This window comes from Microvirga terrestris, from assembly GCF_015694425.1.
Classification (GTDB): Bacteria; Pseudomonadota; Alphaproteobacteria; order Rhizobiales; family Beijerinckiaceae; genus Microvirga; species Microvirga terrestris.
The window spans coordinates 226354-281448 of the sequence record NZ_JADQDN010000003.1 but is presented as its reverse complement, the minus strand read 5'-3'; the positions used below and the strand labels follow the sequence as shown (position 1 = coordinate 281448).

Below are 55095 nucleotides of genomic sequence, written 5' to 3'. Positions count from 1 at the left end.
GTGATCAAGGCGAATGGCGAGACCCTGCAGAAGCCCTGGCTCGTTCTTGATCGCGAGTTCACCGACGAGGCCGGCGCCAAGCAGAAGATCAAGATCGGCGTGATCGGCTTCGTGCCGCCGCAGATCGTCCAATGGGACAAGTCGCATCTCGACGGCAAGGCCACCACGATCGATATCGTGGACGCCGCCAACAAGCATGTACCTGATCTCAAGAAAGCCGGCGCCGACATCGTCGTGGCCCTCTGCCATTCCGGCATCGCCGGCGGCGAGCGCAAGGGCGGCGAGGAGAACGCGGCTCTGCATCTGGCCAAGGTCGAGGGCATCGACGTGATCCTCACGGGTCACCAGCACTTCACGTTCCCCGGTGGCAAGGAATTCAACAACATCCCGGGCGTCGACGTGCAGAAGGGCACGCTGCACGGCAAGCCCGCCGTCATGGCCGGCTTCTGGGGCAGCCATCTCGGCCTCATCGACCTGGAGCTCACCAAGGAAGGCAATGCCTGGAAGGTCGCGAACTTCCGCACCGAGGCGCGCCCGATCTACGACCGCGTCGACCGCAAGGTGGTGGCGAAGGTGGAATCCGATGCAGGCGTGATGGCGGCGGCGAAAGCAGGCCATGAGGCGACGCTCAAATACGTGCGCGAGCCCGTCGGCACCACGGCCGTGCCGATCCATTCCTACTTCTCGCTCGTGTCGGACGACGCCTCCGTGAAGCTCGTGACCGAGGCGCAGGCCTGGTACGTGGCGGATCAATTGAAAGCATCAGCTTTCAAGGACCTGCCGATCCTCTCCGCAGGCGCTCCCTTCAAGGCCGGCGGCCGCGGCGGCCCGAACTACTTCACGGAGATCAAGCCCGGCCCGCTCGCCATCAAGGACATGGCGGATATCTACATCTATCCGAACACGATCCGCGTGGTGAAGGTCACGGGTGCGCAGGTGCGCGAATGGCTCGAGCGCTCGGCCGGCATCTACAACCAGATCGACCCGGCCAAGGGCGGCGAGCAGGAACTCATCAACCAAAAATTCCCGGCCTACAACTTCGACGTGATCGCCGGCGTCCAGTACAAGATCGACCCGACGCAAGCCTCGCGCTACGACGACAACGGCAAGGTCGTGAACGCCGATGCCCACCGCATCAAGGAACTCTCCTATAACGGCAAGCCCGTGACGGACGACCAGCAGTTCCTCGTGGTGACCAACAACTACCGTGCGGGCGGCGGCGGCAATTTCCCGGGCGCCGACGGCACGACGATGGTGTTCGAGGCACCGGACCTGACGCGCGACGCCATCATGCGCTTCATCATCGAAAAGAAGGAAGTGGCCCCGAAGGCCGACGGCTCTTGGTCGCTCGCGGTTCCGACCGGCGTGACCATGACCTTCACCACCGGCCCGAACGCCGCCAACTACCAGCCGGCCGGCATCAAGGTCGAGAAGATGGGCGACGCGCCGGAAGGCTTCGTGAAGTACAAGATCGTCAGCTGATTCTCGTCAGCGGAACGCGAGACGGCCGGGCCTGCGCCCGGCCGTTTTCGTTTGGGGCGAAACAGCCCGGCTGAACCCGTCAGGCTTTCAACCGTTGGGTTTTCGATCCTCATGACCGGAGAACACCGTGGGACAGATCACCTTCGATGGCCGGGGTCCCTATGACCTGCCCGATGCCACCCATGCCGATGCGCAGAAGGACGGCGACGGGTTCATGCTCTCGTTCCGCATGTGGAAATCGAAGAACGAGTGGACCCTGGTGCGCATCCATGTCAGCGCCGAGGAAGCCGGCAAGCTCGTGCGCCAGATCGGGGACGAACGGGTGAGAACGGACGGCTCGACGATCATTTGACAGGGCCAGCTTAAAGCACAAGCTTCAACTCCACTTACAAATGTCGCATTGACCCTGTAGGGTCTATCAACCAGCGACTCCTTAGTCGGCCGCTGCCCTTTTCGGCGCATGATGCGTCTCGAAGCTCCCCAGGCTCTGGAGCATCAGCCATGCCCGTCGATCTTCCGCCACAGAAGAAGCTGACCCATACCGTTCCGGCCTCATGGAACCTGATGTTCGACCGGTCCCTGAACTGGCTCGCTGTCGTTGTCGGCCTCGGCCTCTGCCTTTGGATCGTCACCCTCGGCACGTGAAGGAAACCCTCCTCTTGGATCCGGACCGTGACAGCAGATACCCCTGGCTCAGCCTCATCGGCATTGCCGCTCTCGGCCTGTTCGGGCTCGTCCTGATGGCGATCCTAACACCCTGAACGCTTCGGCGGATCACCCGGTTACGGCAACGCGATCACATCCTTCAGGTGTTCGGGCTTCGGCTCCTGGTCCAGCCGCCGACGCTTGGCCAGGTTGATGGTGCCGTTGAGCTCGCCGCCGAACAGGAAGATGGCGGAGAGCGTATAAAGGAAGATCAGCGCCACCATGGCGGTGGCAAGTCCCCCGTAGGTGGATGCGTAGGCCGCCGGGTAGAACTCCAAATACCAGCTGAAGGCGAAGCCGCCGAAAAGCCACAGCGCCAGGGTCACGCCTACCCCCGGCAGCACCGCGCGGAAGCTGCGCCGCCCCGAGGGAACGAGCTTGTAGGCGAGGAGCAGGCCCGCAACGATCACCACCGTCGCCACGCCGATCCGCAGGAACGCGATCAGCCCGTCGAAGGGCTGCAGCGCCGGCACCCAGGACAGCACGACCCGCCACACGAAGGGGCCGAGCACCACCAGCAGCGCCAGCGCCAGCAGCATGAGGGCGCCGGCGATCACGAAGGCGATGGATTCGAGCCGCGTCAGCCACCAGGCGCGGGTTTCGCGCACCCCGTAGGCGCGGTTGAGTCCGACCCGCAGGCTCTCCACGCCGCTCGATGCGAAATACAGCGCGAGCACGAGGCCGAAGGTCACCACGTCGCTGCGCTTGACCGAGAGGATGGTGTGAACCTCGCCCGCGATGGGGCCCGCGATCTCCCGAGGCCAGGCCTCGAGGATGATGTCCGCCACCTCGTCCGCCAGGGTCCCGGTGCCGAACAGGCTCGCCAGCGCCGTGACCAGGATCAGAAACGGGAACATCGAGGTCAGCACCGACAGCGCGATATGGCTCGCGATGGCCCATGCATCGTGCAGCACGAAGCGGGTGGACGCGATGGCGACGAGTTCGAGCCAGAGGCGAAGGCGGTTCAACGGCGGGGTCTCCAGAAGGCTGGAGATGGTGCGGCGCGGGTGAAGGGCAAGGAAACGACGTGGATCAGGCGATCAGGTTTCAGCGAGCCGGAGGCCAGCCTGGCATATTCCATCGATCGACGTTTGGATGATGCCAAACGGATCGACAAACAGTGACGCCCGGGCCTACAAGGCCATTCCTCTCCTGCGGTTTGCATTCCCGTCCTGTCATGAGCCCAACCCTTTTCGCCCGCCTCGCGCCGCCGCTGTTCGTGCTCATCTGGGCCACCGGCTTCATCGTGGCGCGCCTCGTGGCGCCCTATGCAGAGCCGCTGACGTTCCTGTTCGTCCGTTACGTGCTCGCCACCCTCGTGCTGGCCGGCATCGTCGTCGTGGCGCGGGTCTCTTGGCCGCGCCGGTGGAGCGATTGGCGCAACAGCATGATCGCCGGCGTTCTCCTGCATGGGTTTTATCTCGGGGGCGTGTTCTGGGCGGTCAAGCACGGGCTGCCGGCCGGGATCTCTGCCCTTGTGGCCGGTCTCCAGCCGCTGGCCACGGGCCTTCTCGCAGGGCCTCTGCTGGGCGAGCGGGTGTCGCCGCGCCGCTGGGCCGGAATCGGCATCGGCTTCATGGGTGCAGCCCTCGTGGTGGCGCCGAAGCTCGGCGATGGCGGCGTGCCGCCCCTGGCGTTGTTCGTCTGCGTGCTCGGCATGCTCTCCATCACCTTTGGAACGATCTGGCAGAAGCGCACCGGCAGCAATCTCGATCTGCGGGTCAATGCGGCCATCCAGTATATCGGGGCCGCCATCGTCACCCTGCCGCTGGTGCTGCTTCTGGAGGAAGGGCATATGGACCTGACGCCGCCGCTCCTCGGCGCGCTCGCCTGGGCGGTGTTCGGCCTCTCCATCGGGGCCATTGGGCTGCTGCTGTTCCTGATCCGCCAGGGTGCCGTGGTGGGCGTGGCTACGCTGCTCTATCTCGTGCCGCCGGTCGCGGCGCTCATGGCCTTCGCGCTCTTCGGCGAGACCCTGAGTCTGATCCAGCTCGCCGGCATGGCCCTTGCGGCGTTGGGCGTCGCGGTGGCGAGCCGCAACTGAGAACAACAGACCCCAGGCGGAGGGCCTGGGGCGCCGTGGATGTGTGAGATTTACTTCGTGATCTTCACGGAAACCGGGTCGCTGGCGGGAAAGGTCTCCTCAACGCCCTCGTCGAGCAGATCTTCCTGGTGCTTCTTGTTGTTCTCAGACTGCTTGTCGTCCTTGCGCTCGGTCTTGTTCTGAGATTTTTCGTCAGAGCGGTTCTTGTCCGTCATAGCCTGCCTCCTTTGCTGGATTGCTCTTGTCAGTCAGGGAGACAACGCAAGGCGCCAAGCTTCGATCCGCTCTATGAATGTTCAAAAGAAAACGGCGCCTTTCGGCGCCGTTTCCGACATTCTCGATGCTCAGCGAGGCTGGCCCTGCTGCTGGTTGACGAAGTAGTCGAAGGGCAGCTCGGCGATGCGGAACCAAGTGAGCTCCTTCTCGCGGAAGGCGTTCCAGGAATCGTACACCTTCTTGAACTTGGCATTGGAGGCTGCGAGCTCGCCGTAGAGCTTGTAGGCTTCCTTGTAGCTCTGCTCCATCACGTCGCGCGGGAACGGGCGCAGCTGCACGCCCTGGCCCACGAGGCGGCGGATCGCGTCGGCATTCTGGGCATCATACTTCGCCACGCACATGGCATTGGCCTCGGCGCAGGCCGCCTCAAGGATCGCCTTGTAATGGGCGGGCAGCTCGTTCCACTTGTTCATGTTCACGTACAGCGAGGGCTGCGCGCCGCCTTCCCAGAAGCCCGGATAGTAGTAGTACTGGGCCACCTTCACGAAGCCGAGCTTCTCGTCGTCATGCGGGCCGGAGAATTCCACCGCGTCGAGGGTGCCGCGCTCCAGGGCCGGGTAGATGTCGCCGGCGGCGAGCACCTGGGGCACCACGCCGAGCTTCTGCATGATCTGGCCGCCCATGCCGGCGATGCGCATCTTGAGGCCGTTCAGGTCCGCGATGGACTTGATCTCCTTGCGGAACCAGCCGCCCATCTGCGCGCCGGTCTGACCGGCTGGGATCGGATAGACGTTGTAGTCCTTCATGAACTCGCGCACGAGATCGAGACCACCGCCGTAATACATCCAGGCATTGTGCTGGCGCACGTTCATGCCCCACGGCACCGAGGTCTCGAACATGAAGGTTGGGTCCTTGCCGATGAAGAAGCTCGACAGGGTGTAGGAGCACTCGACCGTGCCGTTCTGCGTGGCGTCGAGGGTCTGGAGCGCGCCCACGATCTCGCCCGCGGCGAAGGGCTGGATCTGGAACTTGTTGTCGGTGGCGGCGGCCACACGCTTGGAGATCATCTCGCCCGCGCCGAAGAGAGTATCGAGGCTCTTCGGATAGGCCGACGCCATGCGCCAGCGGACTTCGGGCTGCGCCTGCGCGATGGCCGGGGACGCGACCGCGCCTGCTGCCGCTGCCAGGCCTGCGCCTTTGAGAACGTTTCTTCTGTCCATGAGCGTTTCCTCAACCGTTTTATGTCGTCAATGCCGGTTCGGCTGAACAATCCATAAAGCGGGAGGAGGAGTGCTGTCACTCCATCTTCCGTAGAGACAGCTATGCAGTGGGGTCATTGGGTCATCCCGGATGGAGCACAGCGAAGATCGGGGATCACGTGACGAGTGTGGCACAGAAACTCTCCTCCCCCTTGTGGGGAGGAGTTGGAGGTGGGGGTGCTAGCGCCGCGCTGGTCCAGCTCAGCGCTAGCACCCCCACCCTGGCCCTCCCCACAAGGGGGAGGGGAACACGAGTCTTATCCTGCACCCGATCCCGGATCGGCTTGCGCCGTCCGGGATGACGAGTGGTTGGAATTACCGCTCCTCGTTGCCGCTCTTGGAGAGCGGGCGCTGCTGCTCGCTACTATGGGCGCGGGCGGAGCGCTTCGGCGGCTTCTCGTCGCCGGTCGAGGAGGTCGACTTCCCACCGGACTGGCTGGCCGCGGGATGGCCGCGCACGAGAGTGCCCTTGGGCACGTCCACCGCGGTGCCGGGTGCCGGCACGCGGGCCCGTGAGGCTGCGCCGCCGCTCATCCCAGTGGGTCCCGTCGCACCTTCCGTCTGAGCAGCGCGGGCAGCAGGGCTCTTGGCCGCGGTAGTGTTGACGCTCTCGGCGATTTCCTCGTTCGACATCTTGAAGCCGGCATCGTCGTCTTCCTCCTCCGGCACCTCCTTGAAGGAGTGGAGGCCGGCCTTGGAGCCGCTCTTCACGCGATTGTCGTCCACATGGCCGATATCGAGATCGGGGTCGAGTTTCTTCGAGGCGCCCATCTGGCCGGTGGCCTTGGCGGCCGCGCGCTTGGTGTTGCCCACATCGTTGCGCTGGGTCGGGCCCGCGACGAAATCATCGCTGGTCTCTTCCTGCGTGACCTCGTTCAGCACTTCATCGACGGGCGGCTCGGGAGGGCGGCCTCGTTTGTCCTGCGCCATGGGCTATTCCTCTTCCTGAGTTTTGAGCGTTGACGGCTCATACATCTTGTAGAGCCAACGTCCCGTTCGGGATGGCTGTTCCGGCCCTGCGGCGGTGAAAAGCAGGGCCGGATGATGCTCTAGAGGATGCTCTATCTGCCAAGCTCCTTCTGGATGTCCTGCAGCATGGTCAGGTGTTCCTTGATCTGGCCGCGGGCGAGCTTGGCGACATTCGTGGTCTCACGGTTGCCGGAGCCCTGCTTGAGGTAGTCATCCTGCAGCTTTAGCAGTTCCTGGTGCCCCTGGATCTGCAGGGCCACATAATCCTTGTCGAAGGCAGCGCCGCCCGCTGCTTTCGACAGGCGCTCCATCGCCTGTGCATCCTTGGCCGGCAACTCTGGCGCTGTGGAGGCCGCAGCCTGGGCACCACTGGTGGTGGACGCGGTGGCGTTCGGATCGGCGAAGGAATGCATGATCTCGGCGAGCAGGTTCTGCTCCCCGACCTCGAACTCGGCGAACTGCTTCACGCGCGGGTTCTGCGCCTTGGTGAGCGCGAAGTTCGATTGCTGCAGCGACACGGTGCCGAGCGCCAGCGCTTGCTGAACATACTGCCGGTCAGCCTGCGACTGTGCCTCGCCCATGGCGGCCGGCGCGCTGTTGGCCTGCCCCTGGCGGGCCTGGGTCTGCGTATCCTGCGGCGCGCCGCCCTGCTGCGTGCGCTGCTGGGTGTTCTGCCCGAGCGCCGGGTTGGTCTGCGTGTCTGCAGGCTGGGGCGTGGTCGATTGAGGAATGGCCTGGTTCTGCTGTTGGGCGAGGGCGGGAATGGCGACGGCGGCCATGAAGCCGGCGATCACGAGACGGCGTGACATCAAGAACTCTCCTGCGAAGGGATCGTGAGAGCGAACGTTTGCGGGAAAGTTTGGTTCAGAACCCCGTGCGAAGCGGCAATCAGCACCAGTCCTTGTCGGAGCTCATGTGCATCTCGTCGGCGGCACGCTTGATATCGGCCAGATCCACCGGATCGCTGAACGGATCCTCGTCGAGCTCCGTCACCCGGTTCAGGCGTTTCTGCCAGCGCCGCAACTCGTCGATATAGGGTTGGTACGGCACGCGCTTCAGGCGTCCGCTCTCCTCCACCAGATCGCACAGGCCGTTGTGCAGCCAGTTGCCCTTGTGCCAGTCGGGCATGTCGACGGCGGGGAACAGGCACACCCCGTGCAGGTCGATGCCCTTGCGCACGGCGGCCAGCGATTCCTCGACGATGTCGCACAGCCAGTCCGGACGCCCCTCGCGCAGGCCGCTGGTCTCGCCCACGATCATCGGGCGGCGATAGCGCTCCCAGGCATAGGTGAGAAGATCGCCGAGCGGGCGGATGCGCTCGTCATGCGGCTCCAGCGAGGCGTGCGGGCCGTTCTCGCGGTATTCCATCTGGCCGAACGAGTAGCAATTGACGCCCACGATATCGAGCACCTCCGGCGAACCGCCGAGCTCCGGCTGGCGCCGTCCGGCGATCACGTCCCAGGCATAGAACGTGTCCTCGTAGGTCTCGCGATCCGCTTCGTCCTTGAGGTCGGGGCGGTCCCGCGGCGCAACCACAAGAATGAGCGGGTCGATATGGACCATGCGTGCTTGCGGGTCGACTTCGCGAATGGCTTTGACCGCGGCGATATCGGCCTGGCACAAGGCGAGGCGCAGGCGGTGGCGATCCTCATCGGTGTTGCGGAACGGTGCGGTCCAGGCCCATTCGCCGCCCATGAAGGCGAAGAAGGTGATCTCGTTGATCGGCGTGAAGAAATGCGGCCCCCGAATGCGCGGCGTCACGTATTCCGCCGCCGCTTTCGCATAAGCGGCGAAGCGGTCGGTGAAGTCGGGGGCGAACGGATCGACATCGTCGGGATAGCCGTAATGGCACAGGTCCCAGATCGGCAGGATCTGGTGGCGGTTCATGGCCGCGATGAACGGGTCGAGCCGCGAGAAATCGTAAGCGCCGCCCTTGTCCACGAACGGCCAGGGAATGCCCTGGCGCGCCACCGCGATGCCGAGCGACCTGAGGAAGGCATAATCTTCCTCCACATGCTCGCGGTGCTGGGTTTCGGCCACGAGATCGCGGCGGCCCCGGTCCTTCCAGATGAAGGTGGAGCATTCGAAGCCCGACAGGAAGAAGGTCGGGAAGATGCCCGCCTCAACGGCGGAGAGCGTCGCGCTTCCCGATGGAGACGGATCATGCAAGGCAGCATCCTCCTGAATCAGGTTGGATGTTCAAGAGCTTGCCTTTTGCCGGACAAGCTCAACCATCCATCAGCAGGGACAAGCGGATGCTGCGCCCGAGGTTCCTCGAACCGGCTACGGCAACAGGCGGTGAACTTCGTTCAAGCGTGTCCGTTGTGAGAGAGGCTGACCAGGCACAGGAGGCACAATGCAGGACCGGACGACGCGAATCATCATGTTGGTCGTGGCGGTGCTGCTCGCGATCCTGGTGCTGCAGCCTTACGTGAACTCGTACTTCACTTCTGCTCGCGAGCCCCGGCCCATCGCGGCGCGCGGCGATCTGGCGGAGTTCGAGCGCACGACGATCCAGGTGTTCGAGACCGTGGCGCCCTCCGTGGTGCAGGTGGTGGCGCTGCAGGGCCGCGGCCCCGCAGGCGGAGAGCCGGCCGGTTCCGGCACCGGATTCGTGTGGGATGCGGCCGGCCATGTGGTGACGAACCAGCACGTGGTGGAAAACGGCTCTTCCTTTGTGGTGCGCCTAGCCTCGGGGGAGGTGCGGCCCGCCGAGGTGGTCGGTCGCGCGCCGAACTACGATCTCGCCGTCCTGCGGCTCCAGCGCCAAGGCGCGCTGCCGGCGCCCGTGAACGTGGGAAGCTCGGCCGACCTGAAGGTGGGGCAGACGGCCTATGCCATCGGCAACCCGTTCGGCCTCGATCAATCCCTGACCTCAGGCATCATCAGCGCCCTCAAGCGGCGCCTGCCCACCAGCGGGGGACGTGAGATCGCCGATGTGATCCAGACGGATGCGGCGATCAACCCGGGCAATTCCGGCGGTCCGCTGCTGGATTCCGCCGGGCGGCTGATCGGCGTGAACACCGCCATCTTCTCACCGTCGGGGACGAATGCCGGCATCGGCTTTGCCATTCCTGTCGACGTGGTGAACCGGGTGGTGCCGGAACTCATCCGCACCGGCCGGGTGCCGACGCCGGGCATCGGCATCCTCGCCGGCGACGAGACCCTCGCCGCGCAGCTCGGCGTGACCGGCGTGGTCGTGGCTGATGTGGTGCCGGGCTCGCCCGCCGACCGGGCAGGGCTTCGCGGCGTGGATCCGCGGGCCGGGATCATCGGCGACGTCATCGTGGGGGTCGAGGATGCCCCCGTGCGCCGCCTGTCCGACCTGACCGACAGGCTCGAGCGGACCGGCGTCGGCACTACGGTCAGGCTTCAGATCGTGCGCAACAACCGGCCTGAGACCGTGGAGATCGCCGTGGTCGATGTGGAGCAGCAGGGCGGGCGGACCCGCAGGCCGTAAGCGTTGCCGGAAACTCATTCCTGTTACTTCGCAACCATCAAGCTCACAGACCGTTAGCCTCCGAACCTTCATGCCACGGAGGAGTGAATGAAGCAGGACAGCGACGGCGATAACAATATCCTCGTACAAAGCGCAAATGTCGACTTAGGCGACAATTTTCCTGATTATGCGAAGACGAATATCCGCCAGGTGGCGAGCAAGTATTTCGGGCATCTCAGCCTGGCCTCCGTGCATGTCACGCGGGAGGGCATCACCTATCGGTGCACCGTCAACATGCAGATGGGCGCGCTCAAGATGATGAGCGGCGAGGCCAAGGACAAGGACCTCTACACCGCCTTCCGGGGCGCCCTGCAGAAGACCGCCAAGCAGCTTCGTCGCTCCAAGCGGGAACTGCGCGAGGACAAAGCCGAGCGCATCGACAAGGACATGCTCCTGCGGGAAGGCAATACGGCTCCGCGCCGCGAGCCGCGTCAGGATCGAGGCAGTACCGAGGCCGCCAACGACGAGGGCGATTACCGCGCGGCTGCGGAATAGCCACACATCATTATTCCACTACGTCATCGCCGGCCTTGTGCCGGTGATCTCGATTGAATGAAGCATTGCGCTTCACCTCATCGGGATGGCCGGGACAAGCCCGGCTATGACGTACTGCGTGTCATCCCCGGCGAGCCATAGGCGAGGGAAGGGGATCCATCATACGCTGAGCGCTATGGATGCCTTTCCCTCCGCTGCGCTCCGGCCGGGAATGACAATGGGCTGTCGAACAAAAAAGGCCGGGTGCAGAACCCGGCCTTTGTCATGTCTTTGTATCGTTCTTAATTCAGCCGCACGCCCTGCGGCGGGCGCTCCGTGCCGCTCACCGTCACGTCGCCGATCATCAGGCCCATGGGGCCCGCATGCACCGGCACGGTCTCGCCGTCCTTGATCTCGCCGGAGAGGATGAGCTCTGCCAGCGGATCCTGCACGTGCTTCTGGATCACGCGCTTCAGGGGCCGTGCGCCATAGGCCGGGTCGTAGCCCTTGTCGGCCAGCCAGGCGCGCGCCTCGTCGTCGAGTTCCAACGTGATCTTGCGATCAGCAAGCAGCTTCTGCAGGCGGCCGAGCTGGATGTCCACGATGGCGCCCATCTCCGAACGCTGCAGCCGGTGGAACAGAATGATCTCGTCCACGCGGTTGAGGAACTCCGGCCGGAAGTGCGCGCGCACCACGCCCATGACCTCGTCGCGCACCTCGTCGGTATCGTGGCCCTCGCCCTGGTTCACCAGATACTCGGCACCGAGATTCGACGTCATGATGATGAGCGTGTTGCGGAAGTCCACGGTGCGCCCTTGCCCGTCCGTGAGGCGGCCGTCGTCGAGCACCTGCAACAGAACGTTGAACACGTCCGGATGCGCCTTCTCGATCTCGTCGAACAGGACCACCTGATACGGCCTGCGGCGGACGGCTTCGGTGAGCGCACCGCCCTCCTCGTAGCCCACATAGCCGGGAGGCGCGCCGATGAGCCGAGCGACCGAATGCTTCTCCATATATTCCGACATGTCGAGGCGCACGAGAGCGGTATCGTCGTCGAACAGGAAGGCCGCCAGAGCCTTCGTCAGCTCCGTCTTGCCGACGCCCGTGGGGCCAAGGAACATGAACGAGCCCATGGGCCGGTTCGGATCCTGCAGACCGGCGCGGGCACGACGCACGGCGGTGGAGACCGCCGCCACGGCCTCGGCTTGGCCGACGACGCGCTTGGCGATCGCCTGCTCCATCTGCAGCAGCTTCTCGCGCTCGCCCTCCAGCATCTTGTCGACGGGCACGCCGGTCCAGCGGGAGACGACTCCCGCCACGTGGTCGGGCGTCACGGCCTCTTCCATCAGCCCGCCGCCATCGGCCTTGGCTTCCACATCGATGAGTTGCTTCTCCAGCCCCGGAATGACCCCGTATGAGAGCTCGCCGGCCTTGGCCCAATCGCCGTTGCGCTGTGCGGTGGCCAACTGGTTGCGGGTTTCCTCGAGCTTCTTCTTGAGATCGGCCGCGGTGCCGAGCTTGTCCTTCTCGGCCTTCCAGCGCGCCGTGATGGCAGCCGACTTCTCCTCGAGATCCGCCAGCTCCTTCGTGAGGCGCTCGAGGCGGTCGCGGGACGCGGCATCCGTCTCCTTCTTCAACGCCTCCTGCTCGATCTTGAGACGCACGATCTCACGGTCGATGTTGTCGAGTTCCTCAGGCTTTGAGTCGACCTGCATGCGCAGGCGCGAGGAAGCCTCGTCGACGAGGTCGATGGCCTTGTCCGGCAGGAAGCGGTCGGTGATGTAGCGGTTCGACAGCGTCGCGGCAGCGACAAGCGCCGAGTCGGTGATGCGCACGCCGTGATGCTGCTCGTACTTCTCCTTCAAGCCGCGCAAGATCGACACGGTGTCCTCCACCGTGGGCTCGCTCACGAAGACCGGCTGGAAACGACGGGCGAGCGCCGCGTCCTTCTCCACGTGCTTGCGGTACTCGTCGAGGGTGGTCGCACCCACGCAGTGCAGCTCGCCGCGGGCGAGCGCGGGCTTCAGGAGGTTCGACGCATCCATCGCGCCATCGGCCTTGCCGGCGCCGACCAGCGTGTGCATCTCGTCGATGAACAGGATGATACCGCCTTCAGCCGACGTCACTTCGCTGAGCACCGCTTTGAGTCGCTCCTCGAACTCGCCGCGATATTTGGCACCTGCAATCAGCGCGCCCATGTCGAGCGCCAGCAGCTGCTTATCCTTCAAGCTCTCCGGCACATCGCCGTTGACGATGCGAAGCGCCAAGCCTTCGACGATGGCGGTCTTGCCGACGCCGGGCTCACCGATCAGCACGGGATTGTTCTTGGTGCGGCGCGAGAGCACCTGAATGGTGCGGCGGATCTCCTCGTCGCGGCCGATCACCGGATCGAGCTTGCCGTCGCGGGCCGCTTCGGTGAGGTCGCGGGCATATTTCTTCAGCGCATCATAGGCGTTCTCCGCCGTCGCGTTGTCGGCGGTGCGGCCCTTGCGCAGCGCGTTGATCGCGGTGTTGAGGCCTTGAGCGGTCACGCCGGCCTGGGCCAAGATCTTGCCCGCTTCCGAGTCCTTCTCGACGGCCAGCGCCAGCAGCATCCGCTCGACGGTGACATAGGAGTCGCCCGCCTTCTCGGCGGCCTTCTCGACGGTGTCGAAGAAGCGCATCAGGTCGCGGGTGGCCTGCGGCTGCGCGGCGGAGCCTGAAACCTTTGGCTGCTTGGCAAGCCATTGCTCGACCGCCGCATGGGCGTCGCGGGAGCGCCCGCCGGCGCGGTCGATCAGGCCGGCGCAGAGGCCTTCCGGATCGTCCAGCAGGACTTTCAGCACATGGCCCGGCGATAGCTGCGGATGGCCTTCCCGCATGGCGAGATTCTGGGCCGCCTGAACGAAACCCCGGGCGCGTTCGGTGTATTTTTCGAAATTCATCAATCATCCCTCCTCGGGTCCACCCGCCCTCCTGGAGGCACAGGCCAACCCTGCGATGTCGGACCCTCATCAATGAGGCATCCGCTGAGCTCCAAGATGGTGTGTCCCATTCGCCACAACAAGAGGGGGAACCGGCTCGCGGTGCTGGCATTGACCCCACGACAGTTGAGGAGGTTCCCATGACACGCGACCCGCGCTCAGAGGCCGAAAAAGCCCGTGCCGACCTCGCCCGCAATGCGGAGATGGGTTTGGGCGTGCCGCAAAGCCCGGCCGAGCAGCAGCCCTCCGTGACGCCGGAGACCTTCGGCGACACCACCGAGAACGGCCGGGTGATCCGGGACGATCAGGGGCCGGCAGCCAACGAGGCGGCCCGCGACATCGGCGATTCCACCGGCACCATCGCGACCTCCCGCGACATCCCTGTTTCGCGTCAGAACGTCAAAGCCCCGCCAACCCACCGCAGCGACGAGGAGGACGGCGTCCTCTCCCGCGCCAAGGAGTAAAAACAACATGGCTCTTTCCGATCTCTTTGCCCGTCTCAACCCCAGGAAGCGCAAAGCCGAGCAGGCTGAGAAGGCCCGCCAGGAACTGGTGGCCAACGCCGAGAAGGCCCTGCGCATGAAGCAGGAGGCTGGGCCTCAAGCCAACATTCCCGACCACCGGACCTCCCACGAGGGCATGCACCAGGATCCCCATCAGGTGGAGATCGATGCCTCCCGCGGCCGTGAAGCTGGTTTCACACCTCAGCTGAAGCGCTCCAAGGTCGCCCGCTCGGGGGATGCTTCGTAAGCCCGAATTCACGCGATTGAAAGCAGCAGAGCCCTGCCGAAAGGCAGGGCTTTTCTCATGGGAACTGCCGCCGAATGGTCTCACGACCTATGTTCGCGGCAGCCCCATTCAGCCGCGCTCATAGCTGTGCGGCAGAAGCTGCTCGAATTTCTGCCTGATGACCGCGTAGCACTCGCAGGAAGCGGCCTCGAGACCCGGCCGATCCGTGACCGTGATCATGCCTCTGCCCTGGCGGATCAGGCCCTTGTCCTGAAGAGCGCGGGCAACGTCACTGACCGTCGAGCGCTGAACCCCGATCATCTCCGCCAGGAACTCCTGGGTGAGCGGCAGATCAGGCTGGCCTGCTCTGTCTTGGGTCATGAGGATCCAGCGGCAGCACCGGGCTTCGACGCCGTGAACGGCGTTGCAGGCCACGGATTGGAGCGTTTGTGCCATGAGCGCCTCAGTAAAGCGCAGGACGAGATTCTGAATGGCCGGGCGCGCCGCCATGGCCTCGTGCATCGCATTGAGTTCGGCTCGCGAGGCCGTGCCGCTCAGCTGGACGATGTAGCGCCCGAACGATTGGCGGGTCACGAAGGCGCTCACCAGGCCGAACAATCCCTCGCATCCGAACGTCGCCATCTCGACGGACTTGCCGTCATGCATGATGGTGACAAGGGACACCATGGCATCGTGGGGAAAATAGGTATGCCCGATGGTCTCGCCGATCTCAAAGAGGGTCTGACCTCGCTGCAGGTCGACAATGGCGAGGTTCGGCTCGAGAAATGCAAAATCCTCTGGCGTCAGGGCGGCTAAAAGTCGGTTGTCCTGATGCTGCGGAGTTCTCCGAACCTGTGCCATGGCAGAGGTCCTGAATCAGCCGGGCTAAGCCCCCGCAGTTCAACGCGTCGATGATATGGTTCGGTCCATCGGCTGGAGAATTTGCAGGCACTGATCTCAGAACCCAGGCATGGCATTGGCGTCCACCTTGCTCGTCTTAAGCGGAAACCGTATCCATGGCTCCATGACCATCCGCATCGCCTCCCTCCAGCGCTATCCGGTGAAGGGCCTCTCGCCCGAGACCCTGTCCTCCGTCGCCCTCACAAAGGGCGACTACTTTCCCGGCGACCGGCTGTTCGCCATCGAGAACGGCCCGGCCGGGTTCGAGCCGGACAACCCGCAGCATCAGCCCAAGATCAAGTTCCTGATGCTCATGCGCAACGAGAGCCTGGCGCGGCTGAAAACCCGCTACATCGATTCCATCACAACCCTCTTCATCGAGCAGGGCGGGCGCGAGGTGGCGCGCGGCGATCTCTCGACCCCCGAGGGCCGGCTCGCCATCGAAGCCTATTTCCGTCGCTTCATGCCGAAGGAGCTGCGCGGCCCGCCGAAGGTGCTCACCGCTCCGCAAGGTTTCCGCTTCACCGATTCCCGGCGCGGTTTCGTCTCGCTCATCAATCTCGCGAGCGTGCGGGAGCTGGAGAATGTGGTCGGCGCACCGGTCGATCCGCTGCGCTTTCGCGGCAACATCCATGTGGAGGGTCTCGCGCCTTTCGCCGAGTTCGATCTCGTCGGCCAGGTGCTCACGGCGCCCTCAGGCCTGCGCCTGAAGGTCACCAAGCGCATCGAACGCTGCGCCGCCACCAACGTGGACCCGGACACCGGCATCCGCGACCTGGAGATCCCCAAGAGCCTCATGAAGGCCTATGGGCATTTCGACTGCGGCATCTATGCCGAGGTGATGAGCGGCGGATCGCTGCAAGAGGGCGACAGCCTCGAGCGCGAGCAGGCGACGCTGGCGCTTTAGAGGGATAGGTTGAAGTCTGCCGTGGAGCGGTCCCAGGTGATGCCCGTTCCGACCCTGATAGTGAGGCTGGGCGCGACGTTCACGCCTTGAACTCCGACGTATGCGTAAAGGACGCCGTTTGTCGAATCGTAATAGAGAGTGCCGGCGGCCATCGCCCCAGGGACACTCGTGCCATAGACAAGCGAGAACGTCTGGTCGCCCGCGCGGTCAGTAACCGGATCGATGTCGGAAAAATTGAGCAAGTCCGCGCTCTGACTGTCGATGCCGCCGGCCGGGTTGAAGTCGAAGTCGAAGATGGTATCGGACGAACCGGGGCTGAGGTCTGAGGCCGTGTAGGTGAAAATATCCCGGCCAAGCCCGCCTTCGAAAGTGTCGTTGCCCGTGTAGCCGTATAAGAGGTCTTGGCCTTCGCCGCCGATGAGGCTGTCGTTGCCGCCGAAACCGATCAGTCTATCGCTGCCTTCGCCGCCGATGAGGGTGTCGCCATCGCGGCCGCCCTCGAGGAAATCGTCGCCTTCGCCGCCGTTGAGGGTGTTGTTGCCGGTGCCAGTGCCGGTCTCGATTCCTTCGCTGCCGCTGCTGAGCCAGTCGCTGCCATCGCCGCCATCGAGGCTGTCGTTGCCCTCGCCGCCATAGAGGGTGTCGTTGCTGAGGCCGCCATTGAGCGTGTCGTTGCCATGGCCACCGTGGAGGGTGTCATTGCCATCGCCACCGTCGACTCTGTCGTTGTCATCGTTGCCATGGAGCATATCGTTGCCAAGGCCGCCGATGAGGGTGTCGTTGTTACTGCCGCCGGCGAGATTGTCGTCTCCATCGCCGCCATCGAGAGTGTCGTTGCCGACACTCCCATTGAGGGTATCTTTGCCGCCGCCACCGCCGCCATGGAGGCTGTCGCTGCCGATGCCGCCGGCAAGGCTGTCGTTGCCAAGGCCGCCTACAAGAGTGTCACTGTCGTCACCGCCATCGAGGCTGTCGTCGCCGTCCCCGCCATCGAGGCTGTCGCTACCGCTGCCGCCGAGAAGAGCATCGTTGCCGAGGCCGCCGATAAGGGTGTCGTTGTCGCCGCCGCCGTCGAGGTTGTCGTTGCCCTCGCCGCCGTCGAGGCTGTCAAAGCCGACGCTGCCTAGAAGGGCGTCGTTGCCGCTGCTGCCCAGGAGGGTATCGTTGCCGAGGCCACCGATAAGGGTATCGTTGTCACTGCCGCCATCAAGACTGTCGTTGCCTTCGCCGCCGTCGAGGCTGTCGAAGCCGATTCCGCCCAGGATGGTGTCATTGCCGAGGCCGCCGTCGAGCGTGTCGTTGTCGCCGCCTCCGTCGAGGCGGTCGTTGCCGCCGGCGCCGATGAGCGTGTCGTGACCCGCGCCGCCAACGAGTGTGTTGTTCGCGTCATTGCCGGTGATCCGGTTGGAAAAATCGTTGCCGGTGCCGGAGAGCGCCGCCGAGCCGAGGAGCTCGAGATTCTCCATGAAATCGCCGAGCGTGTAGGTGATCCAGGCGAGAACCGTATCGGTCCCGACGCCGCCGGCTTCGCGGGCCGTGTCGCCCGCATCATCGACCTCATACGTGTCGTCGCCTGCGCCGCCTTGAAGCATATCCGCTCCGGTCCCACCCCGGAGAGTATCGTTGCCGCTGTCGCCGACGAGGACGTCGTTGCCCTCACCGCCGATGAGGCTGTCGTTGCCGCCGCCGCCGATGAGGGCATTATTGCCCGCGTTGCCGGTGATCGTGTTGTCGAGGGCGTTGCCGGTGCCGTTGAATGCCGCGCCGACGAGCACGAGATTTTCGATGCTCGCACCGATCGTGTAATTGAGCGAGGCGCGAATCGTGTCGGTTCCATCTCCGGTCTCGGCAATCATGTCGCCTGCATCGTCGACTTCGTACGTGTCGTCGCCCACGCCGCCGTCGAGGCTATCGGCCCCCGCTCCGCCGATGAGAGTGTCGTTGCCATTGCCGCCCGTGAGACTGTCGTTGCCGGTACCGCCGTCAAGGCTATCGATGCTGGCACCGCCGTCGAGGGTGTCGTCACCGTCGCTGCCGGTGAGGGTATCGTCGCCCTCGCCGCCGACGAGGCTGTCATTGTCACTGCCGCCGATCAGGGTGTCGTTGCCCGCGCCACCGTCGAGGGTATTGTTGCCTTCGCCGCCTGTCAGAGAATTTGCAAGCGCGTTGCCGACAATCATGTTGTCGATGGCATTGCCTGTGCCGGCGATCGCGTCGCCAACCAGGACAAGCCGCTCGACATTGTCGCCGAGGACATAATCGACCGACGCTTCAACACTGTCATAGCCGTCACCGGTCGCCTCCAGGATCTCGTCGCTCGCATTGTCGACGCGATAGAGGTCGTTGCCGGCGCCGCCTTGGAGCACGTCCGCGCCGGCCCCTCCGTTCAGAGTATCGTTGCCTGCCTCGCCCTTGAGCGTGTTCGCGAGCGCATTGCCGGTGATCGTGTTGTCGAGGGCATTGCCGGTGCCCGACAGCGCCGCTCCGACCAGCACAAGGTCTTCGACGCCAGCGCCGAGGGTGTAGTTGATTGCTGCTGTGCGGACCGCGTCGACTCCGCCGCCCGCCGCTTCGACGATCACATCTCGTGCATCGTCGACGAAATAGACATCATTGCCTGCGCCGCCGTCCAGGGTATCGGCACCCGCGCCGCCGTCGAGCGTGTTGTTGCCGGCATTGCCGGTGATGGTGTTGGCGAGATCGTTGCCCGTGCCGAAGAGAGCGTTGCCGGTCAGCACCAGCCGCTCCATGTGAGCGCTGAGCTTGTAATCGATTGAGGCGTGAACCGTGTCGGTTCCGGCGTCTGCAGCTTCAGTGACTACGTCGCTCGAATCATCGACGTGATAGATATCGTCTCCAAGGCCACCGTTGAGAGTGTCAGCACCCATTCCGCCATCGAGCGTATCGTTGCCGAGGCCGGCTTCCAGCAAATCGCCGTCGCCGCCGCCATCGAGCCGGTCATGGCCATCGCCGCCTTGCAGCGAATCCGTCCCGGCGCTACCGCCGAGCGTGTCGTCGCCGGCTCCGCCGTCGAGGGTGTCGTTGCCGGCCTCTCCCTCGAGCCGGTTGGCGAGGCCGGTGCCTGTGATCCGGTTGGCGAGATCGTTGCCTGTCCCGAACAGGGCGCTGCCGAACAGGATCAGGTTCTCTACATGGGCACCCAGCGTGAAGCTCACGGAGGCCTGAACGGTGTCGATGCCCTCGTTCGCCTTCTCGGTGATCCGGTCCTGCCCATTGTCGACGATGTAGATGTCGTCGCCTTTGCCGCCGGCGAGCCGGTCGGCGCCGGCCTTGCCGTCGAGGACGTTCTTGCCGCTGTTGCCCGTGATCGTGTTGGCGAGGCTGTTGCCAGTGCCTTTCAAACTCTTGCCGCCGGTGAGCGTCAGGTTCTCGACCTGGGAGCCCAGGGTCCAGTTGACGGAAGACTTGACCAGATCGGCGCCGCCCCTGGCGCGTTCGATCACCTGGTCGCGGGCATTGTCGACAATGTAGGTGTCGTTTCCGATGCCGCCGATCATCCGGTCACGGCCCTTGCGGCCGTCGAGGAGATCATTGCCGCTGAGCCCGGATAGGCTGTCGTTGCCCGTGGTGCCGATCAGCCGGTCGGCCTTGGGCGTCCCTGTGACGCTGCGGGCATTCGATGCTGCGGCCAAGGTAGTGGCTGGATCAAAAAACCTGCCATCGTCTTTGATGTCCAGATCGAGGAGCAACCCCTTCTTCTTGGCCAAGGCAGAGGGGAGAGTGATCCAGCGCAACTTGGCCATAGCAGATCCTTCGGAGAATAAGCTTGGCCGTTAACATATGTTAAACGTTATTATGAATCAATTCCTTTCAGACCCTACGTCAGACAACAAAAAGGGAGAGCAATGCTCTCCCTTTTTGTACAGTCTTGTCGCGTAAGGCCTTACTCGGCGGCCGGGGTCTCGGCCGGATCCGGGGTGAAGCCCCCGTTCTCGGCATTGGCCGCGTCAATCATTTCCTGGCGGGTGCGGCGGCGGCGGCGCGGACGGGCGACTGCCTCGTCATTGGCCGCTTCCTGCATCACCGGCGCGGGGGCCGGAGCCTCCGTCTCGGCCGCCATCGGAGCGGGCGCGCGGACCGGGTTCGTCAGGAAGGCCGGCAGGGTGCCCTGGTCGGACGTCTCGTCATCCCGGCGGCGGTCGCGGGGCTGGAAGCGCTCGCGGCGCTCACCACGGTCGAAGCGGTCATTGCGCTCCGGACGGTCGCCACGCTCGGGACGATCCCCCCGGTCCTGAACACCACGATCCTGGCGGTCGTTCCGCTCAGGGCGATCCCCGCGGTCGAAGCGAGGCTGGCGCTGTTCATTGCGCTCGTTGCGCTCGCCGTTCTCGGAGCGGGCCTCGAAGGGCTGCTCGTCGCGGGGCTGGAAGTCCTGGCGCGGGCCACGGTCGCGGGGTTGGAAGCGCTCGCGACGGTCACCACGATCCTGGCGGTCCCCGCGATCGGGACGATCGCCGCGATCCTGGCGCTCGCCGCGATCTTGGCGGTCACCCCGGTCCTGACGGTCGAAGCGCGGCTGGCGCTCGGCCCGGTTCTCGTAAGGCTGCGGCTGTGAGCCGTAATCCGCCTCTTCTCCGTTGCCGAAGTCCTGGCCGCCCGCACGCTCGAAGTTCGGACGCTCACCCGGAGCGAAGCCTTCTTCCTCGTTGCCGTCCTCATCGAAGGACCGCTGCTGCTGGTAGCCGTATTGCTCGCGCAGCTGCTCCTGGGCCGCCGCGATGATGCGCAAATAGTGCTCGGCGTGCTGGAAATAATTCTCGGCCGCCACCGGGTCGCCGCTGGACTGCGCATCGCGGGCAAGCTGGCTGTATTTCTCGGCGATATGCTGAGCCGTGCCGCGGATCTTCACGTCCGGGCCGTTCGACTCATAGCTCTTCGTCAAGGGATTGGGACCCTTGTTGTTGTTACTGCGGTTGTTGTTGCTACGACCGCGCATACGCCTGTTTTGTCCTGGTCTCATTTTTCGCTCTACGAGCCTCGCTGGTTCTTTAAAGCCCACGCGATATGCAAGCCAATATTCAACGAACGGGCTTAACGCCCACCGTTCGCGTGGCAAACCGTCTGTCGTTCAGCCATAGCCTTTCAAAGGCTTGGCCATCCTTCAGTGTCGGGTTCAGGTGATCGCGCCAGGCCGTTCCGTTTAAAAGCCCCTGCCTGCGCGATTGATATCGTTTGGTCTTCCGGCATGCCCCTCCAGGGGCCACCGATTTATTTAGACCGAGGACGATCTCTACGCTTGAATCTAGCGGGTTCCTCTCGGTCCAACAAGGGCTATTTCCGACTTTATCCCACCCTGGGACAAGAAAGCCTCACCCGGGCCATCACAGTCGCTTCATGGCGACGCAGCGCGGGTTGCCTGATAGATCGTGTGCGATCCGCAGGATTTCAAGGCCATGGAGCCCGGCCAAGCTCGACAGGGCCTCGGCTTGGTCGTAGCCGATCTCGACCGCCAGCAGCCCCCCGGGAACCAGCAGCCGCTCCGCCTCGGCCAGGAGGACCCGGTAGGGCTCCAGCCCGTCCGGGCCCCCGTCGAGGGCCAGCCTCGGGTCGTGCTCCCGCACCTCCGCGTCCAGACCTGGGATCACCCCGGAGGCGATGTAGGGCGGGTTCGAGACGATCAGATCGAACGGGCCCGACACCGCATCGGCCCAGCGCGACAGGGCGAAATGGCAGCGGTTGCCAACCCGGTTGCCACAAGCATTGGCACGCGCTGTCACAAGTGCACCAAAAGACAGATCGACTCCAAGCCCCGTGGCATTCGGGAGTTCATGGAGCAACGCGACCAAAATGCAGCCGGAGCCGATGCCGAAATCCACGATCTTCAAGGGTGCCCGATGGTCGGGGAGCAGGTCGAGCGCCGTCTCGAGCAGGGTTTCCGTGTCGGGCCTGGGCACCAAGGTTTCCGGGGAGAGGCGGAAGGGCAGGCCCCAGAATTCGCGCTCCCCGACGATCCGGGCCACCGGCTCATGGGCGAGGCGCCTATTCGTGAAGGAGGCGAGGGTCTCGGCCTGCTCTGAGGTGAGAGGTGTGTCAGGCCAAGTGATAAGATCTGTCGCTGAGATGCCAAGAGCTTCGAGCAGGAGCAGGCGGGCGTCCAGGGCTGCGGTCTCGAACCCGGCCTCGCTGAGGGTCCGGCGCAGCGCCCTCAGAGCCTCAGTTCGGGTTTTCAAGGGTTTCGGCCCTCCCGGTAGCGCTCCAGCCGCTCCTCCAGGGTGCCGGTGTGCAGCTCGAACAGGTGGTTGTCGTCATCGTAGAAATAGAGCGAATCCCCCTCGCCCTCGACCCGGGGGCGGGATTCGCGGATCTCCAGCCCCAACGCCTCGATCCGTGTTCGGTACTCGTCGATAGCGAAGGCCGGGATCTTGAATGCGATGTGGTTGTAGGTCCGGGTGGCAAGGCTCTCGCCCTCCATCACGGCAATCCAGAGCCCGCCTACATCGAAGAATTTTTCACGGGACAGGGAGAAGGTGTCCTGGCCGGATGAATAGATTTCCCGACCGCCGAGCGCCCCTTCGACAATGGCCGTCATGCGGTCGAGGTCACGGGTGATCAGGGTAATGTGGCTGAGACCCTCGACCTTGCCCTCCACTTTGCTTTCGCTCATGCCGCTTGGTCCTGGGCGGCGAGCTGGGCTGCCTGATGTTCGGTCACGATAGCGTCGATCAGCTCGTCCAGCGCATTGCCCGCCATCACCTCCTCAAGCTTGTAGAGGGTCAGGTTGATCCGGTGATCGGTCACGCGCCCCTGCGGGAAGTTGTAGGTGCGGATGCGCTCCGACCGATCGCCGGAGCCCACCTGCGCCTTGCGGTCGGCGGCGCGGGCCGCGTCCTTGGCGGTGCGTTCGGCGTCGTAGAGCCGGGCGCGCAGCAGGGCCATGGCCCGGGCGCGGTTCTTGTGCTGGGAGCGCTCGTCTTGGACGAACACAACCATTCCCGAAGGGATGTGGGTGATGCGGATCGCCGATTCGGTCTTGTTCACATGCTGGCCGCCGGCGCCTTGCGCCCGCATGGTGTCGATCTTCAGGTCGGCGTCGTTGAGCGTGATATCCACGTCCTCGGCCTCCGGCAGCACGGCGACCGTGGCGGCGGAGGTGTGGATACGCCCTTGTGTTTCCGTATCCGGCACGCGCTGGACCCGGTGGACGCCGCTCTCGAACTTGAGCCGGGCGAACACGCTCCGGCCCTTGATCTCGGCCACCACTTCCTTGTAGCCGCCCGCCGTGCCCTCGCTTTCCGAGACGATCTCGACCTTCCAGCCTTTGAGGTCCGCATAGCGGGTGTACATGCGCAGCAGATCGCCGGCGAAGAGGGCGGCCTCGTCGCCGCCGGTGCCGGCGCGGATTTCCAGAATGGCGCTCTTCTCGTCCGCCTCGTCCTTGGGCAGCAGCATCAGGCGCAGGTCCTGGGCGGCCTTCTCCAGATCCTGGCGAGCCTGGGGCAGCTCGTCTTCGGCGAGCGAGCGCATCTCGGAATCCATCGACGGATCGTCGAGCATGGCCTGGAGGCCCTGCAGGTTGTCCTCCATCGCCCGATAGGTCCGGATGGCCTCTACCACGCCGTCGAGTTCGGCGAGTTCGCGAGAGAGGGCGACGAAAGTTTCAGGATCGGGCCCGGCATTGAGCGTCGCCGTGATAATGTCATGGCGGGCAAGAATAGCGTTCAGGCGATCAGAGGGGGGGGCAATCGACATCAGACCGGAATACCACGGGTTTCCGCAAAATGGGCGAGCTTCGGGCGCAGCGTCTGGCCGCCCCCGGCATTTTTGAGTTCCTCGCGGACCAGGGCGCTGACCTCCGCGACATTCATCTCCAGCAGCATGGCCTTGACCGGGCCGATGGACGCCGGGGACATGGAGAGCGAACGGAAGCCGAGGCCGATCAGGGCCATGGCCTCGAGGGGACGCCCGCCGACCTCGCCGCAGACCGTGGCCTGGCAGCCGGAGGCTTCGGCTTGCTCGGCCACCATGCTCAGGGCCCGCAGCATGGGCGCGCTCAATGGATCGAAGCGGTCGGCCACGCGCCGGTTCTCACGGTCGCTGGCAAACAGAAACTGCATCAGGTCGTTGGTGCCGAGCGAGATGAAATCGGCGCTCGCGCAGATTTCCTTGAGCTGGAACAGGAGGGACGGCACTTCCAGCATGACGCCGAGCTTGAGGTCCGACGGCAACGGATGGCCATGGTTGGCCAAGTGCGTCTTTTCCCGCTCCACATATTGCTTGGCGCGTTCGAACTCGTCGCAGGTCGCCACCATGGGAAACATGATCTTCAAGGGCCGTCCGGCCGCTGCCTTGAGCAGGGCGCGGATCTGGGCGCGGAGCAGACCCGGACGATCAAGCCCGATGCGGATTGCGCGCCAGCCCAGGGCCGGGTTCTCCTCCTCGACGGATTGCATGTAGGGCAGGATCTTGTCGCCGCCGATGTCGAGGGTGCGGAAGGTGACGGGCCGGTCGCCGGCCTCCGCGAACACCGTGCTGTAGAGGGCCTGCTGCTCGGAAGCCGAAGGCATGCGCTCGGCGATCATGAATTGCAGCTCGGTGCGGAACAGGCCGACGCCCGCAGCGCCAGTCTCGGCCAGGTGCGGCAGGTCGACCACGAGGCCGGCATTGAGCTGCAGGATGACCTCGACCCCGTCCTTGGTGACGGAGGGCACATCCCGCAGCTTGAGGTACTGCTCCTGCCGGCGGGCGCGCAGCCGCGCCTTCTCGGCATAGGCCGCCTCCACGTCCGGATTGGGCCGGATCTGGACCTCGCCGGCGGCACCGTCGACGATGATGGCATCGCCCGGTTCGGTGAGCGAGGTGGCATTCGAGACCTCGCCGACGGCCGGGATGCCGAGGGCCCTGGCCACGATGGCAATGTGGCTCGTCGGGCCGCCCTCTTCGAGCACGAGGCCGCGCAGGCGCGAACGGTCATAGTCGAGGAGCGCCGCCGGACCCATTGAGCGGGCCACGAGGATGGCGTTCTCGGGAAGGTTCTCGCGCTCGGTGACGAATTCCCGGCCCACCAGCCGGTGGAGCAGGCGGTTGGCGAGATCGTCGAGGTCGTGCAGGCGCTCGCGCAGATAAGGGTCCGTCTGGCGCAGCATGCGGGCGCGGTTGTCGGACTGTACCCGCTCCACGGCGGCTTCCGCCGTGAGGCCCGAGGTCACCGCCTCGCGCATGCGCCTCAGCCAGCCCTGATCGTGGGCGAACATGCGGAAGGTCTCCAGAACCTCCCGGTGTTCACCGTGATGGGCGACATCACCGCGCTCGATGAGCTCGTCGATGGACAGGCGCACCTCGCCGATGGCGGCATCGAGCCGCTTCAGCTCCGTCTCGATGTTCTCGGCGATGAGGTTCTTGACCACGACCCGCGGTTCGTGGAGCACCACATGGCCGAGGCCCACGCCGTCGGCCAGCGCCACGCCCTTCTGGTAGACCGGGCGGCGGAGCGCGATGCCGGTCTCGACCGGAGCCAGCGCCTGCAGCTCTCCCGTGGCGAGCATCTCGGCCACCACCATGGCGGTGGTCTGTAGGGCCTCGACCTCTTCCTCGGTGTAGACCCGGTAGGTGCGGTTCTGGACGACGAGAACACCGAGCGTGTTGCCGGCGCGCAGCAGGGGCACGCCCAGGAAGGCGTGGTAGATCTCTTCACCCGTCTCGGGCTTGTAGGAGAAGGCCGGATGGCTCTGGGCGTCGGACAGGGCCAGGGGCTCCGCCGTCGCGGCGATGAGGCCGACGAGGCCTTCGCCCGATCGCATGATGGTGAGGTGGACAGCCTCGCGGTTCAGGCCCTCGGTGGCAAAGAGCTCGAGCACGCCGTCGCCGCGCATCACATAGACGGAGCACACCTCCGCCACCATGTTCGCGGCGATTTGGGTGACGATCTTGTCGAGACGGTCCTGCGCCCCGACCGGCTCCGCCATGATCTCGCGGAGGCGGCGCAGCAGAAGGCGCGGACCGCCGGGAGCGCTTGGCATGAGCTTCTCTGTTCCCGTCCTATCAGGGCCGGCAGGGCGGACCGGCGGCCGGCATGGTCACTGTCGCAGCCCGACCAATCCCTCGTCAATCAGGCTTGATCAAGGCCGTATAGCGAGTGGAGCGTGCGAACCGCAAGCTCCGTATAGGCCGATTCGATCAGCACCGAGAATTTAATCTCAGAGGTCGTGATCGCCCGGATGTTGATGCCTTTGTCGGCCAAGGCCTTGAATGCCCGGGCGGCCACGCCCGCATGGCTGCGCATGCCGACGCCGATGGCCGAGACCTTCACCACGTCCGTGGCGCCCTGGAGCTCCTTGAAGGCAATCTCGGCCCTGTGCTCGTTCAGGAGCGCGCAGGCCCGCTCGTAATCGGCGGTCGGCACCGTAAACGTCAGGTCCGTGGTGGCCGCGTTGTCGGACACGACCTGAATGATCATGTCCACGTTGATGTTGGCCTCGGCCAGGGGCACGAAGATCGAAGCGGCGATGCCCGGCTTGTCGGCAATGTCCCGCAGCGTGATCTGGGCTTCGTCGCGCGAATAGGCGATGCCCGTGACAATCTGCTGTTCCATGATGTCTTCCTCGTCGCAGATGAGGGTGCCGAGCTTGGGATCGGCGGGATCGTCGAAGCTGGAGCGCACATAGGTCGGCACGCGGTGCATCATGGCGAGCTCCACCGAGCGCACCTGCAGCACCTTGGCCCCGAGCGAGGCCATCTCCAGCATTTCCTCGTAAGAAACCTTATCCAGGCGCCGGGCCTTGGGCACGATGCGCGGATCGGTGGTGTAGACGCCGTCGACATCCGTGTAGATGTCGCAGCGCTCGGCCTGGATGGCGGCGGCCAGCGCGACGGCGCTGGTATCCGAGCCGCCCCGGCCGAGGGTCGTGATGCGGCCTGTGGGCTGATGCATGCCCTGGAAGCCGGACACGACGGCAATTTCCTTGGCGTCGGTGAAGCCTTTGATGATCCCGGTGCCGTCGATGGCGGCGATACGGGCCGAGCCGTGGGCTTCCGAGGTCATGATCGGGATCTGCCAGCCCTGCCAGGACCGGGCCTTGAGGCCCATTTCCTGCAAGGCGAGCGCGAGGAGACCCGAGGTCACCTGCTCGCCTGAGGCGACGACCACGTCGTATTCCTTGGAATCGTAAAGCGCAGAGGCATCCTTGACCCAGCCGACGAGCTCATTGGTCTTGCCCGCCATGGCGGACACCACCACGGCCACGTCATAGCCGGCCTCGACTTCGCGTTTCACATGCCGGGCCACGTTGCGGATGCGCTCTACGGTGGCGACGGATGTTCCGCCGAACTTCATGACAAGACGGGGCATGGTCGAAGAAGGCCGTTAAGGGTTCAGGGAAAATTTTGCCCTTCGCGGCGCGAAAGGCGCGTATACATGACGGTAGGGCCGCGCCCTGTCAACGCGCGGGAATCAATTCTTTGACCTCAGGAATCAGGCTTCGATGACCCACGGCGTATCCACCACCATCGACCCCGCCGAGGTCGCTCGTTTCGACAAGATCGCCAGCACCTGGTGGGACCCGAAAGGCCCCATGAAGGTCCTGCACAAGTTCAATCCTGTGCGTCTGGCCTATATCCGCGACGAAGCCTGCCGCCGCTTCGGGCGTGACCCCCGCTCGGCCCGCTCGCTCGAAGGGCTGACCATCCTGGACGTGGGCTGCGGTGGGGGCGTGCTCTCCGAGCCGCTCGCGCGCCTGGGAGCAACCGTGACGGGGCTCGATCCTGCGCCCACGAACATCTCCGTCGCAAAGCTCCACGCGGAACGGGCAGGGGTGTCGGTTGATTACCGGAATGAGACCGTGGAAGCCGTGGTCGCGCGAGGGGAGACGTTCGACATGGTGCTCGCCATGGAGGTGGTGGAGCATGTGGCCGACCGGCAGGCCTTCGTGAGCGCCTGCGTTCAGGCCATGAACCCAGGCGGGGCTCTCGCCATGGCGACGATCAACCGGACCCTGCGCTCCTTCGCGTCCGCCATCGTGGGGGCCGAGTACATCCTGGGCTGGCTGCCCAAGGGCACCCACGAATGGGACAGGTTCGTCACCCCTGAGGAATTGACCGCCGCCATCGAAGGTGCGGGCTTTCGGGTCGATGACCTCAAGGGCGTTGCCTACAACCCCTTGAGGGACAGCTGGTCCCTGTCCCGCGACACGGCCGTCAATTATATGCTGCTGGCCTCGAAGGCTTGAGCGGCTGTTCCCGCGGCGCAACGCTGAGCACCAGATAGCCTGCCAGCGCTGAGAGGGCGGAGCCCATGAGCACGCCGATCTTGGTGGCGTCCCCCAGCTCCGGCTGGCCCGGGAAGGCGAGCGCCCCGATGAACAGGCTCATGGTAAAACCGATGCCGCAGAGCAGGGAAACGCCGTAGCATTGAGCGCGCGTTGCGCCAGCCGGGAGATCGGCGAGGTTGAGCCTGATCGCCAGCTCCGAGAAGGCGTAGACACCTGCCTGCTTGCCGATGAAGAGGCCTAAGGCAATGCCAAGCGGCAGGGGGCTTAAAATTGCATCGAGTGAAAGCCCGGACAGGGACACGCCCGCGTTGGCGAGGCCGAAGATCGGGATGATCGCATAGGCCACAGGCCCATGCAGGGCATGCTCAAGCCGGTGAAGGGGCGCGTCCTCGGCACGTGTCTTCTTCGGGGCAGCCTGGAGCGGAATGGTGAGCGCCAATGCGACGCCCGCCAGCGTGGCGTGGATGCCCGATTTCAGAACGAAGAACCACAGCACCGCGCCGACGGCGAGATAGGGCAAGAGCGACACGATCCCGAAGCGGTTGAAGGCCACCAGCACGACGAGGCAGAGGGCAGCCGCGCCCAACATCGTCAGCGACAGGTCGCTTGTGTAGAACAGGGCGATGATGATGATCGCGCCGAGATCGTCGAGGATCGCCAGCGCCGTCAGGAAGATCTTGAGGGAGGTCGGTACCTTCGAGCCGAGAATTGCCAGGACGCCAAGCGCGAAGGCAATGTCGGTAGCGGCCGGGATCGCCCAGCCGGAGCGGAGATGCGGCTCGTTCCATGTGATCGCCAGATAGACGAGCGCCGGCACGACCATGCCGCCGAGGGCCGCAATGCCGGGCAGCATGCGCCGCGGCCAGGTGGAGAGCTGGCCGTCCAGCATCTCGCGCTTGATCTCGAGCCCCACCAGCAGGAAAAACACCGCCATGAGCGCGTCGTTGATCCAGTGCAGGACGCTCAGGCCCAGGACATAGGTTTTGAGCAGGCCGAAATAGGTGTCCGCCAGGGGCGAGTTGGCGATCACGAGGGCGATCACCGTTACGCCCATGAGGATCATGCCGCCGGAGGCCTCGCTGTCGAAGAACCGGCGCATCAGCGAGATGCGTCGGGTGGGCCTCACGTTGCTTTTCGGCCGATCCATCCGTGACTCCTTATCGAGCCCAACTGGTCTTATGGGGAACGGTTCGGATAAACCGCCTGCAACCGATTCCGTCTAATAACAAAACCAGGAGCAACTCTGCGGAATCAGGCTGTCCTGGCAGCCACGTACCGGCGTCGGGTGCCCAGCACCGTCTCAAGGGTGACGGGCCGGTAATCCCAGGCATCCACGCCCACATCGTATTGCCGGGTCTGGGGTTTAAGCTTGCCATGGGAGTGGCCATGCAGGTCGATCCAGCCGCGGCCCATGTTCTTCCAGGTGCGGAAGGCGTAATGGCACATCACCACCGCATGGCCGTCGAGAATCAGTTCGGCATAAGCTTGCACACTCTCCCAGCTCTTGGCCACAAGGGTTGCCGCGCCGTCGTTGTTGCCGGTGATCAGGTGCTTGCGGCCGTTGAGGAGCCCCAGCAACTCGTCAATCCGCTCCGGGCGCACATGAAGGGCAAAGTCGCCCAGATGCCAGACCTCGTCGTCGGGCGAGACAACCGCGTTCCAGTTGGCGATGAGCGCCTCATCATGTTCGGGGATCGTCTTGAACGGGCGCTTGTCGATGCGCAGCACCCTGGGATCGCCGAAATGGGTGTCACTGGTGAAAAAAGTCGCCAAATCAGCCCCTGCCACTGGCCTCTCTTGAGTCAATCTAGGAGGTTGAAACGTCGACCCTGGAACAGAGTTCAGTCCGATCATGAAGAACCGGAGCGGTCGATCCTGCCGAAAATGCTTCCTTAAGGTAAGCTATGCTATGTCGGATCTGCATCTTGCTGAATCGAGACAATAAAAGTCCCCAACAGCTAGGCTCGCTGTAACTGAGATGCATCCTGCAGGGCAATCTTGCCATCACTGCAACCTTGAGGGGCAAATCTTGAAGACCATCACCAGCCTTACCATGGCCGGCTTTCTTGCCATGTCTGCTTTCAGCGCGGCGAATGCTGCCAACCGGCATGTCGATATCGTCAACGATACGGGAATGACCATGGCGGAGTTCTATGCCTCTGCCACCGGAACCGACGACTGGGAAGAAGATATCCTCGGCTCGGACACCTTGGCGAATGGGGAAGTGTTCGACATCGACATCGATGACGGCTCGGGAGCGTGCAAGTTCGACTTCAAGGCGATCTTTACCGATGGCTCCTCCCATGTAAGGCGCGCCGTCAATGTCTGCTCCATCTCGACATTCACCTATCAGCGCTGAGCCTCTGGCTCCGAGGGTCCCCAGTGGGAGACAACACATGATCAAATCCAAGCTTTTCGGACTGGCCCTGATGGGCCTTGCCATGGGCGTGAGCCTTCCGGCCGTGGCCGGCGGCCCTGGCGTCTATGCGGTCAAGGGCAATAACGGCGAACCAGACAGCGATTACACCGGAACGCTGACCATCGTTCAGACGAGCAAGGATACGTTCAAGCTCACCTGGAACATCGCCGGCGAGAAGTACGATGGTTTCGCGATCGGCGACGAGCGCTTTCTCGCGGCGAGCTTCACCAGCAAAGGCTCCAGCGGGACGGCGCTTCTCGTCGAGGACGACGAGAACAAGGGTGGCTACAAGAGCATTTGGGCCTTCAAGGGGGAGACCCAACTCGGCGTCGAGCTGATCACGCCGAAGAAATAGACTGTCTTAAAAACGGTGGGACGGCGGGGCGCCGCTCCTAATTCCTGTCGTCAGGGACAATCGGCAGAGGAAGCACGTCGATGCCTTCCTCCAGGAGCGCTCGCGCCTCGGCAAGGTCCGCCTCGCCGTAGATCGAGCGCTCCTCCGCTTCGCCGAAATGCATCTTGCGTGCTTCCTCGACGAAGTCCTTGCCCACGTTCTCGGAATTCTTCATCACGTGCTCACGCAACGCCCGCAAAGCCGCCCGCAATTCGCGTTCCCGATCCGAGAGAACTGCCATGGCCTGCGGCTCTGGAGCCGGTGCATCCGGCGCCTTGTCCGTGCGCGCGACGGACGGGGCCATGATCTGCTTCTCGACCTTGGCCGAGTTGCAGAACGGACAGGTCACGAAACCGCGCTTGCGCTGCGTCTCGAACGCGTCGCTTGAGGGAAACCAGCTCTCGAACTCATGGGCCTGCTCGCAGGCCAGGGCGTACTTGATCATGTCCTGGTGAGACGTAAGGATTCATACCTGGAAAGGGAAGGGGATCAGGCGGTGGCCGCCCGATCCGTCTCGATGGTGGGGACGATCTCGACCTTGAAGGGGCGGGCGTTCTTGAGGGTCGGAATGCGGCCGCGCACCTCCGCCACGAGGGCGGTGTCGATCTCGGCCAGGAACACGCCGGGCTCCGTGCCACCTTCCGCCAGAATGCGGCCCCAGGGATCGACGATCAGCGAATGGCCGTAGGTCTCGCGCCCGTCCTCGTGGAGTCCCGCTTGCGCGGCGGAGATCATGAAGGAGCCGGTCTCGATGGCACGCGCCCGGTGCAGGATATGCCAGTGCGCCTCGCCGGTCTGCTTCGTGAAGGCAGCCGGCGCTGACAGGAATGAGGCTCCGTTCTCGGCGAGCGCCTTGTAGAGGGCGGCAAAGCGCACGTCGTAGCAGATCGTCATGCCGAGATAGCCCCAGGGCGTCTCGGCGGCCACAGCTGAGGAACCGCCCGTATAGGTGGCCGATTCGCGCCAGCTCTCGCCGTTCGGTAGGTCCACGTCGTAGAGGTGGATCTTGTCGTATGATGTGATGATCTCGCCGCCCTGGTCGATCAGGAAGGCCCGGTTGGCGACCTTGTCGCCCTCCTTCACGGCGATGGAGCCGATCTGAATCAGGATGCCTCGCTCCCGCGCCACCTCGCGAAGCGCCGCCAGTACAGGATCCTGCGCCTCCGGCCCGACCTTCTCGAATAGCTCGGCCCGATCCCGGCAGACGAGCGACGTCATCTCCGGCGTCTGGGCGAAATGCGCGCCCTGGTCCGCCGCTTGGCGCACGAGGGCCACGGCAGCGTCGCGGTTTTTCAGGACATCGCGCCCGGAGCGCATCTGGATGCAGGCGGCGGTGAAGCGGGCTGGGGTCATGGGTAATCGGTCTCCGTCAGGCCTGCAATAACGGCTCAAGCTGGCCCCTGTCATCAAGATCATACAGGTCATCGCAGCCGCCGACATGCTTTTCGCCGATGAAGATCTGCGGCACGGTCGAGCGGCCCTTGGCCTTCTGAATCATCTCGGCCCTGGCTTCGGGCTTCTTCTCGATATCGATCTCGGTGAATTCGGCACCCTTCTCGGTGAGGAGCTTCTTAGCGGCCGAGCAATAAGGGCACCAGCTCTTCGTGTAGATCGTGATGGCAGACATGGCAGAGAGTTCTCCTGTGGTCGGGAGGATATAGGAAGCTTTGCACCTCCTTCACAACTCCTTCACCACCCGGGCGAAGGCCAGAACGTCGACGGAGGCCGCCCCGCCGCGCAGGAGCGCCCGGGAGGCGGCGTTGGCCGTGGCCCCGGTCGTGAGCACGTCGTCGACGAGGAGCACCCGCTTGCCCTGCAGCCGCGGCTTGGCGTCTACCGGCACTCGGAAAGCACCCTGCAGGTTCTCCTGCCGCTGCGCCTTGGTGAGCCCCACCTGTCGACGGGTGCGCTTGACACGAGCGAGCAGGAAAGGATCGCAAGGCACCCCGCTCTCCGTTGAGAGGGCTTTCGCCAGTGCCATGGCCTGGTTGAAGCGCCGCCACCAGAGCCGCCAGCGGTGGAGCGGCACAGGCACGATCACATCCGCCTCCGCCAGAAGCTCTGCCCCGGCCCGTGTCATCATTCCGCCGAGTGCGCGGGCGAGTTCGAGGCGGTCGTTGTATTTCAGGCGATGAACGAGGAGGCTTGCGGTGCCGTCATATTCGGCGACGGCTCGAGCCCGCTGAAACACCGGCGGATCTGCGATGGCCGCCGGCGAGAGCAGGGGCTGGCCGAGATCGACCGTAAACGGCGTTCCGAGCCGCTCGCAATAGGGGCGCTCGATAAAGCGCACCCCCGACCAGCAGGTCGCGCAGAGACTGTGAGGCTCCCCCGTGGCGGCTTGGCAGGCGATGCAGGTCGGTGGGTAGAGAAGGCTCAGAGCCAAGCGCCAGGCCTCCTGCGCTCCACGACGGAGGCGGGCGCGGAGTTGGATCGGCTCAACGTGGAGAGGCTCGCTCATGGGCGAAGCTTAGCCGATGAACCTGGAGTGGACGAGCAGGGATTCTCCGGATTTACGAGCACTGGTGTCATTCCCAGCCGGAGCGCAGCGGAGGGGAAGGGAATCCATAGCGCTGAGCGTGTGAGTGGATCCCCTTCCCGGTCCTGAGGAACCGCCGGGGATGACAGGCATGTGCTCCAAAAAGTTCTTGGTTCTTCTGAATTCACACGCCATATCCAGCGCCTCATGAGCACGCCTCTCGTCTTCGACCGTCCCCTCGTCCGTCGCCGCCTGTTCCGTGCGCTGCACCAAGGCTATGCCGATTTCCTGCTGGTCCGCGTTGTCGAGGATCTGGAGGAGCGGCTCTCGACCGTGCTGCGGGAGTTTCCGCTTGCGCTCGACGTAGGCACCCCCACTCCGGTTGCGGCAGAAGCCCTACGCCGGAGCGGGCGCGCCGGGACGGTGATCCGCCTGTCGCCGGTGCCGGAACCGGGAAGCATCCTGGGCGACGAGGAGCGGCTGCCGTTCTCGGGCGAGCGCTTCGATCTCGCCGTGTCGCTCCTCTCGCTGCATTCCGTCAACGACCTGCCGGGCTCCCTCATTCAGATTCGGCGTTCTCTCAAGCCCGACGGCCTCTTCGTCGGGGCGTTGCTCGGCGGGAGCACGCTCACCGAGCTGCGTCAGTCCCTCACCCAGGCCGAATCGGAGGTGGAGGGCGGGGTCAGCCCCCGGGTGGCGCCCTTCGCAGATCTTCGCGACATCGGCGGCCTGCTACAGCGGGCTGGCTTTGCCCTGCCAGTGACGGATTCCGATATCGTCCGGGTGCGCTATGCCAATGCCTTCGCGCTTATGCGCGACCTGCGCCGGATGGGACTGACCAACGCGCTGAACGACCGCCGCCGGACCCCGCTGCGGCGCGCCACCCTGATGCGGACGGCAGAGATCTACGCAGAGCGCTTCGGTGAGCCTGACGGCCGGATCCCGGCGACCTTCGAGATCGTCTGGCTCTCCGGCTGGACGCCGCATGAAAGCCAGCAAAAGCCCTTGCGCCCCGGCTCCGCCAAGGTGCGGCTGGCCGATGCGTTGGGCGTGAAGGAAGGCGTTCCCAAATCTGAATCCAAGCCTGGCAAGGATTAGCCGGCCTGCCCACGCCTTGGGGTGCAACCAGGTTGCCCTATCTTCATTCTCCAGAGAGCCTGTCTTGGAGAAGGAAGTGCCATGAGGGAGCCCGGCCCGGATCACCCGATCACCATCACGCAGAACCCGCATCGCATCCGGGTCATGCTCGGCGGCTTCATCGTCGCGGAAACCACGCAGGCGCTCACCCTGCAGGAGGCGAACTACCCGCCGGTGCAGTACATCCCACGCGAGGATGTGCACATGGACCTCCTGGACTCGACCGATCACCACACCCATTGCCCCTTCAAGGGCGAGGCCTCCTACTTCACCGTCAATGGAGGCGGGCTCGTGCGGGAGAATGCGGCCTGGAGCTATGAGCAGCCGTTTCCTTCGGTGGCCAGCATCAAAGAGCATTTGGCTTTCTATCCGAACAAGGTGGATGCCATCGAGGAGTTCGAGGATTAGGACGTTCTCCTAAGGGTGTAAGGGATCCGGGTTGCTGCCTCGGCAAGCACGAGGCATCTTCGGCGCCAGAGGAAATATCCATGTCGCCCTTCACCTTCAACACCACTCCGTCCCTCGTCTTCGGTTCCGGCAGCATCGCGCGTCTCGGCGAGATCGCGGCTCATCGTCTCGGGCCTCGCGTGGCGCTCGTCACCGATGTAGGTCTCGTGAAAGCCGGGCTCATCGCGTCGGCTCTCCGCGCTCTGGAGGAGGCAGGCATCGCCGTCGACGTGTTCGATGCGGTCGTGGCCGATCCGCCGGAAGACGCGGTGCTCGCAGCCGTTGCGAAAGCGAAGGCGTTCGACGCGCGCGCCGTGATCGGCTTCGGTGGCGGCTCCTCCATCGACGTGGCAAAGCTCGTGGCGCTGCTGGCTGCCGGCGGCGAGGCCCTGTCCGACATCTACGGCGTGGGGGTCGCGAAAGGACCGCGCCTGCCCCTGCTCGCCATTCCCACCACCGCAGGCACGGGATCGGAGGTGACGCCGATCTCCATTGTGACCACCGGCGCACACGAGAAGAAGGGCGTCGTGTCGCCGCTCATCATCCCAGACATCGCGCTGCTCGATCCCGATCTCACGCTCGGTCTTCCGCCGCATGTGACGGCCGCCACCGGCATCGACGCGATGGTGCACGCGATCGAGGCCTATACCTCGACGAGTGCCAACAACAATCCGGTCTCGCAGGCACTGGCCAAGGAGGCGCTGCGCCTGCTCGGGCGCAACATCGAGCGCGCGGTGCATCAGGGACAGGATGGGGAGGCGCGCTCCGCCATGCTGCTGGGCTCCATGCTGGCGGGCCAGGCGTTCGCCAATTCCCCGGTCGCCGCCGTGCATGCCCTGGCCTATCCCATCGGCGGGCATTTCGGCATTCCGCACGGGCTCTCCAACGCCCTCGTGCTGCCGCATGTGCTGCGCTTCAATGCAAGCGCTTGCGAGCAATCTTACGCGGAGCTCGCCCCTTACGCCTTCCCGGAGCTCGAAGGCCGCACAACGGGATCGGCCTTCGTCGAGGCGCTGGCCTCTCTGTGCACCAAGGTGGGCTTGCAGCCGCGCCTGCGCGACGTCGGCATTCCGCAGGAGGCTCTGCCGATGATGGCCGAGGATGCGATGAAGCAGACGCGTCTTCTGGTGAATAACCCACGCCCGCTTAGCCTTGATGATGCGCGCGCGATCTACGAAGCGGCCTGGTGAACGTCCCCATGTCGGACCGTCCCGCGCGCCCTGAGCGCTCCGCCTTCAAGTTCTTTCGCCCCATCGCCACCCGCTGGATGGACAACGATGCTTATGGGCACGTGAACAACGTGCATTACTACTCGTATTTCGACAGCGCCGTGAACGGCTGGCTGGTCGAGAAGGGGTTGCTCGCGATCACCAAGAGCCCTGTTGTCGGCCTCGTGGTCGAGTCGGGCTGCACCTATTTCGAGAGCGTGGCCTTTCCCGACGCGCTGGAGGCCGGGATTGCGGTGGCGCATCTCGGGCGCTCGTCGGTGCGCTATCGGATCGGAATCTTCAAGCAAGGGGCCCGAGCGGCGGCCGCGCAGGGCCACTTCGTCCATGTCTATGTGGACCGGAAAACCCAGACACCGGTGGAGATCCCAACCGAGACGCGCGCCATACTCAGCGAGCTGATCTGATCCGCCCGCTCAACGACACGAGCGCCACGCCGGTTAGCACGACGGCACCGCCGATGATCTCGCGCAGACCGATATGCTCGTTGAGGAAAAGGACGGCAAGGGTCACCGTCCAGACCGGCTGGAGATAGCCGACCATCGAGGCCCGGGTCGGACCGGCGCGGCGGATGAGCCGCATGAAGAGCAGGATCGGCAGGGCGGTCGAGACGATGCCGAGCGCCAGCAGCGAAACCGCACTGTCCGGCACCGCTGCAAAGGCGGAAGGGCCTGCAAAGACGAGGGCCAACGCGGTTGCCGGAATGGCGGAGCATATCTGCTGACCGAGAGCGAGGCGGGCCGGGTCAGCATGCTTGATCGAGCGGACATAGAGATTCGCGGCGGCATAGCTGAAGGCGGTCGCCACCATGGTGAGCACCCCCCAGGCGCTGATGCCGCTGTCCGGCAGGGCCGCAGGTCCAATGAGAATGCCCATGCCTGCAAGGCCGACGACGACACCCACGAAGCGCCGCGGGGTCAGCCGTTCGTCCGCGTAAAGCAGGTGCGACAGAATCGCGACGATGAGCGGCCCCGAGGCCTGGATCATGGCCGCCGGAGCGGTTCCGATTTGGGTCAGCGCATGCGCCGTCAAGACGTTCGGGATCCAGCCGTTGAAGGCGCCGAGCACCACCCAATGGTGCCATTGGCCATGGTCGGGACGGAAGCTTTTGGCCTGTACGGCAAACCACAAGGCCAGGGCGGACGCGCCAATGAGGCCGCGGATCGATGCCAGCACGAAGGGGTTTATGCTTCCGCTGAGCTTGATGAACAGGAACGAGGTGGACCACAGCATTGAGCAGACGAGAAGGTTCGTCGCCATGAAGACCGGGGTCGGAGCTGTGGGAAGCGCGGCGGCTTCACCCTGTGCGGCGGACATGGGCGCCCTCAGACCAGGAGATCGACGAGGAAGGGGATCAGCGGCTCATCGGCTGGCGGCATGGGGTAAGAGCGCAGCTCCTGCGGCTTTACCCATTTCAGCCCCTGTCCCTCCATCGGCTGCACCAAGCCCTCCCAGCGACGGCAGATATAAAGCGGCATGAGCAGGTGAAAGGTCTCGTAACCGTAGCTCGCGAAGGTCAACGGCGCGAGGCAGGGTTCCTTCACGATGATCCCAAGCTCCTCGCGCAACTCCCGGATCAGCGTCTCCTCCGGCCGCTCGCCCGGCTCGACCTTGCCGCCGGGAAACTCCCACAAGCCCGCCAGCTGCTTGCCCTCCGGCCGCTCGGCCAGAAGGATGCGGTTGTCCGTGTCGATCAGGGCGACGGCGACGACGAGGGTGAGTTTGAGAGGGGGCACGTCGGAGATCCGCTTGGGCGCGTAGCGTGAGAGGTCGGGCCGGTTCTTAGCCTGATTTCCGGGCCGGAGCGAACTGAAATCTGGTGTGCGTGACGGCACAGGTTCGGCGTGAGCGCCCGATTCACCTTTTTGCTGAAAATGCGTCTCGGTATAAATCAGTTCATGTTACTAAATTACGCATATGACAACGCAAGGAGGTCTCCAATGAGCAAACATCTCTTCCTCGTGGCAGCAAGCCTCGTAAGCTGTCTGGCCCTTGGATCCGCTGCGGAGGCTCAGGATTGCTCAGGGGCGCCGGTCTACTTCAGCGGCGAGATCGTAGAGATCGAAAGCGCAATGACCGTGAAAGCGGGGAAAGGCTGCTTCTTCAACATCAGTGGCATTCCGGGTGCGCTCACCGAAACGGTGATTTCGCAAAAGCCTAAAGTCGGCAGGGCAGGCGTCGAAGGTCTCAAGCCCTATTACCTCGCCAAGCCCGGCTATCAAGGCGCTGACGAATTCGCCTACACCTTTATAGGGCAGGGGCAGTATGGCGGGCCGATGAAGGTAACCATCCGGCGGAAAATCACCGTTGTTCCTTAACCTTGCTGAAACACAAAGAACTCATCGATTTCCAATCGGCCGGATAGATACAATCAAGATTGTATCAAATAAAGGTCAAAACACAGCTTGTGGGGGCACATGCGACACCTGATTGCGATCGCTACTTCGATTTTCCTATTCTATTCGACCAACGATGCGCAGGCACAACTCCTGCAGGGCAAAAATTGCTCCTATCCTGCTTTTCGAACCGCACAGGGAGAAACTGCCGATCTGGAGATGACGGTTAGAGCCGGAAAACCATGCAGGATTACTTTGGGTGGCTCGCTTGCTGCCATTTCCGAAGCGCGAATCCTAAACAAGGCGTCTATTGGATCTGCGACTGCGCAGGGAACATCTGTGATTTATTTGGCAAGGGCTGGGTTCACCGGTTCGGATCAGTTTACGTGGGCTTGGGTCGGAAAAGACCGGTGGGGCAGTGACAGGACGTGGCCAGTTCAGGTCACTGTCAAAGTTATTCCTTAGCCGCTCAGCCGAGGCAGCATTCAGCTCCGGTAGTCGCCGTTGATCTCCACATAGGCCTTGGTGAGGTCGCAGGTCCACGCGGTGGCCTCACCGCGGCCGAGGCCGAGATCGACGCGGATCGTGATCTCGTCGCCCTTCATATAGGTGGAGGTTTTGGCCTCATCGTAGTCCGGATCGCGGGCGCCCTTCACGGCGACGCGGATGTCGCCGAACCAGATCGCGAGCTTGTCCCGCTCGGCGGGCTCGCCCGCTTTGCCCACCGCCATGACAACGCGGCCCCAATTGGCATCCTCGCCGGCGACCGCGGTCTTCACCAGGGGTGAGTTGGCAATCGCCATGGCAATGCGCTTGGCGGACGTTGCGCCCGTGGCGCCGGTTACCTTCACAGTGACGAACTTGCGCGCGCCCTCGCCATCGCGGGCGACCTGCTGGGCGAGGTCGCAGAGCAAGCCCTCGAGCGCGGCGCGGAACTCCTTGAGGCGCCGGTCGCTCGGCAGCGAAATGGTGGGCGCTCCCTTGGCGGCGGCCGTGCCCGTGGCGAAGAAGAGCAGCGTGTCGGACGTGGAGGTGTCGCTGTCCACCGTCACGCAGTTGAAGCTCTTGTCGGCGCCCTTCTTCAGCAGAGCCTGCAGCGCAGGGGCGTTGATGGGCGCATCGGTGAAGATGAAGGACAGCATGGTCGCCATGTCGGGGGCGATCATGCCGGCGCCCTTGGCGATGCCATTGATCGTCACGTCGACACCGCCGATCTTCGCCGTGCGGGTCGCCACCTTCGGGAAGGTGTCGGTGGTCATGATGGCCTTGGCGGCATCCGTCCAGCCGGTGGATTTCGCCTTCTTCTCGCAGGCCGCGAGGACGCCCTGGAACTTGGTGGCATCGAGGGGCTCGCCGATGACGCCGGTGGACGCGATGAAGACCTGTGAGGCGCGGCAGCCCGCAGCCTCGGCGGCGATATCGGCGGTGAGCTTGACTGCTTCCGCGCCTTTCTTGCCTGTAAAGGCGTTGGCATTGCCCGAGTTGACCACCAGCGCCCGCGCGGTGCCTTTGCTCAAATTCTTGCGGCACCAGTCGACCGGGGCCGAGGGGCATTTGGAGCGAGTGAAAACACCTGCCACGGCCGTGTCCTTCGGCAACGTCACATAGAGCACGTCCGTCCGGTTCTTGTATCGGATGCCGGCTTCTGCCGTGGCGATCCTGACACCCTCGAGCGAGGGAAGCGTCGGAAACGACGTGGGCGCGAGCGGAGACACTGTCTTGGACATGGAGGACCCGGGCAAGAGCTGTTGGGATACGACGTTGCGAGCGCGACCTGTGGTTTTTTAACGCTTTTTGTCAAGTGCAAGCTTCAGCGAACGTCATTGTACGCAACGCTGCGCGACTTCGCCCTTGGTCGTTACTGGATAGGGATTTCCGCCTTCGAGGGGATGACAGCGAGAGTGTCCTCAAACGAAAAGGGCGGCCCGAAGGCCGCCCTGAACTTTTCTGAAGCTGAAGACCTTACGGCTGCTTCTGCTCGACGAGATTGCCCTTGTCGTCCAGGCGCTCGACCTTGGCGTTCTTGCGCAGGCCGAGGATCAGATCCTGCTGGGCCTTGCGGGCGAGATAGGTTTCCACCTGATCCTTGGTCTCCTCGAAGGTCGGGGCCGGCTTGTTGCGCTTCTCCTCGACCTTGATCACGTGCCAGCCGAACTGGCTCTTGACGGGATCGGAGATCTGGCCGGCCTCCATCTTGAAGGCCGCTTCGGCGAAGGGCTCGACCATGCGGTCCTTGGTGAAGAAGCCGAGGTCGCCGCCGTCGGTCTTGGAGCCTGGGTCCTTGGAGACCTCGCCGGCCACCTTGGCGAAATCCTCGCCGCCCTTCACGCGGGTTGCGATCTTCTTGGCGTCGTCCTCGTTCTCCACCAGGATGTGGCGGGCCCGGACCTCCTGCTCGGCCGGCACGCTCTTGACGGTCTCGTCATAGAGCTTGCGGGCAGCCTCCGGGGTCACGGCCTTCTTGGACTCCTGCTCGAGGTATTCGTCGAGAAGGGTCTTGTCCCGGTTATAGGCGAGCTTGCGGGCGAATTCGGCCCCGCTGCCGACCTTGGCGGCCTCGGCTGCCTTGGCACCGAGCTTCAGGTCGATCAGGTAGCCGGTCAGAAGCTCGCGCTTCTGCTCGTCGGGGACGTTGGGCATCTGCAGGGCCGAGTCCTCGGCCGCGATGGCCAGGTCGCCTTCCGTGATCTCGATGCCGTTAACGCGGGCCACCACCTTGGCGGGGTCGACCGCCGGCACGGCGGCCGCCGAGGTCGCGGGAGCCGGCGGGGTCGGAGCAGGAGGGGTCTGGGCAAGGGCAGGGCCGGCCAGAAGCGGCAAGGCGGCGCCGAGGGTCAGAAGGCTCTTCCGAACGTTAAGTGAGCGATTCATTAATGTTTCCTCTGGTGAGCGTGATCGCCCACGGACAGCGACGATCAGATGGCCGAATGTGTTTACGTTTGCAAGTGATGGCATATTTATGTCACAGCATCGCCGCTCGCGGGGTCTTGAAGGCCCTTCCGGGCGGCCCTTGAGGCTGCGCCACTCAGGCACAGCCTTTAAGATGCACTCTGGCATAATTAGGTCTATAAGGCGGCGCAAACGCCCCTTGTCTCTTTACGGAATTTCGAAGGCTCCCGATGTTCGGTTCTCTCGCGAAGAAAATCTTTGGCTCGGTCAATGATCGCCGGCTGAAGTCCTACCGGCCCAAGATCGCGGCCATCAACGCGATGGAGGCCGAGCTGGAGGCCCTGTCCGACGAGCAGCTCCGCGCCCGCACGGAGGACTTCAAGGCTCAGCTCGCGGCAGGCCAAACCCTAGACGACATCCTGGTGCCGGCCTTCGCCACCGTTCGCGAGGCGGCCAAGCGGACGCTGGGCCAGCGCCACTTCGACGTCCAGCTCGTCGGCGGCATGGTCCTCCACGAGGGGTCGATCGCCGAGATGCGCACCGGCGAGGGCAAAACCCTGGTGGCGACGCTCCCGGTCTACCTGAATGCGCTCGCCGGCAAGGGCGTGCACGTGGTGACGGTGAACGATTACCTCGCCAAGCGCGACTCGGAGTGGATGGGCCAGATCTACCGCTTCCTGGGACTGTCCGTCGGCGTGATCGTCCACGGGCTCGACGATGTGGAGCGCGCCCAGGCCTATGCGGCGGACATCACCTACGGGACCAACAACGAATACGGCTTCGATTATCTTCGCGACAACATGAAGTACGAGATGGCGCAGATGGTCCAGCGGGGCCACAACTTCGCCATCGTGGACGAGGTGGACTCGATCCTGGTCGACGAGGCCCGCACGCCGCTGATCATTTCCGGTCCGCTCGATGACCGCTCCGACCTCTACAATGCCATCGACGTGGTGATCCCGCGTCTCGACAAGAGCGATTACGATCTCGACGAGAAGCAGCGCTCCGTGTCGCTCACCGAAGACGGGACCGAGAAGATCGAAGGGCTCTTGCGGGAAATCGCCCTGCTCAAGGAGGGCGATCTCTACGACGCCCAGAACGCCACCCTGGTCCATCACATGAACCAGGCTTTGCGCGCCCATACCCTGTTCCAGCGCGACAAGGATTACATCGTCCGCAACGGCGAAGTGGTCATCATCGACGAGTTCACCGGCCGCATGATGCAGGGCCGCCGCTACTCGGAGGGCCTGCACCAGGCGCTCGAGGCCAAGGAGAAGGTCCAGGTCCAGCCCGAGAACCAGACGCTCGCTTCCATCACGTTCCAGAACTACTTCCGCCTCTACGACAAGCTCGGCGGCATGACCGGCACGGCGGCGACCGAAGCAGACGAGTTCCTGGAGATCTACAACCTCGAAGTGGTCGAGATCCCGACCAACCGCCCCGTCTCCCGCATCGACGACGACGATGAGGTCTACCGGACGTTCGAGGAGCGCTACAAGGCTGTGATCCGCGATATCGAGGAGGCTTCCGCCAAGGGACAGCCGATCCTGGTGGGCACCACCTCGATCGAGAAGTCCGAGCATCTGGCCGATATGCTGGTCAAGGAGGGCTACACCCTCATCGACTTCGAAAACCCGCAGGCGCTGGAGCCTCTCTACCGCGACGCCCGCGCCGGACGCGGCACCAAGCACTTCGCGGTGCTGAATGCCCGCTTCCACGAGCAGGAGGCCTTCATCGTCGCCCAGGCCGGCGTGCCGGGCGCGATCACGATCGCCACCAACATGGCCGGCCGCGGCACCGACATCCAGCTTGGCGGCAACGCCAAGATGCGCGTCGAGCGCGAGCTCGCCGGCGTCGAGGGCGAGGAGCGCGCCCGTCGCGAGAAGGAGATCCTCGACGAGGTGGCGTCCTTCAAGGAGAAGGCGCTCGCCGCCGGCGGCCTCTACGTGCTCGGCACCGAGCGTCACGAGTCGCGGCGCATCGACAACCAGCTGCGCGGCCGCTCCGGTCGCCAGGGCGATCCGGGCCGCTCCAAGTTCTACCTGTCGCTCCAGGACGACCTGATGCGCATCTTCGGCTCCGACCGCATGGACGGCATGCTGCAGAAGCTCGGCCTGAAGGAAGGCGAGGCCATCATCCACCCGTGGATCAACAAGGCCATCGAGCGGGCGCAGGCGAAGGTCGAGGCCCGCAACTTCGACATCCGCAAGAACATCCTGAAATACGACAACGTCATGAACGACCAGCGCAAGGTCGTGTTCGAGCAGCGCAAGGAGTTCATGGCGCAGGAGAGCGTGCGCGAGACCATCGACGACATGCGCCACGGGGTGATCGAGGACGTCGTCGCCCGCGCCATCCCCGAGAATGCCTATGCCGAGCAGTGGGACGTGGCAGGCCTGAAGGAGAATGTCCTCAACTTCCTCAACCTCGATCTGCCGGTCGAGGAATGGGCCAAGGAAGAGGGCATTGCCGACGACGAGATCCGCGAGCGCATCACCAAGGCGGCCGACGAGGCTTATGCCGAGCGCGTCGAGGCGAACTCAGCCGAGGTCATGAACTATGTGGAGAAGCAGGTTCTGCTGCAGAGCCTCGACCACCTCTGGCGCGAACACCTCGTGACCCTCGACCACCTGCGTCAGGTCATCGGCTGGCGCGGTCTCGCCCAGCGCGATCCGCTCAACGAGTACAAGTCCGAGGCCTTCGAGCTGTTCAACGGCCTGATCGGCCATCTGCGCGAGCAGGTGACGGGCCAGCTCATGCGCATCCAGGTGGTGTTCCAGCAGCCGGAGCCGCAGGAGCTGCCGCCCATGTTTGCCCAGCACCTCGATCCCGCCACCGGCGAGAACGAGTTCGACTTGGCCCGCGGCGGCGCCTCCGGGGCTGGTCCGGCGCTCGGCTTTGCGGCTGCTGCCGCCACCGAGCCGACGCCGTCCCGCGACCCGAACGACCCCGCCAGCTGGGGCCGTGTCAGTCGCAACGAGCCCTGCCCCTGCGGTTCGGGCAAGAAGTTCAAGCACTGCCACGGACAGTTCGTGGCCTAAAGCCGCCACGCTCTGAACCATGTCCATGAAAAGCCCGGCCTCAAGGCCGGGCTTTTTCTGCGCCGTCCAACATCTTCAAGTTTCAAAGACCCATGATTCGTATCGAGAACGTCAGCAAGCAGAGCAGCCACCGGATCCTCTTCATCGAGGCGTCGGGTACCCTTCAGAAGGGCGAGAAGATCGGACTCGTGGGCCCCAACGGCGCGGGAAAGACCACGCTCTTCCGGATGGTCACCAAGGAGGAGCAGCCGGACGAGGGCCAGATCTCCGTCGATCGCGGCATCACCATCGGGTATTTCAGCCAGGATGTGGGCGAGATGGCGGGCCGCAGCGCCGCCGCCGAGGTGATGGAGGGCGCCGGCCCCGTGAGCGCGGTGGCGGCCGAGCTGCGCGAGCTCGAAGCCGCGATGGTCGATCCGGACAAAGCGAACGATCTGGATAAGATCATCGAGCGCTACGGCGAGGTGCAGGCGCGCTACGAGGAGCTCGACGGCTATTCGCTGGAGGGCCGTGCCCGCGAGGTTCTGGCAGGCCTCGGCTTTTCCCAGGAGATGATGGACGGTGATGTCGGCGCCCTGTCGGGCGGTTGGAAGATGCGCGTCGCGCTTGGCCGCATCCTGCTCATGCGCCCGGACGTGATGCTCCTCGACGAGCCGAGCAACCATCTCGATCTCGAGAGCCTGATCTGGCTGGAGGAGTTCCTGAAGGGTTATGACGGCGCGCTGCTCATGACCTCGCATGACCGCGCCTTCATGAACCGCATCGTCAACAAGATCATGGAAATCGACGGCGGCTCCCTCACGACCTATTCGGGCAACTACGAATTCTACGAGCAGCAGCGTGCGTTGAACGAGCAGCAGCAGCAGGCGCAATTCGAGCGCCAGCAGGCGATGCTTGCGAAAGAGATCAAGTTCATCGAGCGCTTCAAGGCGCGTGCCTCCCATGCCGCCCAGGTGCAGAGCCGGGTCAAGAAGCTGGAAAAGATCGACCGGGTGGAACCGCCCAAGCGCCGGCAATCTGTGGCGTTCGATTTCCTGCCCGCGCCGCGCTCAGGTGACGATGTGGTCAGCCTCAAGAACGTGCATAAGCGCTATGGCAGCCGCAGCATCTATGAGGGCTTCGACTTCGGGGTGCGCCGGAAGGAGCGCTGGTGCGTCATGGGCGTCAACGGTGCCGGCAAGTCGACGCTCCTGAAGTTGGTGGCGGGCGCCGCCGCGCCCGACGAGGGATCGGTGACCATCGGGGCGAGCGTCAAGATGGGCTACTTCGCCCAGCACGCCATGGAGGTCCTGGAGGGCGACCGCACGGTGTTCGAGTTCCTGGAGGATTCCTTCCCGCAGGCCGGGCAGGGGTCCCTGCGCACGCTCGCCGGCTGCTTCGGCTTCTCAGGGGACGATGCGGAGAAGAAATGCCGCGTGCTCTCCGGCGGCGAGAAGGCGCGCCTCGTGATGGCCAAGATGCTCTACGATCCGCCGAACTTCCTGGTGCTCGACGAGCCCACGAACCATCTGGACATTGCCACCAAGGAAATGTTGATCGACGCGCTGTCGAAGTACGAGGGCACCATGCTCTTCGTCTCGCACGACCGCCACTTCCTGGCTGCCCTGTCCAACCGCCTCCTGGAAATCACCCCGGAGGGTGTTCACCAATATGGCGGCGGCTACACTGAATACGTGGCGCGCACCGGCCAGGAGGCTCCTGGCCTGCGGCACTGAACGCCAAACGCCATGAGATAAAACTTCGAAGCCCGGCCGTTTGGCCGGGCCTTTTGCTGCGGTGACGCCAGCTTGAGGCAAGCATCGTGCAGGATAAGGCAAGGACCGAACAACCTTTTCGAAGAAGCGTCCCTCAAAAGTCCTTCTTCACATTTCCTTTCTCACTTTGCAGGCCGAACCATCATGGCATTGAACACGTCTCTTCCGGTGCTCATCGTTGACGATTACCAGACGATGCTGCGCATCATCCGCAACCTGCTGAAGCAGATCGGCTTCAACGACGTCGACGAGGCGAAGGACGGCTCCGAGGCTCTGGGCAAGCTCAAGGAGAAGAAGTACGGGCTGGTGATCTCCGACTGGAACATGGCGCCCATGACCGGCTTCGAGCTGCTGCAGCAGGTGCGGGCCGATGCGGAGCTAGGCAGCCTGCCCTTCATCATGATCACCGCCGAGGCCAAAACCGAGAACGTGGTCGCGGCCAAGCAGGCCGGCGTCAACAACTACATCGTCAAGCCCTTCAACGCCGATACCCTTCGGTCGAAGATCGCCGCCGTGCTGGGTGAGTAGTCGCCATGCGTCTCCCACCGCCTGTATCCTTTGACCCTTTGAGCCTGGATCTCCTGGCCCAGTCCCGCGAGAGCATCGCCGCCCGGCGGCATGCCGAGATCATGCGGGGCATGGCGGCTATTCACGCTGCTTTGGAGCCGAGCAGTGGGGCCTCCAAGGCCCTTCTGGATCAGATCCGAACCGATCTGCGCGAGGCGCTCCACCTCAAGGATGAGCTCGACGCCATCACGGAGTCGATCCAGCGCACCAAGCGCGAAATCGCGACCCTGCACTCCCACAGCCCGGGCGGGCAGGTGACGAGTGTCACCGACGAGCTCGGAGCCGTGGTCTGCGGCACGGAGGCTGCCACCAACAGTATCCTGGCGGCGGCGGAAGAGATCGACGAGATCACCGGATCGCTGGCCTCCCGCCTGTCGGGCGACGATGCCGAGATGGCCCGGCGGATTTCGGACCGGGTGATCACGATTTTTGAAGCCTGCAATTTCCAGGACATTACCGGCCAGCGCATCAGCAAGGTCGTGGGCTCGATGAAGTTCATCGAGGAGCGCGTGACCCAGATGGCGCAGATCTGGGGCGGCCTGGAGAGCTTCAACGACGTGGAGGCGTTCAAGATGCCGGAGCGGGAAGGAGACGAGGCTCTCCTGAACGGACCGGCCCTGGACAGCGACCCGAACCGCACCTCCCAGGATGCCATCGACGCCCTGTTCGGGTAATGGACAAATCAAATGTTTGAAAACGCCTGTGCGGCCCCTTGAGGGCGTTTCTTTTGCACTGACTGTTGACAAGTCCACATCAAACAAAAAGCCCGCCGGTAAGGCGGGCCTTTTCATATTGTGATGAGCGGCTCGATCAGTTCGCGTTTGCAACCTTGACCGGTGTCGCAGCCTGAGCCCGCTTCTGCAGCACAGGCTTTGGGCCGGGAGCCGTTTTGGCAATGGGACCAGCTGGCGCCACCTGGACTGTCGCAGCTGCGGGCTGTGAAGAGGACGTGCTGAAGAGGTCGGCGACGCCGCCGAACATCTTCTTGTAGAACGGGGTCTCCTCGGAGGCGGGAGCCGCTGCAGCAACCGCCACCGGAGCCGTCTGCTGGGTCACGGCCGCGCGGGTCTCAGCCTGCGGGACGGGAACTTCCTTCATGGACGCGAAGGCCAAAGCGGTCGGCGGCGCCTCCGGCACTTCCTTGCCTGTGTCGTTGAGGGCGATCACCCGCGGACCGGACGAGATGCCCTCGGTCCGGCTCACATAGCCGAGCTTGTCGTCCGATACGCCCGTGATGTTGGCGAGCGCCGTGCGGAAGGATTCATGCGTGTCGCCATCGTGGTAGACGAGCTTGACCGGCTTTTCGCCCTTGGCGACGAGCTCCGCCACTTCCTGCTCGTCCTGGGCGCGCTTCTGCGCCACGACGGAGGCCGCGTCGGGATCGATGTTGAACTCGTAGCGCCCACGGCCGACGGCGACCCGGAGCTCGTCCTTCGTAACTTCGAAGGTGTCGGCGCCTTCCTTCAGGTTCTTCCAGAAGGCGATGTTCGGGTCGAGGCGGTGCTTGGCCAGGTTCTCGGCCGTCATCCGGAACGGATAGGACTGGAACTGGAAGCCGCGCTGTCCGGCGCCGAGGGCCTCGCGGGCGATGGCGTAGATCTCGGCCACGTTCTGGTCCGTCATGGCGAAGCAGCCGCGCGACGAGCACGAACCATGGACCATGATGTCGCCGCCGCTGCGTCCCAACGACCGGTCGAGCGCGTTCGGGTAGCCGGTATCGAACGACAGGTAGAAGTTGGAGTTGGGGTTCATCTGCGCCGGGGTGACCGTGTAGAAGCCTTCCGGCACCTGGCGGTCGCCCTCGCGGTTCTTGGGGCCGAGCTGGCCCGACCAGCGGCAGACCGGGTAGGTCTTAAGGAGCGCGTACTTCCCGTTGGAGCCGCGCTTCCAGATCTCCAGCTCCGATTCCTTCTTGTAGGCCCGGACCAGGATCGGGTCTTCCTTGGACATGCCCTTGGTCGACATCAGCGCCATGGTGGCCGCCGGAATCGGCACAAGATGGCGCGTGGAGCCACGGGAGAGATTATCGTCCTGGCAGGCAGCAAGCGCGAGCACCAGGCTCGCGGCCAATGCGATACGCTTCATCATGGGGACCCCGCAATTTTTGATCTGCCCGGCGCCTTTGCCGAACAGTTCCCCTTTACCCCTAAATCGTTAGCCTTAACCCGCCCTTACTGCAAGCGGGGCCATGATGGAGTCGTGGTGAATAGAAGGTAAAAAATCCGCTTTTGGCGGCTTTTCAGCCCGTCTCTTTGGAGAGGATAGCTCTCTTTGGAGGTAAAACGAGGCCCTGGGCGCCGGAGCCTGCCCTTGTTGAGCGCAGTCCGTCCGCCATGGGAGAGGCCGGGTCAGAGCTTGCGCCCGATGGCGAGGAACTTATCGGCCCGGTGATCGCGGATCTCGGCCGGTCCCATGTTGCCGAGATCGTGCAGGGCTTCCTCGATGGCGTTGCCGGCGGCTTCGATGCTCGCCTGCGGGTCGCGATGGGCGCCGCCCACGGGCTCCGTCACGATGCCGTCAATGATGCCGAGACGCAGGAGGTCCTGGGCCGTGATCTTCATGTTGGTGGCGGCGTCCTGAGCTCGGGCCGCGTCGCGCCACAGGATCGAAGCCGCACCTTCCGGCGAGATCACGCTGTAGATGGCGTGTTCCAGCATCAGCACCTTGTTGGCGGTGGCGATCGCGATGGCGCCACCGGATCCGCCCTCGCCGATCACGAGGGCAACGTTGGGGACGCCGAGGGATAGCTGCATCTCGGTGGAGCGGGCGATAGCCTCGGCCTGCCCGCGCTCCTCCGCCTCGATGCCCGGATAGGCGCCGGCAGTGTCGACGAACGAGATCACCGGCAGGCTGAAGCGGTCGGCCATCTCCATCAGGCGGACGGCCTTGCGGTAGCCTTCGGGTCGGGCCATGCCGAAATTGTGCCGGATGCGGGTCTCGGTATTGTGGCCCTTCTCCTGGCCCATCACGCAGACCGGCTGGCCGCGGAAACGCCCGAAGCCGCCCACGATGGCCTCGTCCTCGGCGAACTTGCGGTCGCCGGCGAGCGGGGTGAACTCGGTGATGAGCCCGGCGCAGTAATCGATGAAATGCGGTCGCTGGGGGTGGCGCGCCACAAGGGTCTTCTGCCAGGGGGTGAGCCGGCCGTAGAGATCCTTCAGGGCGTCGGCCGCCTTGACCTCCAGGCGGGAGATGTCGTCGGCAATGGAGACGGCGTCCCGGTTCTCACCGAGCGCCCGAAGCTCCTCGACCTTGGCTTCCAGCTCCGCGACGGGCTTTTCGAAATCGAGATAACTGCGCATCAGACTCTATGGGAAAATTGAAGACCGGCGTGGCCCGATAGCCCTGCCGAAGCGGGGCGGACACTGGCGTTTCGGGCAGCCCAAGTCAAGTTGAGCCCTGCCTTAGTCCCGTAAAACGCGGCGGAATCAAGGACAATCAGCCTAGATGCGAGGCAGGCGCTGGAACGAAAACCGGCGAGAACCGGCGCGAGCGCTGCACGGCCCGCACGGCACCGGGCCGGTAGAGCTGCTTGGTTGCCTCAACGATATGAAGGCCAGCGAAGGGCAGGGAGAATCCGGCGCCGACCTGTTCCCAGGCCTGGGCGGTCTGGAGGAGGAAGCGGTTGCGTAAGGGGGGCACGTAGAGGGTCTCGGCCCAGCCCTCCGGAGAGAACCAGGTCTGTCGCATGAGGCTTTTCAGCTGCGAGCGGCTGTAGGGCTGGCCATAACCGAAAGGCGTAGTGTCCATCCGGGCCCAGAGTCCACGCCGGTTGGGCGCCACCAGAATGATCCGGCCGCCCGGGGTGAGGATGCGCCAGATCTCGTGCAGGAGCTCGCTCGGGCTCTCCACCGTCTCCAGAGCATGGACCACGAGAACGCGGTCGATGGAGGCGTCGGGGAGGGGCATCATCAGCGGATCGACGAGGGCCGAGGCCGAAGCTCCGGAGCGGGGCCAGTTCACTACCCCCTGGTTTGCCGGCATGAAGGCGAGCGTGCGCTCGCTCTCATTCTTCACGGCCGAGAGATAAGGCGGTGCATAGCCGAGGCCGAGCACGCGCAATCCCGTCAGCGGACCCCAGAACCGGTCGACGGCCCGGCCCACGAAGCGGCGCGTCACCGCCCCAAGAGGGCTGGCATAGAAGCCGCGCAGATCGGTGATGTCGATGCTCATGACCTCAACAGGCTGCCTCTCGGGCTCGTCCGATACTGGCAATCGAGGGTGCGGGGTCTGGTTTCACGAACGGACTGTCCCATGATAGCTCAGAGCACATCAAGACAAGGTTCCTCGATGTCAGCCCAGATCCACGCCTTTCTCTGCCTTCAGGACAATATCGGTGTTCTGATCCACGATCCCAATACAGGCGCCTGCGCGGCCATCGACGCGCCGGACGAGGGCGCTATCCTGGCAGCCTTGTCTGAAAAAGGCTGGCAGCTCACCGACATCCTCGTCACGCACCGCCATGGCGATCATGTGCAGGGAATCGATGGCCTGAAGCGCCGCACCGGCTGCCGGGTGGTGGCGCCGGTCAAGGCGCGCGAGGCGGTGCCTCATGCGGATGCCTATGTGCGCGAGGGCGACACGGTGCATGTGGGCGGCCTGCAGGCGCATGTGTGGGAAACGCCGGGCCATTGCCTCGACCACGTCTCGTATTGGTTCGCGGCGGATCGCGCGCTGTTTGCCGGCGATACTCTGTTCACCCTCGGTTGCGGGCGCATGTTCGAGGGCACCTACGCGGAGTTCTTTCACTCGCTGCAGCGCTTGGCCGCCCTGCCGGAGGAGGCGCGGGTCTATTGCGGGCACGACTACACGCTGTCGAATGCGCGCTTCGCGCTGGCGGCGGATCCGGACAATGCGGCGCTGAAGGCGCGCGCCAAAGAGGCGGAGGATGCGAAGGCGCAAGGCCGCTTCTTGGTACCGTCGACGATCGGCCAAGAGAAGGCGACCAATCCTTTCCTGCGCGCTGGGGAGCCAGCGCTCGCGAAATCCGTTGATAAGCAGGGAGCCAGTCCCGTGGAGGTGTTCCAGGCCTTGCGCGAATGGAAGAACCGGTTCTGACATAGCGGGATTCTGCAGGAGCGGACAGCCTCATGAGCGACCACAGCCTCATCATCGGACTCGAGAGCCGGCTCCTGAACGCCTGGCCCTCGTTCGATTACCAGACCTATGACGGCTGGATCCTGCGGCTCGCCAACGGCTATTCGAAACGGGCCAATTCCGCCACGCCTTTCCTGCCCGGCGCAACCCTCGACGACGAGCTTATCGACTACATGATTGCCCGCTTCGTCGAGGCCAATGTGCGCCCGACCTTCCGTCTCAACGGAGTCGAGGCTCCTGATGTGGACGAGCGGCTGAAGCTGCGCGGCTTCAAGGAGATCGAGGCGACGCATGTTCTTACCGCGTCCATCAGCAGCGAGGATTGCGAGCGCGATCCCGAGGTGGTGCTCGAGCCGCAGGTCTCCAAGCGCTGGGTGCGGGAGGCCGCAGGATCCTATGGTGGCGACAAGGCCGATGACGAAACCCTGATGAAAATTGTCTCGCGCATCCGCCAGAAAGCAGCTTTTGCCACGCTCAGCCTCGATGACAGGCCCGTGGCCTGGGGCCTCGGGGTTGTGGAGCGCGGCTATGTTGGCCTTTACGATATCGTCGTCGCGCCGGACCTGCGCGGCATCGGCCTGGGCCGGCGCGTGGTTTCGAGCCTCATGGCCTGGGGCTGCGGGGAGGGGGCGCACACGGCCTATCTCCAGGTGCGCGAGGAGAACGAGATCGCCCGCTCGCTCTATGGGGCGCTCGGGTTCGGCACGGCCTACCGCTACACCCACCGGGTCATGCCGGGACGCTCTGCTTCGGGGTGAGCGTTGCCACGAGCGCTCCCGCCACGATGAGGCCGCAGGCCAGGGCCAGCGAGAAGGTCAGCGCCGCGTAGCCGGCCACCACCAGCAGCAGGGTCGAGAGCACCGGCGTCGCGTAGGAGGCGACGCCGAGAAAGCGGATGTCGCCCTGCTTCATGCCGATGTCCCACACATAGAAGGCCGCGCCCACCGGGCCAATGCCGAGCGCCACAAGGGCGAGCCATTGCGTCGTCGTCTCGGGCCAGACAGTGGTCTCGAAGGCCAGATGGCAGACGAGGCTAAGCAGCGAGGTTGCGAGACAGAAGCCCGCCACTGCGTCTGTCGGCACCTGGCCAAAGCGGCGCGAGAGCACCGAGTAGCCGGCCCACACGAAGGCGGCCACGAAAGCGCATAGATAACCCGGCATGTACTCCGCCCGCGCGTCGAAGGCGCCGCGGCCCGCGATCAGCACAATGACACCGGCGAAGCCCAGCAGCGCTCCGACGATATGCGCCCGCCGCAGATGCTCGCCTGGAAGAAACGAGGAGAAGAGTACGATCAGGAGCGGCCAGAGATAGTTGATCAGCCCCGACTCGGCTGGCGGCGCCCAGCGCAGGGCCGCGAAATAGAGGGCGTGATAACCGAACAGGCCGCCGACGCCCAAGGCCCAGACGACCGGTTTCTGGCGGAGCGCCTTAAGCCCCTGCGGCCGCGCGATCCAACTCGCCACACCCACCATCCCGCCGACCAGGAAGGTCATGGCATTGAGCTGAAACGGCGGAATTGTGCCGGTCGCCGCCGTGAACAGGGCGAGCATGGACCAAAGGAGAATGGCCGTGAGGCCGATGGTGGTGGCGGTGCGAGTCGTCATGATGACCGCCATAAACGAAAGCCCTCCCGATGAGGAGAGCCTTCAGTGCATCGCTGAAACTTAGAGTCAGCGCCGTCAGGCCATATACTGACCGCCGTTCACCGACAGGGTCGAGCCGGTGAGGAAGCCGGCCTCGTCAGCGGCCAGGAAGAGCACGGTGCGGGCGATCTCCTCCGCCTCGCCGAGGCGGCCCACCGGAATGAGCGGCAGGATCTTCGATTTCAGCACCTCTTCCGGCACCGCTTTCACCATCTCGGTCGCGATGTAGCCCGGAGCTATCACGTTGACGGTGACGCCCTTGTTGGCGTTCTCCTGCGCCAGCGCCTTGGCGAAGCCGATCACGCCGGCCTTGGCGGCCGAATAGTTCGCCTGTCCCATCTGGCCCTTCTGGCCGTTGATGGACGAAATGATGATGATGCGGCCGAAATTGCGCGAGCGCATGCCGTCGATGACGGGGCGCGTGCAGGTGAACATGGAATCGAGATTGGTGCGGATGACAGCCGACCATTGATCGAAAGTCATCTTGTGGAACATGCCGTCGCGGGTGATGCCCGCATTGTTCACCAGAATGCCGACGGGGCCTAGCTCAGCTTCGACTGCCTTGATGCCGGCCTCGCAGGCAGCGGCATCCGATACGTCGAACTTGAAGACCGGAATACCGGTCTCGCCCTTGAACTGGTTTGCGGCTTCGTCGTTGCCGCCGTAGTTCGCGGCAACCTTGTAGCCTGCCTGTTTCAGGGCTGTCGAAATCGCGGCACCGATGCCGCGAGTGCCGCCGGTGACCAATGCAACGCGCGCCATGCTGTTTCCTTCCCAAGAGCGTTCCGCGGATCTCTTACGGATCCATTCGTTATGCGGCGGCCTGAATCAGGCCGCCGCATAACATAGCTTAGGATATGTGGCAGAACGTGGAAGGGAAAAGCTCCGTAATCTCCCCTAAATGCGCCTTTAGAAAAACTTTAGCGCTCCAGGCACATGGCAACGCCCATGCCGCCACCGATGCACAGGGTGGCGAGACCCTTCTTGGCGTTGCGGCGGCCCATCTCGTGCAGCAGGGTCACGAGCACGCGGGCGCCCGACGCGCCGATCGGGTGGCCGATGGCGATGGCGCCGCCGTTCACGTTCACGATGGACGGATCCCAGCCCATATCCTTGTTGACCGCGAGCGCCTGCGCGGCGAAGGCCTCGTTGGCCTCGACAAGCTCGAGGTCCTGCACCTTCCAGCCGGCCTTTTCCAGGGCTTTACGCGACGACGGAATCGGGCCCGTGCCCATGATGGCCGGATCGACGCCGGCGGTGGCCCAGGAGGCGATGCGGGCGAGAGGGGTCAGGC

At 64.3% G+C, this 55095-nt stretch carries 54 protein-coding genes (2 of these 54 cut by a window edge); 23 read left to right on the top strand and 31 right to left on the bottom strand.

All coding sequences use genetic code 11. The features are described from left to right. The 3 genes from I2H36_RS08360 to I2H36_RS08350 all read left to right on the top strand — a co-directional run. On the top strand, nt 1–1482 hold the 3' portion of the coding sequence (locus tag I2H36_RS08360; protein WP_196263433.1) for a bifunctional 2',3'-cyclic-nucleotide 2'-phosphodiesterase/3'-nucleotidase. 462 nt of this gene lie to the left of the window's left edge; 1482 of the gene's 1944 nt are visible here — the last part of the coding sequence; its start codon lies beyond the left edge, outside the window; the stop codon is at nt 1480–1482. A 127-nt stretch (nt 1483–1609) separates the two neighbouring features. Then, a complete protein-coding gene (locus I2H36_RS08355) occupies nt 1610–1834 on the top strand; it encodes a hypothetical protein (protein ID WP_196263432.1) in 225 nt (74 codons plus the stop codon). Nucleotides 1835–1983: 149 nt separating this feature from the next. Then, a complete protein-coding gene (locus tag I2H36_RS08350; RefSeq protein ID WP_196263431.1) occupies nt 1984–2127 on the top strand; it encodes a hypothetical protein in 144 nt (47 codons plus the stop codon). A 137-nt stretch (nt 2128–2264) separates the two neighbouring features. Here I2H36_RS08350 and I2H36_RS08345 read toward each other — a convergent pair whose 3' ends face one another. Then, complete coding sequence (locus I2H36_RS08345; protein WP_196263430.1) at nt 2265–3155, bottom strand: YihY/virulence factor BrkB family protein; 891 nt, start codon at nt 3153–3155, stop codon at nt 2265–2267. 209 nt (nt 3156–3364) lie between these two features. Between I2H36_RS08345 and I2H36_RS08340 the strand changes: the two genes are divergently transcribed. Beyond that, a complete protein-coding gene (locus I2H36_RS08340; protein WP_196263429.1) occupies nt 3365–4231 on the top strand; it encodes a DMT family transporter in 867 nt (288 codons plus the stop codon). A gap of 50 nt (nt 4232–4281) precedes the next feature. Here I2H36_RS08340 and I2H36_RS08335 read toward each other — a convergent pair whose 3' ends face one another. The 5 genes from I2H36_RS08335 to I2H36_RS08315 all read right to left on the bottom strand — a co-directional run bounded on the left by I2H36_RS08335 (nt 4282) and on the right by I2H36_RS08315 (nt 8844). Then, nucleotides 4282–4446, bottom strand: coding sequence for a hypothetical protein (locus I2H36_RS08335; protein ID WP_196263428.1), 165 nt, complete (start codon nt 4444–4446; stop codon nt 4282–4284). Between the two features lie 129 nt (nt 4447–4575). Then, on the bottom strand, nt 4576–5667 hold the full coding sequence (locus I2H36_RS08330; RefSeq protein ID WP_196263427.1) for a TRAP transporter substrate-binding protein: 1092 nt from the start codon (nt 5665–5667) through the stop codon (nt 4576–4578). Between the two features lie 354 nt (nt 5668–6021). Next, the gene (locus I2H36_RS08325; protein ID WP_196263426.1) at nt 6022–6636 is read right to left on the bottom strand and encodes a hypothetical protein; all 615 of its coding nucleotides are present in this window, start codon (nt 6634–6636) and stop codon (nt 6022–6024) included. Between the two features lie 131 nt (nt 6637–6767). Then, a complete protein-coding gene (locus tag I2H36_RS08320; protein ID WP_196263425.1) occupies nt 6768–7484 on the bottom strand; it encodes a DUF4142 domain-containing protein in 717 nt (238 codons plus the stop codon). A gap of 79 nt (nt 7485–7563) precedes the next feature. Next, a complete protein-coding gene (locus I2H36_RS08315; protein ID WP_210330998.1) occupies nt 7564–8844 on the bottom strand; it encodes a glycoside hydrolase family 1 protein in 1281 nt (426 codons plus the stop codon). A 187-nt stretch (nt 8845–9031) separates the two neighbouring features. Here I2H36_RS08315 and I2H36_RS08310 point away from each other — a divergent pair, with 187 nt between their 5' ends. Both I2H36_RS08310 and hpf read left to right on the top strand, forming a co-directional pair. Beyond that, nucleotides 9032–10135 carry a S1C family serine protease gene (locus tag I2H36_RS08310; RefSeq protein ID WP_196263424.1) on the top strand — a complete coding sequence of 368 codons (1104 nt, stop codon included), beginning with the start codon at nt 9032–9034 and terminating at the stop codon, nt 10133–10135. A gap of 87 nt (nt 10136–10222) precedes the next feature. After that, the gene (gene hpf, locus I2H36_RS08305; protein ID WP_196263423.1) at nt 10223–10669 is read left to right on the top strand and encodes a ribosome hibernation-promoting factor, HPF/YfiA family; all 447 of its coding nucleotides are present in this window, start codon (nt 10223–10225) and stop codon (nt 10667–10669) included. A gap of 281 nt (nt 10670–10950) precedes the next feature. Here hpf and clpB read toward each other — a convergent pair whose 3' ends face one another. Then, the gene (gene clpB, locus I2H36_RS08300) at nt 10951–13572 is read right to left on the bottom strand and encodes an ATP-dependent chaperone ClpB (RefSeq protein ID WP_196263422.1); all 2622 of its coding nucleotides are present in this window, start codon (nt 13570–13572) and stop codon (nt 10951–10953) included. 179 nt (nt 13573–13751) lie between these two features. Between clpB and I2H36_RS08295 the strand changes: the two genes are divergently transcribed. Together I2H36_RS08295 and I2H36_RS08290 are read left to right on the top strand one after the other, a co-directional pair. Then, nucleotides 13752–14075 carry a hypothetical protein gene (locus tag I2H36_RS08295; protein ID WP_196263421.1) on the top strand — a complete coding sequence of 108 codons (324 nt, stop codon included), beginning with the start codon at nt 13752–13754 and terminating at the stop codon, nt 14073–14075. A gap of 7 nt (nt 14076–14082) precedes the next feature. Next, nucleotides 14083–14361 carry a hypothetical protein gene (locus I2H36_RS08290; protein ID WP_196263420.1) on the top strand — a complete coding sequence of 93 codons (279 nt, stop codon included), beginning with the start codon at nt 14083–14085 and terminating at the stop codon, nt 14359–14361. 108 nt (nt 14362–14469) lie between these two features. Here I2H36_RS08290 and I2H36_RS08285 read toward each other — a convergent pair whose 3' ends face one another. Next, the gene (locus tag I2H36_RS08285; protein WP_196263419.1) at nt 14470–15201 is read right to left on the bottom strand and encodes a Crp/Fnr family transcriptional regulator; all 732 of its coding nucleotides are present in this window, start codon (nt 15199–15201) and stop codon (nt 14470–14472) included. 109 nt (nt 15202–15310) lie between these two features. Here I2H36_RS08285 and I2H36_RS08280 point away from each other — a divergent pair, with 109 nt between their 5' ends. Next, a complete protein-coding gene (locus tag I2H36_RS08280) occupies nt 15311–16147 on the top strand; it encodes an MOSC domain-containing protein (protein ID WP_246718705.1) in 837 nt (278 codons plus the stop codon). On the opposite strand, the gene I2H36_RS20320 is transcribed toward I2H36_RS08280, so the two are convergent. The 7 genes from I2H36_RS20320 to I2H36_RS08245 form a co-directional block, all read right to left on the bottom strand. Then, on the bottom strand, nt 16144–19911 hold the full coding sequence (locus I2H36_RS20320; protein WP_196263418.1) for a beta strand repeat-containing protein: 3768 nt from the start codon (nt 19909–19911) through the stop codon (nt 16144–16146). The genes I2H36_RS08280 and I2H36_RS20320 overlap by 4 nt on opposite strands. 140 nt (nt 19912–20051) lie before the next feature. Beyond that, on the bottom strand, nt 20052–21104 hold the full coding sequence (locus I2H36_RS08270; RefSeq protein WP_246718704.1) for a DUF4167 domain-containing protein: 1053 nt from the start codon (nt 21102–21104) through the stop codon (nt 20052–20054). A 385-nt stretch (nt 21105–21489) separates the two neighbouring features. Continuing rightward, nucleotides 21490–22338: a peptide chain release factor N(5)-glutamine methyltransferase gene (gene prmC / locus I2H36_RS08265; RefSeq protein ID WP_196263416.1), complete on the bottom strand. Its 849-nt coding sequence runs from the start codon at nt 22336–22338 to the stop codon at nt 21490–21492. Further along, nucleotides 22335–22772, bottom strand: a complete 438-nt coding sequence (gene fosX, locus I2H36_RS08260; RefSeq protein ID WP_196263415.1) for a FosX/FosE/FosI family fosfomycin resistance hydrolase — start codon at nt 22770–22772, stop codon at nt 22335–22337. The genes prmC and fosX overlap by 4 nt, the downstream gene beginning before the upstream one ends. Next, on the bottom strand, nt 22769–23857 hold the full coding sequence (gene prfA / locus I2H36_RS08255; protein ID WP_196263414.1) for a peptide chain release factor 1: 1089 nt from the start codon (nt 23855–23857) through the stop codon (nt 22769–22771). Before prfA ends, fosX begins: the two co-directional genes overlap by 4 nt. Beyond that, entirely contained in the window at nt 23857–26124 is a 2268-nt protein-coding gene (gene ptsP / locus I2H36_RS08250) for a phosphoenolpyruvate--protein phosphotransferase (protein WP_196263413.1), read from the bottom strand. The genes prfA and ptsP overlap by 1 nt, the downstream gene beginning before the upstream one ends. An 89-nt stretch (nt 26125–26213) precedes the next feature. Next, the gene (locus tag I2H36_RS08245; protein ID WP_196263412.1) at nt 26214–27452 is read right to left on the bottom strand and encodes an aspartate kinase; all 1239 of its coding nucleotides are present in this window, start codon (nt 27450–27452) and stop codon (nt 26214–26216) included. A 133-nt stretch (nt 27453–27585) separates the two neighbouring features. Between I2H36_RS08245 and ubiG the strand changes: the two genes are divergently transcribed. Continuing rightward, nucleotides 27586–28329, top strand: a complete 744-nt coding sequence (gene ubiG, locus I2H36_RS08240) for a bifunctional 2-polyprenyl-6-hydroxyphenol methylase/3-demethylubiquinol 3-O-methyltransferase UbiG (RefSeq protein WP_196263411.1) — start codon at nt 27586–27588, stop codon at nt 28327–28329. On the opposite strand, the gene nhaA is transcribed toward ubiG, so the two are convergent. After that, the gene (gene nhaA / locus I2H36_RS08235) at nt 28298–29518 is read right to left on the bottom strand and encodes a Na+/H+ antiporter NhaA (RefSeq protein WP_196263410.1); all 1221 of its coding nucleotides are present in this window, start codon (nt 29516–29518) and stop codon (nt 28298–28300) included. The two genes, ubiG and nhaA, sit on opposite strands and share 32 nt — an antisense overlap. Nucleotides 29519–29622: 104 nt before the next feature. Continuing rightward, the gene (locus I2H36_RS08230) at nt 29623–30144 is read right to left on the bottom strand and encodes a metallophosphoesterase family protein (RefSeq protein WP_196263409.1); all 522 of its coding nucleotides are present in this window, start codon (nt 30142–30144) and stop codon (nt 29623–29625) included. Nucleotides 30145–30400: 256 nt separating this feature from the next. Between I2H36_RS08230 and I2H36_RS08225 the strand changes: the two genes are divergently transcribed. Then, a complete protein-coding gene (locus I2H36_RS08225; RefSeq protein ID WP_210330997.1) occupies nt 30401–30730 on the top strand; it encodes a hypothetical protein in 330 nt (109 codons plus the stop codon). Nucleotides 30731–30767: 37 nt separating this feature from the next. Further along, a complete protein-coding gene (locus I2H36_RS08220; RefSeq protein ID WP_196263408.1) occupies nt 30768–31145 on the top strand; it encodes a hypothetical protein in 378 nt (125 codons plus the stop codon). 37 nt (nt 31146–31182) lie between these two features. Here the strand turns inward: I2H36_RS08220 and I2H36_RS08215 are convergent, their stop codons facing one another. The 4 genes from I2H36_RS08215 to I2H36_RS08200 are packed head-to-tail and all read right to left on the bottom strand — an operon-like array spanning nt 31183 to nt 33645. Further along, the gene (locus I2H36_RS08215) at nt 31183–31629 is read right to left on the bottom strand and encodes a DUF1178 family protein (RefSeq protein ID WP_196263407.1); all 447 of its coding nucleotides are present in this window, start codon (nt 31627–31629) and stop codon (nt 31183–31185) included. Nucleotides 31630–31673: 44 nt separating this feature from the next. Beyond that, nucleotides 31674–32537 carry a carbon-nitrogen hydrolase family protein gene (locus tag I2H36_RS08210; protein WP_196263406.1) on the bottom strand — a complete coding sequence of 288 codons (864 nt, stop codon included), beginning with the start codon at nt 32535–32537 and terminating at the stop codon, nt 31674–31676. A 16-nt stretch (nt 32538–32553) separates the two neighbouring features. After that, a complete protein-coding gene (gene grxC, locus I2H36_RS08205; protein WP_196263405.1) occupies nt 32554–32811 on the bottom strand; it encodes a glutaredoxin 3 in 258 nt (85 codons plus the stop codon). Nucleotides 32812–32862: 51 nt separating this feature from the next. Beyond that, nucleotides 32863–33645 (bottom strand): ComF family protein, encoded by a 783-nt coding sequence (locus I2H36_RS08200; RefSeq protein WP_196263404.1) that lies wholly within the window; start codon nt 33643–33645, stop codon nt 32863–32865. Between the two features lie 225 nt (nt 33646–33870). Here I2H36_RS08200 and I2H36_RS08195 point away from each other — a divergent pair, with 225 nt between their 5' ends. From I2H36_RS08195 to I2H36_RS08180, 4 genes are all read left to right on the top strand, one after another. Then, the gene (locus tag I2H36_RS08195; protein WP_196263403.1) at nt 33871–34761 is read left to right on the top strand and encodes a methyltransferase domain-containing protein; all 891 of its coding nucleotides are present in this window, start codon (nt 33871–33873) and stop codon (nt 34759–34761) included. An 81-nt stretch (nt 34762–34842) separates the two neighbouring features. Beyond that, a complete protein-coding gene (locus I2H36_RS08190; RefSeq protein ID WP_196263402.1) occupies nt 34843–35208 on the top strand; it encodes a DUF427 domain-containing protein in 366 nt (121 codons plus the stop codon). Nucleotides 35209–35288: 80 nt separating this feature from the next. Beyond that, nucleotides 35289–36437 carry an iron-containing alcohol dehydrogenase gene (locus I2H36_RS08185; protein ID WP_196263401.1) on the top strand — a complete coding sequence of 383 codons (1149 nt, stop codon included), beginning with the start codon at nt 35289–35291 and terminating at the stop codon, nt 36435–36437. An 8-nt stretch (nt 36438–36445) separates the two neighbouring features. Further along, nucleotides 36446–36880: an acyl-CoA thioesterase gene (locus I2H36_RS08180; protein ID WP_196263400.1), complete on the top strand. Its 435-nt coding sequence runs from the start codon at nt 36446–36448 to the stop codon at nt 36878–36880. Here I2H36_RS08180 and I2H36_RS08175 read toward each other — a convergent pair. Then, nucleotides 36864–37790: a DMT family transporter gene (locus I2H36_RS08175; protein ID WP_196263399.1), complete on the bottom strand. Its 927-nt coding sequence runs from the start codon at nt 37788–37790 to the stop codon at nt 36864–36866. The two genes, I2H36_RS08180 and I2H36_RS08175, sit on opposite strands and share 17 nt — an antisense overlap. A gap of 8 nt (nt 37791–37798) precedes the next feature. Next, a complete protein-coding gene (locus tag I2H36_RS08170) occupies nt 37799–38209 on the bottom strand; it encodes an NUDIX domain-containing protein (protein ID WP_196263398.1) in 411 nt (136 codons plus the stop codon). 204 nt (nt 38210–38413) lie between these two features. Between I2H36_RS08170 and I2H36_RS08165 the strand changes: the two genes are divergently transcribed. Continuing rightward, nucleotides 38414–38791: a hypothetical protein gene (locus tag I2H36_RS08165; RefSeq protein WP_196263397.1), complete on the top strand. Its 378-nt coding sequence runs from the start codon at nt 38414–38416 to the stop codon at nt 38789–38791. 503 nt (nt 38792–39294) lie between these two features. Here I2H36_RS08165 and argJ read toward each other — a convergent pair. Both argJ and I2H36_RS08155 read right to left on the bottom strand, forming a co-directional pair. Then, nucleotides 39295–40536, bottom strand: a complete 1242-nt coding sequence (gene argJ, locus I2H36_RS08160) for a bifunctional glutamate N-acetyltransferase/amino-acid acetyltransferase ArgJ (protein WP_196263396.1) — start codon at nt 40534–40536, stop codon at nt 39295–39297. Nucleotides 40537–40771: 235 nt separating this feature from the next. Continuing rightward, complete coding sequence (locus I2H36_RS08155; protein ID WP_196263395.1) at nt 40772–41680, bottom strand: peptidylprolyl isomerase; 909 nt, start codon at nt 41678–41680, stop codon at nt 40772–40774. Nucleotides 41681–41928: 248 nt separating this feature from the next. Here I2H36_RS08155 and secA point away from each other — a divergent pair, with 248 nt between their 5' ends. From secA to I2H36_RS08135, 4 genes are all read left to right on the top strand, one after another. Beyond that, nucleotides 41929–44739, top strand: coding sequence for a preprotein translocase subunit SecA (gene secA, locus I2H36_RS08150; RefSeq protein WP_196263394.1), 2811 nt, complete (start codon nt 41929–41931; stop codon nt 44737–44739). Between the two features lie 92 nt (nt 44740–44831). Beyond that, nucleotides 44832–46454 carry a ribosomal protection-like ABC-F family protein gene (abc-f, locus tag I2H36_RS08145; protein WP_196263393.1) on the top strand — a complete coding sequence of 541 codons (1623 nt, stop codon included), beginning with the start codon at nt 44832–44834 and terminating at the stop codon, nt 46452–46454. Nucleotides 46455–46637: 183 nt separating this feature from the next. Beyond that, nucleotides 46638–47021 carry a response regulator gene (locus I2H36_RS08140; RefSeq protein ID WP_036358554.1) on the top strand — a complete coding sequence of 128 codons (384 nt, stop codon included), beginning with the start codon at nt 46638–46640 and terminating at the stop codon, nt 47019–47021. 5 nt (nt 47022–47026) lie between these two features. Then, nucleotides 47027–47734: a protein phosphatase CheZ gene (locus I2H36_RS08135; protein WP_196263392.1), complete on the top strand. Its 708-nt coding sequence runs from the start codon at nt 47027–47029 to the stop codon at nt 47732–47734. Between the two features lie 136 nt (nt 47735–47870). Here the strand turns inward: I2H36_RS08135 and I2H36_RS08130 are convergent, their stop codons facing one another. The 3 genes from I2H36_RS08130 to I2H36_RS08120 all read right to left on the bottom strand — a co-directional run bounded on the left by I2H36_RS08130 (nt 47871) and on the right by I2H36_RS08120 (nt 51233). Then, a complete protein-coding gene (locus I2H36_RS08130; protein ID WP_196263391.1) occupies nt 47871–49148 on the bottom strand; it encodes a L,D-transpeptidase family protein in 1278 nt (425 codons plus the stop codon). Between the two features lie 260 nt (nt 49149–49408). Further along, a complete protein-coding gene (locus tag I2H36_RS08125; protein ID WP_196263390.1) occupies nt 49409–50362 on the bottom strand; it encodes an acetyl-CoA carboxylase carboxyltransferase subunit alpha in 954 nt (317 codons plus the stop codon). Between the two features lie 136 nt (nt 50363–50498). Further along, the gene (locus tag I2H36_RS08120) at nt 50499–51233 is read right to left on the bottom strand and encodes a class I SAM-dependent methyltransferase (protein ID WP_196263389.1); all 735 of its coding nucleotides are present in this window, start codon (nt 51231–51233) and stop codon (nt 50499–50501) included. 117 nt (nt 51234–51350) lie between these two features. On the opposite strand from I2H36_RS08120, the gene gloB reads away from it, so the two are divergent. Next, nucleotides 51351–52118 carry a hydroxyacylglutathione hydrolase gene (gene gloB, locus I2H36_RS08115; protein ID WP_196263388.1) on the top strand — a complete coding sequence of 256 codons (768 nt, stop codon included), beginning with the start codon at nt 51351–51353 and terminating at the stop codon, nt 52116–52118. A 32-nt stretch (nt 52119–52150) separates the two neighbouring features. After that, nucleotides 52151–52915 carry a GNAT family N-acetyltransferase gene (locus I2H36_RS08110; RefSeq protein WP_196263387.1) on the top strand — a complete coding sequence of 255 codons (765 nt, stop codon included), beginning with the start codon at nt 52151–52153 and terminating at the stop codon, nt 52913–52915. Here I2H36_RS08110 and yddG read toward each other — a convergent pair. From yddG to I2H36_RS08095, 3 genes are all read right to left on the bottom strand, one after another. Beyond that, nucleotides 52887–53762 (bottom strand): aromatic amino acid exporter YddG, encoded by an 876-nt coding sequence (gene yddG, locus I2H36_RS08105; protein ID WP_196263386.1) that lies wholly within the window; start codon nt 53760–53762, stop codon nt 52887–52889. The genes I2H36_RS08110 and yddG overlap by 29 nt on opposite strands. A gap of 75 nt (nt 53763–53837) precedes the next feature. Beyond that, nucleotides 53838–54563: an acetoacetyl-CoA reductase gene (phbB, locus tag I2H36_RS08100; protein WP_196263385.1), complete on the bottom strand. Its 726-nt coding sequence runs from the start codon at nt 54561–54563 to the stop codon at nt 53838–53840. 158 nt (nt 54564–54721) lie between these two features. Further along, nucleotides 54722–55095, bottom strand: the 3' end of a protein-coding gene (locus tag I2H36_RS08095; RefSeq protein ID WP_196263384.1) for an acetyl-CoA C-acetyltransferase. 805 nt of this gene lie beyond the right edge of the window; only the last 374 of its 1179 coding nucleotides appear in the window; its start codon lies beyond the right edge, outside the window; it ends in the stop codon at nt 54722–54724.

What these genes read in the sequence shown, in the direction of transcription:
- I2H36_RS08350 (WP_196263431.1), top strand. Translation starts at nt 1,984, where the DNA reads ATGCCCGTCGATCTTCCGCCACAGAAGAAGCTGACCCATACCGTTCCG.
- I2H36_RS08340 (WP_196263429.1), top strand. Translation starts at nt 3,365, where the DNA reads ATGAGCCCAACCCTTTTCGCCCGCCTCGCGCCGCCGCTGTTCGTGCTC.
- I2H36_RS08335 (WP_196263428.1), bottom strand. Translation starts at nt 4,446, where the DNA reads ATGACGGACAAGAACCGCTCTGACGAAAAATCTCAGAACAAGACCGAG.
- I2H36_RS08330 (WP_196263427.1), bottom strand. Translation starts at nt 5,667, where the DNA reads ATGGACAGAAGAAACGTTCTCAAAGGCGCAGGCCTGGCAGCGGCAGCA.
- I2H36_RS08325 (WP_196263426.1), bottom strand. Translation starts at nt 6,636, where the DNA reads ATGGCGCAGGACAAACGAGGCCGCCCTCCCGAGCCGCCCGTCGATGAA.
- I2H36_RS08320 (WP_196263425.1), bottom strand. Translation starts at nt 7,484, where the DNA reads ATGTCACGCCGTCTCGTGATCGCCGGCTTCATGGCCGCCGTCGCCATT.
- I2H36_RS08310 (WP_196263424.1), top strand. Translation starts at nt 9,032, where the DNA reads ATGCAGGACCGGACGACGCGAATCATCATGTTGGTCGTGGCGGTGCTG.
- hpf (WP_196263423.1), top strand. Translation starts at nt 10,223, where the DNA reads ATGAAGCAGGACAGCGACGGCGATAACAATATCCTCGTACAAAGCGCA.
- clpB (WP_196263422.1), bottom strand. Translation starts at nt 13,572, where the DNA reads ATGAATTTCGAAAAATACACCGAACGCGCCCGGGGTTTCGTTCAGGCG.
- I2H36_RS08295 (WP_196263421.1), top strand. Translation starts at nt 13,752, where the DNA reads ATGACACGCGACCCGCGCTCAGAGGCCGAAAAAGCCCGTGCCGACCTC.
- I2H36_RS08290 (WP_196263420.1), top strand. Translation starts at nt 14,083, where the DNA reads ATGGCTCTTTCCGATCTCTTTGCCCGTCTCAACCCCAGGAAGCGCAAA.
- I2H36_RS08285 (WP_196263419.1), bottom strand. Translation starts at nt 15,201, where the DNA reads ATGGCACAGGTTCGGAGAACTCCGCAGCATCAGGACAACCGACTTTTA.
- I2H36_RS08280 (WP_246718705.1), top strand. Translation starts at nt 15,311, where the DNA reads ATGGCATTGGCGTCCACCTTGCTCGTCTTAAGCGGAAACCGTATCCAT.
- I2H36_RS20320 (WP_196263418.1), bottom strand. Translation starts at nt 19,911, where the DNA reads ATGGCCAAGTTGCGCTGGATCACTCTCCCCTCTGCCTTGGCCAAGAAG.
- I2H36_RS08270 (WP_246718704.1), bottom strand. Translation starts at nt 21,104, where the DNA reads ATGCGCGGTCGTAGCAACAACAACCGCAGTAACAACAACAAGGGTCCC.
- fosX (WP_196263415.1), bottom strand. Translation starts at nt 22,772, where the DNA reads ATGAGCGAAAGCAAAGTGGAGGGCAAGGTCGAGGGTCTCAGCCACATT.
- prfA (WP_196263414.1), bottom strand. Translation starts at nt 23,857, where the DNA reads ATGTCGATTGCCCCCCCCTCTGATCGCCTGAACGCTATTCTTGCCCGC.
- ptsP (WP_196263413.1), bottom strand. Translation starts at nt 26,124, where the DNA reads ATGCCAAGCGCTCCCGGCGGTCCGCGCCTTCTGCTGCGCCGCCTCCGC.
- I2H36_RS08245 (WP_196263412.1), bottom strand. Translation starts at nt 27,452, where the DNA reads ATGCCCCGTCTTGTCATGAAGTTCGGCGGAACATCCGTCGCCACCGTA.
- ubiG (WP_196263411.1), top strand. Translation starts at nt 27,586, where the DNA reads ATGACCCACGGCGTATCCACCACCATCGACCCCGCCGAGGTCGCTCGT.
- nhaA (WP_196263410.1), bottom strand. Translation starts at nt 29,518, where the DNA reads ATGGATCGGCCGAAAAGCAACGTGAGGCCCACCCGACGCATCTCGCTG.
- I2H36_RS08220 (WP_196263408.1), top strand. Translation starts at nt 30,768, where the DNA reads ATGATCAAATCCAAGCTTTTCGGACTGGCCCTGATGGGCCTTGCCATG.
- I2H36_RS08215 (WP_196263407.1), bottom strand. Translation starts at nt 31,629, where the DNA reads ATGATCAAGTACGCCCTGGCCTGCGAGCAGGCCCATGAGTTCGAGAGC.
- I2H36_RS08210 (WP_196263406.1), bottom strand. Translation starts at nt 32,537, where the DNA reads ATGACCCCAGCCCGCTTCACCGCCGCCTGCATCCAGATGCGCTCCGGG.
- grxC (WP_196263405.1), bottom strand. Translation starts at nt 32,811, where the DNA reads ATGTCTGCCATCACGATCTACACGAAGAGCTGGTGCCCTTATTGCTCG.
- I2H36_RS08200 (WP_196263404.1), bottom strand. Translation starts at nt 33,645, where the DNA reads ATGAGCGAGCCTCTCCACGTTGAGCCGATCCAACTCCGCGCCCGCCTC.
- I2H36_RS08195 (WP_196263403.1), top strand. Translation starts at nt 33,871, where the DNA reads ATGAGCACGCCTCTCGTCTTCGACCGTCCCCTCGTCCGTCGCCGCCTG.
- I2H36_RS08190 (WP_196263402.1), top strand. Translation starts at nt 34,843, where the DNA reads ATGAGGGAGCCCGGCCCGGATCACCCGATCACCATCACGCAGAACCCG.
- I2H36_RS08185 (WP_196263401.1), top strand. Translation starts at nt 35,289, where the DNA reads ATGTCGCCCTTCACCTTCAACACCACTCCGTCCCTCGTCTTCGGTTCC.
- I2H36_RS08180 (WP_196263400.1), top strand. Translation starts at nt 36,446, where the DNA reads ATGTCGGACCGTCCCGCGCGCCCTGAGCGCTCCGCCTTCAAGTTCTTT.
- I2H36_RS08175 (WP_196263399.1), bottom strand. Translation starts at nt 37,790, where the DNA reads ATGTCCGCCGCACAGGGTGAAGCCGCCGCGCTTCCCACAGCTCCGACC.
- I2H36_RS08165 (WP_196263397.1), top strand. Translation starts at nt 38,414, where the DNA reads ATGAGCAAACATCTCTTCCTCGTGGCAGCAAGCCTCGTAAGCTGTCTG.
- argJ (WP_196263396.1), bottom strand. Translation starts at nt 40,536, where the DNA reads ATGTCCAAGACAGTGTCTCCGCTCGCGCCCACGTCGTTTCCGACGCTT.
- I2H36_RS08155 (WP_196263395.1), bottom strand. Translation starts at nt 41,680, where the DNA reads ATGAATCGCTCACTTAACGTTCGGAAGAGCCTTCTGACCCTCGGCGCC.
- secA (WP_196263394.1), top strand. Translation starts at nt 41,929, where the DNA reads ATGTTCGGTTCTCTCGCGAAGAAAATCTTTGGCTCGGTCAATGATCGC.
- abc-f (WP_196263393.1), top strand. Translation starts at nt 44,832, where the DNA reads ATGATTCGTATCGAGAACGTCAGCAAGCAGAGCAGCCACCGGATCCTC.
- I2H36_RS08140 (WP_036358554.1), top strand. Translation starts at nt 46,638, where the DNA reads ATGGCATTGAACACGTCTCTTCCGGTGCTCATCGTTGACGATTACCAG.
- I2H36_RS08135 (WP_196263392.1), top strand. Translation starts at nt 47,027, where the DNA reads ATGCGTCTCCCACCGCCTGTATCCTTTGACCCTTTGAGCCTGGATCTC.
- I2H36_RS08130 (WP_196263391.1), bottom strand. Translation starts at nt 49,148, where the DNA reads ATGATGAAGCGTATCGCATTGGCCGCGAGCCTGGTGCTCGCGCTTGCT.
- I2H36_RS08125 (WP_196263390.1), bottom strand. Translation starts at nt 50,362, where the DNA reads ATGCGCAGTTATCTCGATTTCGAAAAGCCCGTCGCGGAGCTGGAAGCC.
- I2H36_RS08120 (WP_196263389.1), bottom strand. Translation starts at nt 51,233, where the DNA reads ATGAGCATCGACATCACCGATCTGCGCGGCTTCTATGCCAGCCCTCTT.
- gloB (WP_196263388.1), top strand. Translation starts at nt 51,351, where the DNA reads ATGTCAGCCCAGATCCACGCCTTTCTCTGCCTTCAGGACAATATCGGT.
- I2H36_RS08110 (WP_196263387.1), top strand. Translation starts at nt 52,151, where the DNA reads ATGAGCGACCACAGCCTCATCATCGGACTCGAGAGCCGGCTCCTGAAC.
- yddG (WP_196263386.1), bottom strand. Translation starts at nt 53,762, where the DNA reads ATGACGACTCGCACCGCCACCACCATCGGCCTCACGGCCATTCTCCTT.
- phbB (WP_196263385.1), bottom strand. Translation starts at nt 54,563, where the DNA reads ATGGCGCGCGTTGCATTGGTCACCGGCGGCACTCGCGGCATCGGTGCC.